Genomic DNA, 56,402 nt, shown 5'->3' on the forward strand with positions numbered 1-56,402 from the left:
CCACAGGCGCATGAAGGCCGGCACGGGGGTGATGTTGAAGGCGTCGCCGATGACGCGCTTCCAGTGAGCCTCAAAGTCCGGGAGGAGGTGCGGAGTGTGTTCCTGAATCGCCAACCGAAGTGCTTGAGGTGTGTGTTCGGGCATGGGCGGCAACCGCAGGGGTTCCCCCTCGTACCCATCGAAGTGGAGTGCATGGGCGGGCATGGTTCCGGCTCCTTGGTCTGGAGGGTGGGTCAGGCCGCCTCGTGCCGGTCCTTGTGCGACTGGTGCCGACGGGCCATCTGCTCGAACCACTCGGCCGGCACCAAGTAGGCGACCGTCTTCCCCCTACGGGTGATGGCGGCGGCCTCACCGGCAATCCGGGTCCGGTCGAGGATCTCGCCCATCCCCTTGCGCAGGTCGATGGTTGTGTACGTCTTCGTCTCCATACACTGAAGCATATAACAACTATCATAGTTGGCATATGTGCTCGTGGGGTACTGACGACCGGAAGGAGCTGATGGACGCGTTGGGCGCAGAACGGGCACACAGGGCACTCGATCGGCCTTGAGTAGCAACAAGGCCCCGGGCTGTCGGCCTGGGGCCTTGAGGTGGTGCTGCATGGAGCGGGTGACGAGAATCGAACTCGCGCTCCGAGCTTGGGAATCACCGGATGCTCGGGCGTCAATGCGCGACCTGACCTGCGGGAACAGGCTGATGCTTCCCGGATCTGAGTGTCGTATCGGTACCTGTGATGACCGCTCTTTACCGCTCTGACTGGCACGTAATGGCACGGCCGGTCACAGGTTCAGGTCCAGGCGTCATGGAGGTCCTCTGAGGTGAGAGCGGGGACGTCGGCGGTGCAGCCGTTGCGGGTGACGGCGAGCAGGGGTGTGGTGGCATCGGCGCTGGGCGGCTGGGAGCGACGGGTGAAGAGGCGGGCGAGGCCGCGGTTGTCGAAGGGCTTCTTCTCCAGCCACTTGACCGAACCCACGAGGGTGATCTTCTTGGCGATGGGGGCGCGGTCGGCGCAGCGAGCCGGGGCAGCATGCACGCTTCATCGCCACCGTCCGCACCGTTTTCGAGCAGATGGGATGGGACGATGCCGCTTCCTGGGCGGCGTCGAGTGAGCCGACTGCCGTCACCGTGGTTCACCGCCCCGGCGGGCACGCAGCGGGCACGCAGCGGGCACGGCGATCACTCGTACACGACTGCGGCGCTCAGGCGCGAGTGAACGGCGTCGGCGACCCGTCCCAGCGCAGCCCGATCCTGTCCACGACCTGGGTCGCGAGCGTCCATGCGGCCTCGTTGTCGGCCGCGCATACCCGTGACCCCTCTACGTTCAGCACCCCGTCGAAGACGTCGTCTCCCATGACAGGCATAGCGCGGTTCCAGATCGATACCCGAGTGAGCGCGGTCTGCCCGTGAGTCTGGACGACGATGTGTTTGCCGTCGCTACAAGCTGGCGCGTTGTCCCAGTCCAGCTCCGGAGGATCGGTGGATCCGATGAGGAGCACCGGATGATTTGTGCAGAAGTCCACAGCCCCAACCAGCATGACGCCCCTCCTGATCTGCTGAGACGCGCGGAGAGTATCGCCGCGCGAGGTGGAGGCCGCAGAATCTCGGCGACTCAGGCCAGGCCTGCCCCGAGGGCGCGGCGCACGGCGTCGGCGCGGTCCTTGATGTCCGCCTTGGCGAAGAGGTTGTTGATGTGCGTCTTCACCGTGGCCTCGCTGATGAAGAGCTTCTCGGCGATGGCACGGTTCGGCAGGCCCTGGCCGATCAGGGTGAGGACCTCGCGCTCGCGCGGGGTGATGTCGCCGGGCAGCGGCTGTCCGGGGGCCGGGGGCTTGGTGCGGACCGTCTCCAGGAGGCGGTTCTGGACTTCGCGGTCGAGGACGGACTGCCCGGCGGCGGCGGCGCGGATGGCGCGGGTGATGTCCTGGCGTCCCGCGTTCTTGGTGAGGTAGCCGATGGCGCCGGCGCTCAGCGCGGCCAGGATGGAGTCGTCGTCGGCGAACGTGGTCAGGATGACCACGGCGACCTCGGGGTGCTCCTCGGTGAGCCGCCGGGTCGCCTCGGTGCCGTCCATCACCGGCATCCGCAGGTCCATCAGGACCACGTCGACCGGGCCTGCGGCGACTGCGGCGAGTACTTCGGTGCCGTCGGCGGCCGAGGCGACGACGTCGATGTCCTCGGCCAGCCCGAGGACCGCGGCCAGCGGCTCCCGTACGGCAGCCTGGTCGTCGGCGACGATCACACGCAGCCGCTGGGGATTCTGCGTCGGTTCACTCATCCCGGTATCACTGCCTCCACTAGCCAGCCGCCTTCGTCCGGTCCTTCGGTGACCGGGCCCGCAGTGATCGTGCCACCCAGCAGGGCGACCCGTTCCCGCATGCCGATCAGCCCCATTCCGCTGCCGACGCCCGCGCGCACCGCACGGGTCGCCGCGCTGTTACGGATCCTCAGTGTCGTCGATGCGGCATCGAACGTCAGCTCCACGTGCACCTCGCCGCCGGGCGCGTGCCGGACGGCGTTGGTCAGCGACTCCTGCGCGATCCGCAGCAGGTTCTGCGTGACCTGGGACGGTACGTCGCGCGGGGTGCCGGTGAGGGTGAGGGCGTCGCGGTGGCCGGACGAGTCGAGCATCGCGGTCAGGCTGCCCACCAGCGGCAGGGAGTCCTCGCGGAGCGCGTGCACGGTCCACTGGGCCTGCTTCAGGCTCTCCTTGACCATGCTGTGCGCCTTCTGGTTCGCCTCGCGGACTTTCTCCAGGTCACCGGTTTCGATCAGGGCGTCCGCCAGTTCCAGCTGCATGTTGATGCCCGCGAGGGAGTGGGCCAGGACGTCGTGCACGTCGCGGGCGATCCGTCCCCGCTCGGTGAGGACGGCGGCCTGGGCCTCGGCGCGGGCAGCCCGCTCGGCGGACTCCGCGGCCTCGATGACTGCCTGGACGGCGCGTCGGCGGCTGCGGTTGATGATGCCGAGGACGACCGGGGTGCCGGTGGCCAGACCGACCGCCCAGGGCAGCAGGTGGTGGCCGGGGCCGATGCGCAAGTACAGGACTCCGCCGCACAGCAGGCTGCAGAACGCCGCGAGGGCCAGGGCCGGCTTGGGCTGCAGCCGGTATCCGGCGTGGCCGACGATGAAGAACGCGAAGAGGTAGCTCGACCCGCTGCGGCTGACGGCGATCAGGGCGGCCGCGGCGACGATGCCGAGGGTCAGCCAGATCAGGGCGACGCGGGGCGGGACCCTGTGCTCGGGCAGGTGCCGGGCGAGGAGGGCGAGGGAGTTGACGACGATGAGCGCGGCGACCACGAGGCCCCGGCCGCTGAGACCGATCGGCCGCACCGTGATGAACGCGGAGCCGATGACGCAGAGGGTCAGGACCCAGCCCACGCGAGGATCGTGACCTGTGAAGGTCAGGGCGCCGGATGCCCGGTACGGGGCCGAGCCCGTACCGGGCGCGCTCTGCTCCGCAGGGGCGCTCTGCTTTTCTGGGACGCTCTGTGCTTCGGGCACGGCGTGACCATAGTCCACGGTCAGGCCGTGCGGTCGAGAGAGGGCGCCGGGTGCGTCGCTGCGGTCGTCTGCGCCTGCCTGCCGTTCACCATCCGGCTCCGGATGAAGATCGTCGCGAGTCGCGTGACGACCTCGGTGAGTGCCATCAGGACGAAGGCCGCGACCCAGGCCTGGTCGGTGGTGATGTGGTGGGCGATGCTGAACCGCGCGACGTTGTCGGCGCCGCCGTGCGAGACCCAGAACTGGAAGCCCATGCGGGCGCCCATGCCGAGCACCCAGAGGATCGCGGAGACCGCGCCGGCCTTGATCAGCAGGTGCTCGCCCGCAACCCGGATGCGGGTGTAGACGCCGCCCGCGATGCCGAGCGCCGCGCCGACGGCCATGAGCGCGCCGATCAGCACCAGGTCGTTGCCCGCGGCGGGCACGCTGTCGAGGTACGTGTGCGCCACGAAGGCCACGATCCCCAGCGGGATCAGGAAGGTCTTGAGGTCCAGACGGCCTTCCCGCAGCTGCCGGAAGACGATCAGGACGAGGGCGATGTCGGTGATCCACTCGGTCGTTGTCATGCCCTCAAGAGTGCTGGCGCAGGGCCTCGCGCACCTGGACCCATGGGTGGAACGACAGGTGGAGATCGTCGTCCCGCACTCATCCACCCCGCCTGCCCGCGCCTCTGCGCCGTACCGCTCGGCGAGGTCCGAGACGAGCTCTGAGAGGCAGGTGCACAGATCCATGACGGCGGCCGCGCGCTCGGGGTCGGCAGGGGCGACATGGGTCGGCACGACATGCGCCCTGAGGCGGGGCGGTGGCAGAGGCGGCTCCGGCGCCGCGACGAGTGCCGCCGGGCGAGGCCGGCGCCGTAGGGAAGTACTCCCACAGCGTCCACCGGCCCGCTGTTGCCCGGACTGCAGACACCCGTACCTGGGCTTCCTCGTCCGGACTCGCCCACGCAGGGTCTTGGTCCCGGCACCCTCGAACGGCTCACCGGCCAAGATTCCGGACTTGCGGTACTCGCCGAACCGCGAGGCGATATCGCCTGCGACCTCGTCCGCTCGGAGGTCTCCCACCTCGGAGAACTCGACGAGTCGACCGTCGGACAGTAGCTGCTGGCGAGGCTCGATGAACTCATCCACGGTGTAGACCGTGAACTCCGGGGCGGTCTTGACGATCACGCCGCTTGGAAGAACCAGCCGTCGGATCCGCGCCACGTCGGCATCCTTGTCGCCCCTATGGTCGAAGGCGCCGAAGAGCTCGGTAGTCACTGCGCCGATCTCGGGCTTGGACACGGGCGCGAGAGCAACACCGGAGGGACGAGCGCTCAGTCGCCAAGACCCCTCCCGGCCGACCGGGGCGGACGCGGCATCCTGACCCTCGGCGGAGCTGCCCGTGATCCGAGGTCCGGACGGCCCGGACAGGGCTGAACGCAGTCGGAACTGCGACGAGCGCCGGGCAGCGGTCCCTTGGTCAGGGTGTCTGGTTGGAGTCCATGAGCCGGCTCTCCCAGGCCCAGGCGGCGGTCTCGACCCGGTTGCGGACTTGGAGTTTGGTCTGGATGGTCGCCAGATGGCTCTTGACGGTGCTCAGGGAGATGAACAGGGCGGCGGCGATCTCCTGGTTGGTACGGCCCCTGGCGATGGCGCGGACGACCTCGATCTCGCGGGCGGAGAGCGGCTGGACGGGCCGGGCCGCGGTCGCCTTCCGGGCAGGGGCGAGGTCGCGTAGCAGACGCAGGGTGATGGAGGGGGAGATCAGGGCGTCGCCGCTGTTCGCGGCGCGGACAGCCTCGACCAGTAGGGCCGGGCCGGCGTCCTTGAGTACGAAGCCGACGGCCCCGGAGTGCAGGGCGCCACGGACGTACTCGTCGAGGTCGAAGGTGGTGACGATGACCACCCGCAGTGGGTCGACCACGCCAGGGCCTGCCAGGGCCCGGGTGACCTCGATGCCGTCCAGTTTCGGCATCCGGATGTCGACCAGGCAGACGTCCGGGCGCATCCGCCGGGCCAGCTCGACCGCCTCGGCGCCGTCCGCCGCCTCGCCGACCACGGAGATGTCCTCCTGGTCCTCCAGGATGAGCCGCAGGCCGCGGCGGACCATCGCTTGGTCGTCGGCGAGCAGGACGGTGATGCTCAACAGCGGTCTCCCGCGGGGAGTGGCAGGGTGGCGAGGACGGACCAGCCGGTGTCGTGCTCCGGGCCGGCGGTGAGCGTGCCGCCGAGGGCCTCGACCCGTTCGCGCATGCCGATCAGCCCGAAGCCGCCCTGATGCAGATGGCGGGCCGGACCGCCCGGAGCGTCGTCGTGGACCGTGACGGTGACGCCGTCATGCTCCTGGGCGATGTGGACGGTGGCCGAGCGGGCGTGTGCGGCGTGCCGAGCGATGTTGGTCAGGGATTCCTGGACGATCCGGTACACGGTGGTGCTCACCTCGGGTGGCCAGGCCACCTGGTCAGCGGGCAGGTGCAGGTTGACCTCGGGGCCGTGGCCCTCGAACCGGCGGACGAGGTCGGTCAGTTGCTCCCGGCCCGCGACAGTGGGGGAGGTCGTGGTCGCGTCGTCGGTGTCCCGCAGCAGGCCGACGACGCGGCGCATGGCAACCAACGCCACGCTGCCGGCTTCCTCGATGTCGGTCAGGGTGCCGTCCAGTGCCTCGGGTCGCCGTCGGCCGACCAGGCGGGCGGCCTGGGCCTGCACCACGATGCCGGTGATGTGGTGGGCGACCACATCGTGCAGCTCCCGGGCCAGGGCGAGGCGCTCCTCGCGCCGTACGGCCTCGGCGGCCGCACGGCGGCGGAAGTCGAGGAAGCGCAGCCCGAGCCCGATACCGAGCGCGAGGACCCAGACTTGCGTACCGACCCGGAACGGGGTGCTGGGAGCCTCGCTGGACAGCAGGCCGGCGGCCATGAGTGCCAGCCCGCCGACCGCGATACCACCCGCCTGGCGCCAGGGCAGCGCCCTGATCGCGGAGCCGCCGAGGACGAGCAGGGCCAGCACCGCGGCGGCGCCGGGCTCGCCGGGCAGGTGGGCGAGCCGGGCGGTCAGGCCGGCGATCCCCGCGACGGCGAGGCCGATGACGGCCGCCCGGCCCGGGTGCCGCTCTCGTCCCAGCGCGACCAGGCAGATCACCGCCCCGACCGTGCTGTCGAAGGCCCAGACGCGGCCCTGGCCGGCGTACTGGACGGCCATCAGGACCAACACCACGGAGAACACCACCCCCAGGATGGTGTTGACGGCGGTCCTCGGCCCCCAGGCCGGTCGATGTCCCGTGCTCACCGGGCTCACGCTAGGCGATCACCACCGGCCGCTGAACCGGCCGAAAGTACGACTCGGGGGCACCTGAACCGTTCCTCCGGTCGGTGCGGGGACCGCGGCGCGGTCAGCAGGCTGTGGCCATGGCAGACCTCATCTCCGCTCCTCTTGCGCTCGCAGTCTCGGCCGCCCACGCCGAGAAGACCGTGCGAAGCCCGCTGCTGTACACATGGTGGGCCCTCAACCTGGCCGTCCTTCTCGCGGTCGGCTATGGCATCTACCGGTTCGTGAGGAAGTCGCGCGAGAACCGCGGCTCGCGCGGCTGATTCGGGAGGAACACATGACACCGGTACTGGAAGCCGTGCGGCTCGGCAAGCGCTACGGCCACCACCAGGCGCTGACCGACTGCGACCTGGACATCCCGCAGGGGCGGGTGATCGGCCTGGTCGGTCCCAACGGCGCCGGCAAGTCGACGCTGCTGAACATGGCCTGCGGGCTGATCAGGCCGAGCTCGGGCAGCATCCGCGTGCTCGGCGCGGAGCCGGCCGCGAACCCGGCCCACCTGGCCAAGGTCGGCTTCGTCGCGCAGGACACGCCCGTATACACCGACCTGTCCGTCGCGGACCACCTGCGCATGGGCGCCCGGCTGAACCCGAGCTGGGACGGTCGGCTCGCGCAGCGGCGGATCGCCCGGATGGGACTGGACCCAAAACGGAAGGCGGGCCGGCTCTCGGGCGGTCAGCGCGCCCAGCTCGCACTCACCGTCGCGGCAGCCAAAAGACCGGAGCTGCTGATCTTCGACGAGCCCGCCGCGGCGCTCGACCCGCTGGCCCGCTCCGGCTTCCTGGACAGCCTGATGGAGTCCGTTTCCGAACTGGGTGCCGGCGCGATCCTCTCCTCGCACGCGCTCGCCGACGTGGAGCGGGTCTGCGACTACCTCGTCGTGCTGGCCGGATCCCGGATCCAGCTCGCCGGCGATGTGCCTGAGCTGCTGGCGAGCCACTACCGGCTCGTCGGGGCCCGCGACGCCGTCGCGGCGCTGCCCGCGGCGGTGGAGTTCATCAGCGTCGATCACACGCCGCGGGAGACCACCGCGATCGTCCGCGCCGACGACGGGCTGCCGGCCTCCAGTTCCTGGACCGTGGACGCCCTCGACCTGGAGGAGCTGGTCCTGGCCTACATGACCCGGGCGAACCAGACCGCCGCCCAGCCCGCCCCGATGCCCACGGAGACCCACTCATGATCTGGCTGACCTGGCGTCAGTTCCGCGTGCAGGCGCTGGTGGGCCTCGGTGCGCTGCTGCTCCTCGCGATCCATCTGGTCTACCTGGGCCAGCAGATCCACAGCGGATACGACGACAACCTCGCGCACTGTGCGGGCCGTGACAACTGCTCCGGCGTGCTGGCCGCCTTCGCCGACCAGTACGGCTTCGAGGTGGACCTGCTCAGCTATCTGCTGCTGGCTGTCCCCGGCGCCATCGGCGTCTTCTGGGGGGCGCCGCTGGTCACCCGTGAGCTGGAGGACGGCACCCACCGGCTGGTGTGGAATCAGAGCGTGACCCGCAGCCGGTGGCTGGCGGTCAAGCTCGGGTCGATCGGCCTGCTGAGCATGGCCGTGTCCGGCGTCTTCAGTCTCCTGCTGACCTGGGCCTCCGGTCCGGTCAACGACGTCCTGAACAACCGGTTCGAGCCGGTGCTGTTCGGCTCGCGCGATATCGCGCCGCTCGCCTACGCCGCCTTCGCCTTCATGCTGGGCAGTGCTCTCGGCCTGTTCATCCGCCACACGGTGCCCGCCATGGGAACGACCCTGGTACTCTTCGCCGTCCTCCAAGTCGTCATGCCCACGCTGGTACGGCCGCACTACGAGACTCCGGTCCGCACCTCGGTGCCGCTCACCTCGCAGATGATCAGCGGTCTGACAAAGATCGGTACCTATGGTGAGATCGGCGGCCTGCGAGTGCCCGGCGGGCCCTGGGTGGTGAAGACCAGCGCCATTCTCGACTCCGCAGGCAGGGAGATCGGCCACAGCGACTGGTACCAGGACTGCACCAACAACAAGTCGATCAACGAAATGCCGGGCTGCTTGGCCAAGGGGAACATCCACGTGGACATCTCCGAGCAGCCGGCTGACCGCTACTGGACGTTCCAGTGGGTCGAGACCGCGATCTTCGCCGCCCTGACCGCGGTGCTGGCAGTCCTGTGCTTCTGGAGAATCCGCGGCCGACTCGCCTGAACCTCCCTCTCGCGGTTGTTCCTGAACCGCGGGCATCCCTTCATCGCCGCGATTGACCTGGCCGTACGCCGGGTCACTTACTACCCCTCGGACAACACCGGAGCCCCAGGTCGTTGACCTGGGGCTCCGAAGAAGAGCGGGTGACGAGAATCGAATTCGCGCTCTGAGCTTGGGAATCAGCGGTGCTTGGGCTGCCAGAGGGGCCCTGACCTGGACCTTCGCACGTCACAGGCGGATGGCCCCGGTCTCTGGAAGCTGCATCTGACCGCTGTTGTCCGCTCTGCTGGCTGCGGATGGGGCACGCGGCTGGCGGTGCAACACAGGCTGCCAAGGCGCGTGCGCCGGGCGGGCGGCGAGTCAGAGGGGGATGACGCGTACCTGATTGCCGCAGAGTTTGGTCATGTCGTCCCTGTCGGAGGTCAGGAGGGCGACGGGTTTCGGCTGGCGCAGGGCAACCTCGGCGACCGTGGCGTCGATGGCGTACTTGTGTCCGTGCAGCCCGGCGGCTTTGAGGAGCTCCGCTGCCGTTTTCGCCGCCTGTTCGGTGACCGGTTCCACTTTGATCCGGGACAGGGTCCAGTTCAGGCGTGGCATGTTGGTGCGGGAGTGGGTGACTTCCACGATGGTGTTGGCCCCGATCACCAGGTCGGCTCCCATGTCGTGGAAGACCTGAAGCATCGCGAGGAGCTTGCGGTCCTGGGTGATCCAGGCGGAGAGCCCTTCCGAGTCCAGGACGACGGTCTCGATGCGCTCGCTCACGCGGCGTCCGCGTCCTTGGAGGAGCCGGCGGAGCCGAAGATCTTCGCGCGGGCCTCGGCGAGCTCCTCGTCGCTGAAGGGCCCGTGCTCTTCCTCGTGGCGGCGGAGGTCGTCGCCCAGGAGCTGGTGCCGGATCTGGCGGGCCACGGCTTCCGCCACGTAGCCGGAGACGTTGTCCGTGAGCTTGCGGAGCTCCGCCACTTGGTCGCTGGGGAGTGTGACGGTGATGCGAGTCGTCGAGGACATACGTCCAGCATACTGGAGTATGCGGGATGTCGCTGTGCGGTGCTTTGGCTGCTCGCGGGGGCAAGCGTCGGTTTCCTGATGGGTATGCGAAAGGGCCTTGGTAGCTACCTCGAAGTCACGACTCCGGCCGCCTGGGGCAGGGAGAGACGTGTATCGATCCCGAGCCGACGCAGCGCGACGGCCCTTGGCGAGAGGGCAGACGCCGCCCCCATCGACTTGAATTTCAGCACCGGCCTCGTGCTCACTCGACCACCGGTAACCTCTCGGCAGCGTTCAGTGTCGAGGAGGGGGTGGGTCGTGACTGAGCAAGCATTCGGGATCGACAAGATTCAGTTGGTCAAACTGCTGCGGCGGGTGGCAGAGGGCGAAGCGCAGTTACCGGAGTTCCAGCGCGGCTGGGTGTGGCCGGACCACAACATCATCGGCCTACTCGCCTCGATCTCTCGTGGATACCCGGTCGGCACCCTCATGTTGCTGCAGACCGGTGGTGACGTCCGTTTCAAGTGTCGCCCGGTCGAGGGCGCCACCCCGCCCCCGGGCATCGAACCGGATACCCTGATTCTCGACGGACAGCAGCGGATGACCTCGCTCTTCCAGTCGCTCATGCTCGGCAAGCCGGTCGAGACACAGAACCAGCGTAAGCAGCGGATCACCGGCTGGTTCTACGTCGACATGGTCAAGGCTCTCGACCCTCATGCGGACCGTGAAGACGCCATCCGCCTTCTGCCGGCGGACCGGGTGGTCCGCAGCTTCCGTGGCGATCTCATCGAGGACTACTCGACCTCGGAGAAGGAATATGCGGCCCGGCTCTTCCCACTCTCCCAGCTCTTTTCCAACCGCGATTGGAGCTACGGTTACGAGGACTACTGGAAGGATCAGGGGCAGGACGGCCGCAAGTGGTGGCGGGACTTCGAGGAGGCATTCGTCCGCCCCTTCGAGCTCTACCAGGTGCCGGTGATCGAACTAGGGAAGCAGACCGAGAGGCAGGCTGTCTGCCAGGTCTTCGAAAAGGTCAACACCGGCGGTGTCACTCTCACAGTCTTCGAGCTACTCACCGCCACATATGCCGCCGAAGAGTTTGACCTGCGCGACCACTGGAACAATGTGGTCCGGGCCGCGTGGAAGGCGCCGGAGTACCGCGTCCTTAAAGAGGTTGCCAACACCGACTTCCTGCAGGCTGTAACCCTGATGGCAACGGCTGCCCGGCGCGCCGAAGCCGCTACCGTCGGGATTGACGAAGAACGTCTGCCGCGAATCGGCTGCAAGCGCAAGGACATGCTGGAACTGGGTCTGGACGAGTACCGCCGCTACGCACCACTGGTCGTCCAAGGCTTCAAGGACGCCGCCAAGTTCCTCCGCCAGCAGTACCTCTTCGACACCAAGTTCCTCCCCTACGGCACCCAGCTGATCCCTCTCGCCGCGATCCTCAGCACGCTCGGCGCACAGGCCGAACCGGCTGGTGCGCAGCAGAAGCTGGCCCGTTGGTACTGGTGCGGTGTGTTCGGCGAGCTGTACGGCGGCTCGACGGAGACCAGGTTCAGCCACGACCTCCCCGAAACCGTGGGCTGGGTGCGCGGCACCGGGGCCGAACCTCGCACCATCCGCGACGCCCGGTTCAGTGAAAGCCGCCTGCTGACATTGCGCACCCGCAACAGCGCCGCCTACAAGGGGATCTACGCGCTTCTGATGAAGGAAGGTGCCATCGACTGGCGGACTGGTGAGAAGACCGAGATCACTGAGTACTTCGCGGAGGCCGTGGACATCCACCACATCTTCCCGCAGGCGTGGTGCGAGCGGGAGAACATCGCCCGGGGCACTTACAACTCAATCGTCAACAAGACCCCTCTGACCGGACGCACCAACCGCATCATCGGCGGGACGGCGCCCTCTGCCTATCTCCCCAGGCTCGCGAGGAACGCCGAGGTGGACGCGGACACGGTGGCCAACCACATTCGTACCCATCTGGTTGATCCCGCGCTGCTCGCCAAGGATGACTTTGCAGGCTTTTTCGAAGCCCGGCAGCAGGCCCTGGTCGAGGCGATCGAGACGGTCACTGGCAAGGCGGTAGTGACTGAAGACGGATATCCCGCAACCGGTGTGGTGGACGAGGACGAGGGCGACGAAGACTGAATGTCCGCCGGGTGCCGTGGCGGCCCTTCTTTCCGAGCCGTGTCGACTACTCGCTGATCGGGCTCCTTGCCGTCAGTCGCAGCCGACGCACGGACGGAGCCGGCCACGGGCAAAAGGGCGATGAGACCGGAGTCCGGTAACCGCGTGGCCGTGCTGCGGAGTTCCCGCGGAAGGACCTTCAGCGGCACATGAGCCGGTACGCCGAGAAGGGGCCGGACAGCCTGCTGTTCGTCGGGGAGAGTGTCAAGCCGTTCCGTCGGTCCGTCTTGGTGCGGAAGTGGCGCAAGGCCACGCTCGGTCTGCCGGAGAACTTCCGTCTCTACGTCCTCCGGCACACCGGCCACACCCTCTCGACCCGCTCGGGAGCCACGCTGAAGGACACGATGGTGCGGGCGGCCCGTGACAAGGCGCGCGGGGGTGCGAAAAGGGGTCACGTGGTGCGGAGGTGGTGCAAGGCGCTTAGGGAGGTCTAGACAACGACGAACCCCCAGTTCACTGACCTGGGGGTTCGTGGAAGAGCGGGTGACGAGAATCGAACTCGCGCTCTGAGCTTGGGAATCACCCGGTACTTGACCTTGCGCATGCGCTCTGACCTGCTGAAATGCGCCCCGATGGTCAGGCCCTGACTGCTACGTCGGTTCCTTTGGTGACCACTGTCTACTGCTCCTACTGGCATGTTGTGGCACGGCCTTTTGCGCGGTGACGGGGAGAGGTGTTGGCAGGGGGTGCGCGTTGCCCAGCGTGCTGGTGTGGTCTGCCGGGATGCCCGGTGGAGTGGGCGTCAGCTTTGCCTGTACTGCTCATGTATCCGTTCGGAGGGTCTCCACCGGCCGCTGGCCCGTAGACCGGTGAGCAGGACAAGTCGCTCGGGCGGGACGCGGCAGATCTCGTCTGCCCTGGGGTTGCCCGCACCGGATCCCCAAGTTACAGTTATTTCAGATGATGCGTAGGCGGGGTCACTGATTGGAGGCGACCATGGCTCGTTCCAGCGTTCTTGCCCGTGCCGAGAAGGTGGAGCCGAATCCCTCGCACCAGGGCGTGCTGGCGGCGACTGCTCGGATGGCGCCGGAGGCGGTCGAAGTGTTGGTGCGCACCCGGGATGGCGGTGAGCTCGTGCTGCCCGGGGAGCTGGTCCGCCTGCTCCTGACCTCGGCCGGTGAGCTTGCCCGTGGGCATGCGGTGACGGTTCTGGCGTCCGAGACGCAGCTGTCGCCCGCTGAGACCGCTGAGCTTCTGGGTCTCTCTCGGCCGTTCGTCGCACGCTTGCTTGATGCCGGCGACATCCCTTCGACGAACCTGCCGGGCAGTAGTCACCGGGTGGTCCGCCTTGCGGACGTGCTGGTGTTCCAGCGGCAGCGTGAGCGCCGCCGAGAGGGACGGCGCCAGATCGCAGACGTCTTGGAGGGTGTCGATCTGCCCGATTGATCCGGGCGTCACGGATAGCCGTCGAAGTGAAGAAAGAGGGGGAGTGTGGCAGCGCGGGTCTTTGTGGACACCAACGTTCTGTTTCCATTCTCGGTCATGGACGTGATGCTGGCTCTCACCGAGGACGCTATTCACGAGATCGTGTGGTCCGAACGGCTGCTCGCCGAGTGGGAACGGGTCATCGTCCGGGAGGGAAAGCGTTCGGCGAAGTCGGCCGCCGCGGTTGCCCAAGCCGTCCGGCGTTTCTTCCCCGACTGCGAGATCGACGCGGCGGTATACGGGCACCTCGTGGATGACATGCCGGGTGGTGACCCCGACGACCGGCATCACTCGGCGGCAGCGGTGGCGGCTGGTGCCGACGCGCTGATCACGTGGAACCTTGCCGACTTCCCTGCCGGTGATTTGGCCGCGCGCGGCGTCCGAGTGATCGATCCAGATACGTACCTGTGTGAGCTGTACAAGGAGTTGCCGCACGAGGTGGCGGAGACGGTAGTCAGGCTTGTTGGAGAGAAGCGCAACCCGCCAGTCACCCTCGCTGATGCCGTCGCCCGTCTCTCAAAGGCCGGCCTACCCGTCTTCGCTGACCTGCTGACGGGGCACTTCGGGTGCCGAGTGAGGTGACGCGAGGGCTGGTGGTGCGGAGGTGGTGTCGAACCCGCTGAAGCAGACCAGACGGCAAAGAAGCCCCCGGCCGCTGGCCTGGGGCTTTTGCACGGAGCGGGTGACGAGAATCGAACTCGCGCTCTGAGCTTGGGAATCATCTGGTACTTGGTTCCGTGAACAGCATCTGACCTGTGGGAACGTGCACCGGTGGCATCGTCCCGTCTGCTTCGTCAGTACCCTTGGTGACCGCTGTTTGCCGCCCCTTCTGGCACGTTGTGGCACGGGTTTCCCGTGCGGGCAACCGCTCGGACGGGCTTGCCTGGTCCGGGCTGCGTGGCCGGTCGTTACCAGGTGGTCAGGTCGACTGCGTGGACACAGTGGGGGTCGGATGTGTCTGTCACCCAGCGTTCCTTTTCGCCGATGAGTGAGGGCAGGGCGGCCAGCAGGGCGGTCAACGCGCCGGTGAGCTGTACGTCGGCCGCGATCAGGCCGTCGGCCTTCTCGACTGCGAGGTAGAGGCGCATGGTGTCCTGGCCGGTGAAGAGGAACCCGCAGAGTGCGGGGCTGGGCGGAGTCTCGACGAACGGCCAGGCCAGCGTGCGCAGCACACGCAGCGCTTGATCCGTACTGGTCGAGTCGGCGGGTTCGAGGACGGTGGTGTCCACCCGGACCAGGGGCATGCCCATCACGGTCGCGTCCGTGTGGGGGATAGGGCCGGATGCGAGCGTGCGCGTCCAGCCAAGCACCAGAGGGGCGGTCACCGGCTCCTCGTCCTCGTCCGACAACGGCACTTCATAGGAAACCAATTCGTGTGGCGCCACCGTGTCAGCCGTTCCGGTCACGACCCGGACCGCATCCCTCGCCGGCAGCACACCGCGCAGGAAGGTCCCCCCGGCAAGGGGCACCGCTGTGTAGTCGAGGAGGAAGCGCGTGATGTACGCCTGCTGCTCGGCCGTTTTCCCGCCGGAGTCGTTCACTCGTTGATCCAGTCCGGGCACCTGTTCATGCCCTTGCAGTAGGCCGTGATGACACCGATCTTCTTGCCCCTGCCCCCGTCGTACTCGCCATCGGCCGTACGACGGGCGTACTGCACGATGACCACGATCGTGACCAGCTTGGTCTGATTGCGGGCGACCCCGTAGTACTCGAGTCTGCCTCCGTTCTTCTTGTCGACCCTCCCGGCCAGGGCCGCGTCGACCACCCGGCACCTCTTGATGTTGTGCTTGCCGGAGAAGTGGTTCCAACCGAGATCGGCGTTGCCGTAACGCGTAGCGATCACCCAACGGTTCTTGAACTGCCACAGTGGCCCTGGCCTGCATGTTTGGTCGGGGTGTGCGAGGTCGGCGAGATCTCTGGGGGCCGTACGTGACCGCTGCTGTCCGCTCCGAAGGGCACGGATGGGGCACGGCGGCGGTCGATGCCACCGTGCCGTGGGTGGGAAAGTTCCACCGCGCTGGATCAGGCGCTCGTCGTCGTGCGATTTCATCCCCGTGGCGATCTGTTGCAGGGCGATCCGGTCGGCTGTCATCGATTCGGAGCCGTAGCGCCAGCGGTCGGCGGGCTGCGTCTCATCGCAGCGCTGGCAAGAGACTCCTGCTTGAGGTACTAAGGTACCGTGAGTGTGGAGGTGGGATTCATGACCACGGCTTCGAAGCCGCCCCGGCAGGCGCCGCTCAAGGTGGACCCGGCGACGGACAAGTTGATCAGCCAGGGCGCGCATTTCCTGGGCCTGACGAAGAAGGACCTGGTCGCGGAGGCGGTACGGGTGTACCTGGACCAGCGGCGTGAGGATTTGCGCGAGGGCATGGTGGAAGCGCTCAGCGTCCTGGACGGCTCCCTGAAGTCGGACGTCATGCTCCTGACTGGTCTGACCGCGGAGGAGATCGACGCGGTCGGCGGGATCGACGAATGACCGGTCCCGTTGCGATGCGACCCACCAGGCCCACCCTGCGATGCCTACGCGATGACCTCGGACTCCCCTTACCGGCGGTGACCGACTCCCTGGACGAGATCGAGCACCCGATCCTGGCGAAGACCGCCGAGCAGTTCGCGGCGGACGATGCCAAGCATGAGCGCATCCGCGCTGTCGATGACCAGGTGTTGTTCAAGGTGAAGGTCCAGCGCTGGCGCGGGGCAGTCTGAGTGGACGCCGATCTTCCGTGGCTGGTGGCGGCCGGCCGCCGCGAGGACGGCTCCACCGACGACTTCTACGCCGCTCTCGAAGCCGACGGCAAGACTGCCCGAACCCGCTACAACGCCGGCAACACCGACGCGCTCAAGTCCGCCACGTACACCGCCCACTTGCTCCCCGCTCGCGAGGACCACGTCCGCTATCGCGCCGAAGCTGGAGTCCGTTTCGTCCGGCGGCTCCGGACCACGGTTCTGACCCTGAGCCGTGCCACCCTCCGGGACGGTCAGGAGCACACGGTGGACTTGGACACCTTCACCGTCGGCCTTCAGGTCCGCGCCGACGACGGCCACGAAACCTACCTCGCGGTGCGGATCACGGGTTCGGTCCCGCCGAACCTCACCACTTTGATCCTGCGTAACGTCCCCGGCTGCGAGGCCGACGGCTGGTACCCCGAATACGCCCTGCCGGAACGGGACCTGCTCCCCGCCGAACAAGCCTGGTCCAACCTGATGGACCCCCGCGAGGCCGCCCGACTCCTCGACACGGAGCCTTAACAGCCAGAAACAAACAAGGCCCAGGTCATTGACCTGGGCCTTCGTGTGGAGCGGGTGACGAGAATCGAACTCGCGCTCTGAGCTTGGGAAGCACCCGGTGCCCAGGCATCAATGGCGCCTGACCTGCAGGAACAGGCTGATGCTTCCCGGATCCGAGCGTCGTATCGTCACCTGTGATGACCGCTCTATACCGCTCCTACTGGCACGTTGTGGCACGGTCACCGCCGGTGCGGCCCGCGCATCCTGCTCCGCGAGGAAGGCGTCTCCTTTCAACGCCTGAAGACGTGGAAGACCTCCCGTGATCCGGACTACGCGGCCAAGAAGGCCCGCGTCGAGCACCTCTACGCGGGCAGAACTCCAGGAATTGCGTCCGCCTCTTGATCGGCTTCCTCCGACCGTGCGGATCGCGATCGTCAGCGATAACTTCTCCCCGCACCTGACCACGAAGAAGTGCCAGCGCGTCGGCACCTGGGCTGCGGCCAACAACGTCGAGATGGCCTACACCCCGACCAACAGTTCCTGGCTCAACCGCATCGAGGCCCAGTTCACAGCCCTGCGCTACTTCACCCTCGACGGCACCGACCACGCCGACCACAAGGAGCAGGGCAGCATGATCCGGCACTAGGGCCTGTATTGAGTTGTGATCAATGAGTGGTTCGCGTGAGGTCCTTGATCCAGATCATGGAGGCGCGGAGGTGGAGTCCGGCGAGGTAGCTCTCGGGGGTCTTGTCGTAGCGGGTGGCGATGCCGCGCCATGCCTTCAGCCTGTTGATCAGGCGCTCGACGGTGTTGCGGTCCTTGTAGAGCTCGGCGTCGTGGGTGAGGGGCCGGCCGCCCCGGCGGCCTTTCTTCTTCCGGTTGGCGGTCTGGTCCTTCTTCTCCGGGATGGCTGCCTTGATGCTGCGTTTGCGCAGGTAGGCGCGGTTGCCTCGGGAGGAGTACGCCTTGTCTCCGGCGACCGCGTCGGGCCGGGTTCGGGGACGGCCGACCGGGAGGCGAACCCGCACCTTGTTGAGCACGGGGATGAACTGCGGGCTGTCGGCGGCCTGTCCGGCGGTGAGCGTGAGGACGAGCGGTCTGCACTTGCGGTCGGCAGCGACGTGGACCTTGCTGGTCTGCCCGCCCCGCGAGCGGCCGAGCAGGGCGGCCTTCAGGCGGAGCTTGCGGCGTCGCCGGACGCGTCGCCGTTCGACCCGCCGGGCCTCGACGTCGGTGTCCTGCCCGACTTGTTCCTCGCTGTCGCCCCCTTTGAGCGGGTCCTCTCCTCCTCGGCCGCCTTCTCCAGGGCGTCCAGCGTCTCCGGATCAAGGCGCATCCCGGCGGCGTCGTGGTGGGCACGTGTAGTGGTGGAGTCCACGCTGACCAGCGAAAGGTCCACCTCGCCCCGCTCCGCAGCCTTCGCGATCAGACCTTCCAGCAGGTTCTCGAAGACCCCGGCATCCCGCCACTGGCGGAACCGGTTGTACACGGTGGGCCAAGCGCCGAACTCGGCCGGCATCTCCCGCCACTGCGCGCCCGAGCGGAACTTCCAGATCACACCCTCGAACTGCTCGCGCAGTTTCGTGGGGTACGGCCCGTACTCGCCGATCGGCAAGTACGGCTCCACGTACCCCCACTCCTCGTCCGTCAGCTGTCTCCGCGTCATGCACACCGGACTACAGGATCCGCCCCCGAAGCGACGGCGAATCCCGCAGATTGATCACGACTCGATACAGGCCCTAGACGGAAATGGACCGCTCCGCGCGTGAGCAGGGCGCGCCTTGAGGGCGCGGGGGCTTCGTGGCAGGGTCCGGGGCATGATCGATGGGTTGGCCAAAGATGTTTTGTACGGGCGGCTGCGGCGCGACCGTGAGGCGTTGCTCTGGAAGCTCGACGGGTTGTCCGAGTACGACGCCCGGCGGCCTCTGACGGCGTCCGGTACCAATCTGCTCGGGCTTGTGAAGCATGTGGCCACCGTCGAGGCCCGGTACTTCGGTGAGGTCTTCGGCCGCCCTTCGCTCGAGCCGCTGCCCCGGTGGCAGGATGCCGATGGGAGCGATCTGTGGGCGGCCGAGGGGGAGACCTGCGAGCAGGTCGTCGGGTTCTACCGGCGCACCTGGGAGCACTCGGACGCGACGATCGAGGCGCTTCCCCTCGATGCCCCCGGTCATGTGCCGTGGTGGCCGGAACCCTATGACGACACGACCCTGTTCGCCGTCCTGGTCCACGTCCTCGGCGACTCCATCCGGCATGCCGGTCACGCCGACATCCTGCGCGAGGGCCTCGACGGCCGGACCGGGTTGCGTCCCGAACACGAGCAGCCGATCGACGAGGATGCCCGCGCGGCGCATCGCGCGAGGATCGAGCGCGCGGCCAGGTCGGCCGCACCCGTCAGGCCGTAGACGCGTCCCGCGCGGGAAACCGGGGAAAAGCTTTGCGCTGCGCTGGATCGCGCCTCAATTGGCTTGAAACTCAACAACGTTGATCACGAAATCAACACGATGGTGATCATTCCCCGACGGTCTCGTCAACTGCGGGTAAAGATTCGATCGCTTCGTCTGGGGGGAGTGCCTCCGGATCAGGCGGCGAGGCCGGTCTCGGTCTCGTGAACCTCATCGAAACCAGGAGTCACCATGCGTACGTCGCGAAATATCTGCAGAGCCGCGCCGTAGTGGCATGTGTGGCTGTGCTCCCTCTTGCCGCCGCACCCATCGCGTCTGCCGAAGACGCCTACAGCGGTAAGCAGGGGGGCATTTCGCTGTACTCGATCGACAGCTACATGCAGGGCGTGGTGTCCGGTTTCAGCTCCAGCAAGACCGACATCGGCACGGCCCCGACGATCATCGACTTCTACAAGTGCGTGACCTCGGACCACGGGAACGCGACCGAGTCGACGCAGATTCAGCTCATCAACTACAACTACACGACCCCGAACGAGAACTGGGAGAAGCAGACGTTCACCGCATGCTTCGGCGGCGGCCAGTCTCACGGTGAGTGGACCGGCCGCAAGGGCGATGACCTGTTCTTCAAGGTCAAGGCCGTGAACGGCAACACCTCCGCGGGGCCGACGCTGACGGTCTCGCGCGTGCACATGTGGTGATCTGACGCACGACACGGCCCGCACCGAACCGGTGCGGGCCTCCCACCACAAGAGAGTGCGCACCATGCCCATCGGCTTTCAGTCGGTCGACTTCGGCTATCGCCGTCGCGTTCCCGTCGTTCAGCGCTTCACCATCGACTTTCCGCGCGGGCGGACGGTGTTCCTCGGTCCCAACGGTGCGGGGAAGTCCACCGTGCTGTCACTGGCCGCTTCCGTGCTGCGGCCGGATTCGGGCACCGTTGTGTACGGGAGGAAGGCGACCACGCGGCGTGGTGACCTCACCGCGTTCCGGCGGCGCATCGCCTGGCTGCCTCAGCAGATCGAATCGGTGCCCCGGCTGACCGCCCGCGAGCAGGTGGCGTACGTCGGGTGGCTGAAGGGCATGAACCGGCGGGACGCCTGGGACCGTTCGCTCGGCGCGCTGGAACGGGTCGAGCTCGCCGATCTCGCCGGCCAGAAGGTCCGCCGGATGTCCGGCGGGCAGCAACGCCGGATAGGCGTCGCCCAGTCACTGGTGCACGAGGCCGAAGTCCTGCTGCTGGACGAGCCGACGGCCGGCATGGACCCCCGCCAGCGCCGGGTCTTCCACGAGATCCTGAGCGGCCTCGACCAGCATGTGGTGCTCTCGACGCACGAGGTCGCCGATCTGGAGGAGACCTACGACCACGTCGTCGTGCTGGACCGCGGGACCGTCCGATTCGCCGGTGAGGTACGCGATTTCCTCGCTCTCGCCCCGCACGGCACGGCGCCCGGGCGCCTCGCGGAGGCCGCGTACTACGCCACCGTCCGGGAGGAGGGGCCGGTATGCGCGTAGCGACGGCGTTGCGTACGACCGGCGCTGTCTGGATCGCGCCGCTGGTCCTCGGATGGGTGTGGCTGGTCACCGCTCACGAGGCGTCGAACGAGCCGGCCTACTGGGCGGGGAACACGGTTCTCGTCGGGCACACCCTGCCCTTCTACGCCCCTGCCTGCGCGGCGTTCGCCGCCTGGGAGGCCGGGCGCCTGCGACGGGCGGGCGTCCACCGGCTGGGGGCGGTGCGCGGCCGGTACGCCATCGCGTTCGGCGTGCTGTGGCCGGTGGCGCTGCTCGGAGTGGCGGCGGTCGTGGCGTGCCTGATCACCGTGCGACTGCAGACGGGTGCGGCCCACGACTGGCCGCACCCGGGCGTGCTGGCCATGGCCGGGTACCTCATCGTCGTCCACACGGTCGTCGGCTACGGCCTGGGCATGATGCTGCCGCGCATCCTGGCCACCCCCGTGATCCTCGTCGTGGACTATCTGTGCCTCGTCATGCCCGTCACGATCACGTCCCCGATGTGGCTGCGGGAGCTCACCGGGTGGCTCGACGCCCCTTACGGTGACGTCACGATCACGGTGAACCCGATGGCCCTGGTGGTGCCGATGCTGATGGCCACCGGCTTTCTGGCCGCTGTCCTGGTCAGCGCGGAGATCGCCCGGTGGCGTCGTAACCGGTTCGTACGGATCGGGGCCGCGGCCGTCGCGTCCGCGGTCTGCCTCGGTGTGTTCACCGCGTCGGCCGTCGCACCCGTACGGGACTGGACCGGGGACCCGCCGCCGCAGGCCCGCACCGACGCGCCGGTGTGTGCCGACGGCTCGCCCCGGGTCTGTGTTCCCGTGGAGGCGGCCGCCAGCCTGGGCCCGCTGACCGAGGCGTCGAAGGAGGTCGTTCCCCTTCTGGTGGGTGCGGGGCTGAAGCCGCCGAAGGAGCTCGCCTTCGTCTCCGAGGCGGCCCACATCGACAAGCAGACGTGGCGGCTCTTCCTCTACAGGGACATGCGCGACGTGGATCTGAAGGCCAGCGTCGCGGCGTCGGCTCTTCCCGTCATCCCGCCGTGCGACACCTCCACCGACGTCCAAGAGGGCAACGTGGGCACGCTCGCGGCGTGGCTCATGGTCAAGGCCGGCCTGGACGAGGAGGCGATCCGGGGTCAGTACAGCGAGAAGCGAGCCGCCGACCCGCGCCTGGCGTCCGTGGTGCGGAAGGTGACGAAGCTGTCGCCCGAGGAGCAGCTGTCCTGGTACACGCGCAACGTCAGGCTGCTCCAGCAGTGCAAGCCCGCTCCGGAGACCATGCCGGCTGCCCCTCCCGTGGAAGGGTGATCGGATGCTGTGGTGGGTGAGGACCCGGCAGGTCCCTGTTCTGGTGGTCGCTCTGGTGGCCTACGCGGCGGTGACCGGGGCCGCCGGTGACACGCTCGTCTCGCTTCCGTCCCTGGGGAGTGAGGCGGCCAGGCCGATCGTGCTCTTCGCGCCGCTCATCGTCTGCATCGGGCTCGCTCACGTGCTCGGCAGCAGCCTCCGGTCCGCCGAGGCTTCGGGTTGCCGTCCGGTCGCCCGGTTCGATCAGGCGCTGGTCCTGGCCACCGCGCTGACCGCGATCGCGGTGGCGCAGGCCGTCGCGGTGCTGCTGGACGCCCCTACCGCGAATACCGCCGGTCGCAACACCGCGTTCCTGGTCGGGCTGATGCTGGTGGCCCGCTGGGTGGCGGGATACCAGGTGGCGGTGATCGTTCCCGTCGCCTGGGTGATCACGATGATGCTCCTCGGTAATACGGGGGGCAATGGCGAGACCCAGCCATGGACCATCATCCTCATGCCCCCGGACCACATGCCCGCCGTCGCCGCCGCCACCGTGACGCTGGCGCTCGGGGTCGCCTCGGTTCCGGCGTCACCGCTGCTCCGCGCCACGGCCTGAGCCGTCGCGGCGTCCCGCGCGCCCGGGATCGGTCCGGGACGTCTCTGGGACGGGAAGTCCTGGTGGGACGCGTGACGCGGCCTTGAGCATGAGTCCTGTCCGAGTCACGGGCTGTCCTGTCGGGGCGGCCCGTGACCGCTTACAAGATGGGACCTTCCATGATCAAGACCGCCCTCCGGCGCGGAGCCGTCGCCTTCGGCGCTGCCGCCATCGCCGTCACCTCGCTCGCAGGCGTCGCCCAGGCCGACGTGGGTGTCCCGTACGTCAAGCCCGATCAGCGCGGTGACGCGGTCGTCTGTGTGCAGAAGGCACTGCAGTTGGCGGGGTACGGGATCGTGCGCGACGGCGTGTACGGGCAGGCGACCTACGCGGCCCTGACCGACTTCCAGCGACGCCGGGGCCTTTCGGCGGACGGCATCGTCGGTCCGAAGACCGGCGACGCCATCTACTACGGCTACCTCCTGCCCTCCGGCATCCTGGCCTATGAGGAGTCCTGCCCCACGATCATCCCCACCACCCACTGACCCGTCTCCCGGGCCGCTCCGGCCCTAGCACGATGTCCTGGTGCAAACCCTCGATCTTGATCGATTTGGCGAGGGCGAGTAGCTCGTCGGGGTCGAGCCTCGGGAGGATGCTGGCGACGGGGTAGATCTCCAGGGTGGGCTTCTTGGGGTGAGGTTCAGTGCGTGCGGCGCTGCAAGCGGGTGTTGGTCTGGCGGTAGGCGGCCGACGGGGATGCCGGGGCGCTGCTGGTGGTGCCAGAGGTCAGGTCAGGTCCGCGAGGCGGTGGAGGCGCCAGATGAGGACTTCGCTGAGGCTGGTGGCGGTGTCGGTTTCCCGTCGGACGGTGGCTTGGGTGACGAGAGCGGTGGGCTCGTGGCCGACGGCTTCAGCCCGCGCGAGGGTGGCGGCGAGAGACGGCCAGCCGGACTCCGCGAGAATCTGTTCGGCCAGCTCGGGAAGGGCCCGGCTCAAACTGTTTTCCTGTCGGCGGCGCAGAGTCTCAGTCAGCCGTGTCCCGCGCTGCCGAAGCGTGGCCAGGGGCTCGGTGGCCGTTTCCCGGTAGGCGGTGCGGAGGTGCGTGACGGTCTGGCGGGCGGCTTCGGCCTGTTGGTGGTGTTCACGGCTGCGGTACCAGTGCTGGGCGGCGATGACCGCGAGCAGGAGGGCGTCGAGGACGATCGTGAGGAGGGCTCCGTCTTGCGGGGCGGGCTCGCGCAGGACCGCCTTCACCGCGCAGCGGGTGGCCTGGGCCTGCTGGTGCGGGGCGCGGATACGGGATCGGGCGGCGCGCTCGAAGACGGTGGCGGCTTGGACGAGCTGTGGCCGGAGGCCGACAGGGGCTACCAGAGGGAGTGCGTCGAGGGCCTCGGCGAGGACGGTGATGTGGGCCTGTCCTGCCTCGTCCTCGTCGTGGGCGAGGTGGTCAGGCGTCTGGTCGACGGCGACGGCGAACCGCCGCCAGGCCGTGGTGCCAGTCCGTTCCGTCAGTTTCGTCTCGGTGGCTGTCAGGCGTTCGGCGATCTTGGGATAGGAGAGGTCGGGGGCAAGGGTGGAGCCGGAAAACCAGACCGGCTCGCCCTGGGCGTTGGTGTCGCCGTTGAGGGCGACCTTGTAGCCGCGGACATCGCCGGACGGCAGGTACTGGACGTCGACGAGGGCACCGGTCCCCTCGATGATCTGGAAAAGCTCCGCTGCGGTCGTGGCCGCCGAGACTGCTGTGCGGACGATGGTGCGCAGGTGCTCGCGGGAGGTGCGGGCATTGCCCGTGCGGCGGGCCTTCTCCTGCTCAGCGCGGGTGGGGCGTTTGGCGGCGGTGTGGTCTCCGCGCGGAACCTGGCGGAGCCCGTATCCCTTCTCGATGGCGACGAGTTCCTTGTCGGCGCGCAGGAAGTCGTTCCAGTTCCGTGATGGGCGGAGGTCGCCTCGGACCTTGGTGGCGACGATGTGGATGTGGTCTTCGGCGTGGCGGACGGCGACCCACCGGCAGGCGTCGGGGTCGCCGTCCGGAGCGATGCCGGTGGCGTTGAGCAAGCGGCGGGCGACGGCTGCCCACCCCTCGTCCGACAGGGGCCGGTCCTCGGGTGCGGCCCGGACCGAGCAGTGCCACACATGTCCCCGCCACCCCTGGGGCGGGCACTGCGTGGGACCGGCCCTTGGACGGTCCAACGCCATACCTTGCTCCGCCTGGTGCCTGGGGGCGATTCATCTGCTGTCTCGGTCTGCTGGGGGGTTCGTGCTGCGTGCCGTGCATGGGTCTCTTTCCGAGGTGGGGGGCTGGGCGTCGAACGTTGACTGGTGTTCGGCCCTGGACAGTTGGGCTGGCCGGAACTCGGTCAGGGCCTGCGTGGGTGAGTGGCGACCGGGGAGGATTGCTGCATGGACCACGTCATTGATCTCGATTCGGCCGCCGCCGAGATCACCGCGCGTCTCTCTGCCTGGAGCACCGCGGGGCTCGTTCCTTGTCCGATCACCTGGCGGGACGGCGTTGCGCCTTGGCCGCAGCCGCTGGAGACCGACCGGACCCGTGTGAGCGATCCGGATTCGATCGGTCTGCGCATCCAGGGCAGTGATGGATGGGCTGAGCTGCACCTTGTCCTGTATCGCGGAGGCTGGGCAGACCTCGATGCGCTGACCGAGGGCGAGGTCCTCACCGAAGGTCCCCGGATCGGTACCCCGGCGGAGTTCGGCCGTCTCCTCGACTCCGCCGTCACGCGCTTCGCCGGTACGCGTTGGCAGCCACCGGCATGAAGCACGATGCGGTCCCGGGGACCTGGGCACGGCTTGCTGCGCAGACGGCGGGGACCGACTGCGTCGGATGCCGGTCCCCGCTGGCCTGGTCCCGCAGCTCTGAGCTCTGAGGCGTGAGCTCGGGGACCGACCGAATGCCGTAGACGGTCCCCACTGACCTGCGGTTTCCCGGCTTCTTCGGGGACCGGTCCCCGACGGTACGTCAGGGGGACCGTCCCCAGGGGACCGAGCTGTGCGGGGACCGGTCCCGTCCGCGCCAGAAGGCGCCGCGCCGCACATTCGGCGCGATACGACAACTGCCCTCGGGGCGCTACCAGGCCCGCTACCCCAGCACGGCCGATGACATCCTGCGGCCAGCTCCGGAACCTTCGAGACCAGGCGCGATGCAGAGGCGTTCCTCGTCCAGGTCCAAGCGGACCAGATGCGGGGCGACTGGCTCGACCCGACCGCCGGGGCGGTCTCGTTCGCCGACTACGCCACACGCTGGATCGCGGAACGTGGCCTCGCCCCGACCACGACTGAGTTGTACCGCCGGCTGTTCCGGCTCCATCTGGAGCCGACGTTCGGCGAGATGAACGTCAACATGATCAGCCCCGCTCGGGTCAGAGCCTGGCGGGCGGAGCGGTTGTCTGCAACCGGTGCCACCACTGTGGCCAAGTCGTACCGGCTCCTCAAAGCCGTGATGGAGACCGCCGTCGAGGACGACATGCTGCGCAAGAACCCCTGCCGCATCCGCGGAGCGGGTCGAGAGGACGCGGACGAGCGGCCGGTGGCGACGGTCGAGCAGGTCTTCGCCGCGGCAGATGTGATCGGTCTGCGCTGGCGCCTCATGGTTCTGCTCGGTACCTTCGCCTCGATGCGGCCCGAGGAACTCGCCGAGCTCCGTCGGCGGGACGTGGGCCTCGACTCCGGCACGCTCTGGGTTCGCCGTGCCGCACCGGAGCTCAACACCGGTCACCGCGTGGTCGGCGCTCCCAAGTCCCGGGCGGGCCGAAGAGAGATCGTGCTGCCGTCATTCCTCCACGAGGACGTCCGCCGACACCTGGAATGGTTCGCCCAGCCGGGGGTGGACGGGCTTGTCTTCGGTGGTGAGAGGGGAGCGGTACTGCGCGGCACCACGTTCGGCCGCAAGTGGCGCAGGGCCCGGGACAAGGTGGGGCTGCCCGAAGGCTTCCGCTTCTACGACCTCCGGCACACGGGCAACACGCTCGCGGCCGACACCGGTGCCAAGCTCAAGGACCTCATGGTCCGAGCCGGCCAGTCATCCGAGCGCGCGCAGCTGATCTATCAGCACTCCACCAAGGAGCATCAGCGCAGGCTCGCCGCCAACATCGATCTCGACGTGCGCCGCCAACAGTCGGCTGCAGCTTCGGGGCGTGGTGGGGCGACCGTTCACCCGCTGGTGCCACGTCCGCCCGGACCGTCCGCCCCACGGGCTGCGCGGCGTTGATCGCGCAGGAGCAGACAGTCCGCACTGTGTGTGTGACGCAGGGCACTTGGAAGTGATCTCACGATGCGGGACCCGGTAGTGGAGCGCTCGCCCTCAGGGGTGACGGATCCACTATTGATGCAGATGGGAAGGGTTGTTATGGCACGCGAATGGCACGAGCCCTAAAAATGGTCTAGACAACAAACAAGGCCCTGGTCTCCGACCAGGGCCTTCACTATGGAGCGGGTGACGAGAATCGAACTCGCGCTCTGAGCTTGGGAATCAACGGTTCTTGGGCTACCGAAGGTGCTCTGACCTGTGCTTTCCCGCTGGGCGGGATGGTTGGCTATGGTCCCTGGGAGCCGTACCTGACCGCTGTTGTCCGCTCTGCTGGGCACGGATGGGGCATGGCCGCGAGGTCTAAACAGCCCGATGTGTCCTGTCGAGCATCCGGCCTCCATGCGGCCATCAGTCTTCGTCCGGAGCTTCCAGCTCCTGGAGTCGTTCGCCGATGTCGTCGCCCCATGCCTGTGCCCACTGCCGCAGCCCGGTGATTGCCTGCTCGTCGAGTCCGTAGGCGGCGAATTCTGTGTCGTCGATCCAGTCGGCGCCACCCAGTCGCACTTGGAGCTCGCTCAGGTCGAAGGAGTCGCGGGCATGGCGCCGTCCGAGTTCCTCAAGTTCGACATGGCTCCAGCGGTTCGCGGCGGCCTGTACGTCGATCAAGTCTCTGGCGAGTCCGCGGTCGGACAGCGCGCGGACTTTGGTCCCGACGACATCCTCGAGGGACAGCACTAAGCCGTGCTCGGTGTGTACGGGTGGCCGCCAGAGTGCTTCCTTGAGGATGTCGACCTCGCACTCTTCACGGCTGGCAGGGTCGGTGACGATCAGACGTGCGGACAGCGGATCTGTCTCCAGGGATTCCACCTGCCATCCGCGCCGCTCCAGTCCGGTGCGCACGACGGTCGCGATGTCCTCCATGGGATCCGGGTTCTCCGTCGCGACATCGAGGTCCTGGCTGAGCCGGTCGACCAGGCCGTGTGCCTGGACCGCGTAGCCGCCGGTGAGCGCGAGGGGGTAGGTGCCACCTACCGCAAGCACGTCTGCAAGCAAGCGGCGGTGCAGGCCCGTGAGTTTCACGCAGCGGCCCGCGCGCTGTCGGCCAGCTCGCCGAAGGCGCTCTCCCAGACCTCGCGGACATCAGGGCTGACCAGTGTGCGCAGTGTGGGCCACAGGCCGACGAGAAGGTCTTGGTCGAGGTACTGGACCAAGTCGTCGTGCTGGCCCTCGGCCAGCACGATCCGGTAGTAGCTCATCCGTAGCCGGGGCCGGTCGAGGTCGAACGTGGTCAACCCCGACCAGGCAAGGTGGAGCGGCAGGTGCACCGGGCCGCGCTTGGGACCGGCAAGCTCGGACAGCGCTGCGGGCAGGCGCCGGACGAACTTGGCACGACGGAGGTCGGAGAGACGAGGCTGTGATGCCATGCATCGATTATCCAGGAAGAGCCGACGATGAGCCGCTCGGGCCGCCTACATCACTCCCGCGAGCAGGACACCGGCCCGCTGCCCCGTCGGCGGGGCCGATGACGCCGCTGCCCGCAGTGCCCATCTCGGAGATCGGCGGTGGAACTCGCTCCAAGCACCAACGTGATGCCCACCCCCAGATCGCCCGCGGCGATCGAGAGTGTCTGGCCACCGGACTGGCTGTGGAGGAGGCGTCGATGCCGGCCGACCGGATCCGGCACCTCTGACATGCTCTCTATCGAGTTCTGCCGACTGTTCGCTGCGCGAGGTGGGGGCTGAGTCTTACAACTTTCGGGAGGGGGAGAGTGTGTCGAAAACCGACCTTGTGGCGCTCGTCTTCGTTGCTTGGACAACGTCAATATGGGCCCTGACCATGACGGCAACGTCGCAGCGCCGAGGTAAAAGGACATTCTTGGAGCGGCTCTGCTGGGCTCGTGCGCGGGTGCGTGCACGTCGTCGTCGCGCCCACTTGGTGCGTCAGATTCGCGGCAGCTCCCTGGCGACACGTCCCGACTATCCAACGCTGGACTACTTGGAGCGTGAAGACGTCCTCTACCAGGTGTCGAGGAGGGCGCTCGAAATAAAAGTGATCGTCCCTGTCGTGACATCTTTCTCAACGGGGCTGGTCTTTGCAGCAACCATTGAAAGCACAGCCTGGCACGTCTGGCGCGATGCCCTCGCTGTCGGGGCTCTCGTGACGCCCATTCTGATCACTGGCGTGATTGTTTCACTTGTTTCGAACCAAGGCATGCAACGGTGGACAACTGAGACTGTGACAGCCACGGTGCGTAGGGCCTATGAGGCACTTCTCAAGCCTCTGGAAGTGAAGGGGAAGGTGCCTCTGACGGCATCGCCCTTCAACTCCCCGCATGTCGCGGCAGTCCAAGCGTTGGAGGACTTCGCCATTGCGCTGGAGAGATACGCCCTGCAACGTGCGCTTCCTGACGGCCGCAACCCCATGCCCCAGGTCGTGGCTCGATTTTCAGCAGCGGCCGCCCTCGTGCGCGAGCTTCGGGACGGGGTTGAACTTGATCGCATCGACGGTGCGAAGCGTGCTCTGCTCGGAGTCGAGAGAATCCTGAAAGTCCTCGCCAGCGGTCAGCTGCAAGATCTCGCGCCCGGTGACGCATCCGGCGACGAGCTGTTGCATAGCCACCGGGAGCGCAGAGCGTGGCGACAGCAGGTGTTGCGAGGATCTGCGTTCACCCTCTGTCTCGCCGGCATCGTATTTGCCCTGGCCTCATCAGCCGTCGGCGTCGCCCTGGCTACGGCCGCCGCTGTGGCTGCTATGGCTATTTGGGACAAAATTCTTCGCCTCTCCGCTGGCTCGGACGTGAATAGGTCAGCCAGCAGCTGACTGGCACTTTCATACGGCCCTTGACTCAAAGGAGATCCCTACAAACCTGAAAAGAGACATGCTGCGGTCTGGGATGACCTCGTTGCCCGGAGTCTATGAGGCGGGCAACGAAAAGGGCCCCCAGCCAAGTGGCTGGGGGCCCTTTCGAAGAGCGGGTGACGAGAATCGAACTCGCGCTCTGAGCTTGGGAAGCAACCGGCGCTCGGGCCACTACTTGGGCCCTGACCTGCGGAAACGAGTCCAACCAGCAAAGTGGGTGGCGTCTTTCCCTGCCTGCTGTTGACCGCTGTTTACTGCCCCTACTGGCACGTTGTGGCACGCCCTTCCTTCCTGCTCGGTTATGGCGCCCTGCGGTCGGCACCAGTGACGTACCGCCGCTGTCGGTGCCAGGTGGCATGCTCGCGGCCATGAGTCTGAACATCTCGTTACGGGCGCGGTGGGGACGGCGTGTACGGGGCTGGGGCGACGAGTCGGTAGCTGAACTTCGCGTTGACCTTGATCGGCTGGGATATGGATGGTGGCCCATCCCACCGCGAATGAAGGTTGCTCTCAGACATGCGTCCGCAGCGGATCTCCCGTGGTTCTTCTTCATGCTTGCTGCGGTCATGCTCGCGTACGTCGTGGTCGTGTACTTCGTGATTGTGCTGGGTCTCTACCGCGGGCGGGAGCCACATTGGCACTGGCTGGCAGCCTGGGCCATCTTGGTCACGCTGCTCATGAAGCTGTGTGTGAAGACGAGAGGCGCCGGTCTTCCGTTCGTCCGCAACCAGCTCACCTCGGCGTGCAGGGCAACGATTCGAGCCTGCGCGGAAGCGCATGGCGCCAGCCACGCTCAGCGGCCGGAGAAGCTCTTCGCTGTGGGGGCCGCGCTGCGCCGTCTCGAAGGGAACGTGATGCGAGCGCATCGCCGTTCGGGAACAGTCGCCTTCCTGTCTCCCCGGCGGCGAGAGCTGAAGGCCCATGCTGGCCAGGTGGTGGCCAAGCTGCGCGAGGCGGAAGCTGCTCTGGATCACAGCCCCCAGGCCGAAGCGCTTAGCGAGATCGCCGGCTTGGTCGCGACGATCGCCGAACAGTATGTGGACGGATGCATTGGAGCGCTCCTCCCCAAGCCTTTGCTGGAAGGCAAGAAGCCGGTCCGCGACCGAGAGCTGCTACGGGTAGCCGCCGCAGTTGTGCTGATCGCTGGAGGCGTTGTCGGGTTGGCCTTCCTCGGCCTGCCGGACATGGCGATGGCTGCCGTAGGAACCGCCTGGTCCGTGTTGATACTCATGGCTTTGTTTGGCAGCAATTGGGCGAGCCACCTGCCCGTCTTCGAGCTCTTCAAGCCGAGCCCCTGATGGCCCAGGCGGGATGAACAGGGTTCCTGGTGTTGACCATCTCGATGACGCTGACTTCGCGATGGGCGCAGCGACGAATGTGTGGAAGCCGAAGACTGCGGTGGCGGGTCTCGCGTCGCGCGATGTCGACCGCAAACAAGGCCCTGGTCTCCGACCAGGGCCTTCGTCGTGGAGCGGGTGACGAGAATCGAACTTGCGCTCTGAGCTTGGGAATCAGCGGTTCTTGAGCGGTCGTTCCTGCTTTGACCTGCACGGTGGGCCGAGACGCACAGGGTCGGGGCGGCCTCGATGCACCGTACCTGACCGCTGGTGCCCGTTCTGCTGGGCACGGATGGGGCACGAGCGGAGGCGGCGGCCAAGGGCTTCAACGGCCGAGTTGGGCAGTCCTCCAGCGAGACCTCCGCGACGGCCGCGTCCGTGACAGTCTCCAGACGGGATGTAGATGTAGGGGTGGACGTCGTGAAGAGGGTTCTCCGGAGCAGATCGCGGAGCGCCGCCACGACGAATTCGAATTCGATGTCGAGTCCTGACCCAGAGACTCGGGCAACGGGGTCGAAGATCGACCGTACAGCGGATACTGGCCCTGAATGCGCCTCTGAACTCGCCACCACCCGCCCAACCCGATGACCGGCGGAACCCGCGCGCGGGCCGACCCCCCGGTCTGCATGCGGCGCTGGACGAGGAGACCGTGCCTGGCGGTCTCGGGGGTTACGTCGGAGGCCGCACCCACGAAGCGAAGCTCTGCCCGGGGGCCGCATTGTCCCGCCAGTACCTGAGCACGGTCTCGCGCACGACCTCGAACCGCCCTGCGGTGGTAAGGCGGGCGATGGGCTGCCAACCCGCCCGCGTCCGTCTCGAACGCGACGAGAAGCGGCGGTCCGGGCGCCGCAGCGGCCGCTCAGAGGTGACCGTCCAGGAACTTCCGTACCTCGTCGATGGTCATGGGCCCCGTGCCGTGCGCCACCGCCGCTCCCTCCTTCAGCAGGAGGCAGGACGGGGCTCCGGTGATCCCGTATCGCTCGGTTGCCGCCGGGCAACGCGTGATGTCGGTGCGGACGACCGTCAGGCGGCCCGTGTAGGCGGCGGCGATGTCGCCCACGACGAAATCCATCACCCGACAGGGCTCGATTGCCTTGGGCCATGCCCCGGTGAAGTATGCGAGGACCGGAACCTTGCTTCTCCCGAGGATGAAATTGAACTCCGCGTCCTCACGAGGTCGGTGAACCAGCTTTGTCATGGGAGCTCCTGACCTCACGTTTCGTACTCCATCCCATCATCCCTCGCGCGGTGTGCCAGGTCGGCCCCGGCCGGTCGTCCGGCTGCCGGGAGGGAGATACGGGCCGCCGCAGGACGGCGGTGGTCCCTGGGACGAGCGGCCCGGCCCCTTGTCGCGACGACCGGAAAGCCGTTTTCCAGGGTCATAGCGGCTTGGCACCGGGAACGAGCACGATTTCTGGACGCTCGCGGACGCGGCGGTAGACGGGTGACGCGTCAGCGGACCCGGAGACCGACCGCCAGCGTCAGTTCAAGGACCCGGTGTGGTGATGCGAGATCGGGAAACAGCTCCCGCAGTTGCGACATCCGGTATCGAACCGTCTGGGGATGGACGAACAATGCCGCCGCGACCTCGTCCCGCCTGCCCTGGTGCAGCAGCCACGCTCGCAACGTCTCCTCCAGCCGTCGTGCGGTTGCGGCAGGCAAGGTCTGCAACGGTGCGAGGGCTCGGGCGCGCAGGTCCGCGAACGCGTCCTCGTCGGCGCTGAGCACCAGGTCGGGCAGGTGGTCCTCGGTGTCGCGAATGTCAGAGGAAAGGGAGCGTGCGCGTAGGGCTCGTGCGTACGAGGCGGACGCGTGGGTCCATGGCCGGGCCGGGCCGACCACGGCGGCGCGGTCGGTCAGCTGCCGTAGGAGACGTGATCGGTCGGCATCGGGGACGAGGAGCACACCGGTGGCATCCGGCAAATCGTCGAGGACGAGGGTGCTCGGGTCGAGTGTCCGGTAGGCAGGCCGGGCCTGGGCGGCGGGCAGCAGGACGGCGGTCAGCGAAACCGGGGGCTGCCACCTGGCCCGTTGGCCGGAGGCCAGCAGCACGTCCGGGCTCGCGCCGGCGAGGAGGTCGCGGGCCAGGTGTTCCAGGTGGCGCTCGTGGGCTCTGCCCCGGGCGGCCAGCTCGTCGGCGTGGCCCGCGGCGCTCGCGGCGGAGAGCTCGTCGATGTAGGCGAAGGTCAGCTCGGCGAACTTTGCGACCTCGGCGGCGGGCAGACCTGCGGGTACGGCACCCGCTGCCAGACATCGCCAGGCGACCCGGGCGCCGACGCGGTAGGCGCTGAGCAGGGCGTCCATCGAACGGCCGTCGCGCACCTCGCCGCGGCCCAGCTCGTAGGCGGCGTCCCCGGCGTCGCCGCCTGTGGCGTTCCCGCTCGCAAGGTCCAGGTAGTGCGCCAGGGCGGTGCGGACGGCTCTGCGGATGGTGGCGCCCATGCGGCCCGACAAGGCATGGGCGTAGGGAGGAACCTCGTCGATGATCGCCTGGACGACTTCGTCGGCGGTGGTCTTCAGTGCGGCCCGAAGGGCGGTGACCGTCGTCTCATCCAGGCTCAGTTCGCTGGCCCTCCGGATCGCATAGCTCATTTTTGTTCCCAGCGAACAATTCAGTCGACCAGATTTACGTCCTGTGGTCAGGACTTTACGCCTAGAGGCGCAGCAAGCTGGAGTCATGACGAGTGGAGCCCTCCGCAGTAGGGCGTGGAAACTGCTGGAGATGGTCACGACGCCGCTGCTGCCGTCGGACTACCTCGACCTGGTCAGCCCGCTGCGTGCGGGCGCTGACCTGTGTGGGCGCATCGAGGCCGTGCACTCCGAGACCGATAACGCCGCGACTGTCGTGATCAGGCCGGGGCGGGGCTGGCGCGGCCACACAGCCGGCCAGTACGTGAGGATCGGAGTCGACGTCGACGGAGTGCGCCTGTGGCGTGCCTACTCCATCACCTCGCCGACAAACCGCCGGGACGGCCGTGTAACGATCACCGTGAAGGCGATCCCGGACGGAAAGGTCAGCAACCACCTGGTCCGCAGGGCGAAACCGGGCACGCTGATCCAGCTCGACCAGCCGACCGGTGACTTCGTCCTGCCGCAGGCCAAGCCCGCCAAGGTGCTCTACCTGACGGCCGGCAGCGGCATCACGCCCGTGATGGGCATGCTGCGCGACATCGAACTCGACGACGTCGTCATGGTCCACTGCGCGCCACAGCCTCAGGACGTGATCTTCCGCAAGGAACTGCACAGTCTGGTCGCGGACAAGAAGCTTCGGCTCACCGAGGTGCACACCGACACGGACGGCAAGCTCGACATCGCCCGTCTCCAAGAACTCGTGCCCGACTGGGCCCAGCGCGAGACCTGGGCCTGCGGGCCCGCAGGTCTGCTCGACGCCGCCGAAGAGCACTGGACCGAAGAGGGCGTCCAAGAACGCCTGCACACCGAACGGTTCCGCCCCGGCATCGTTGTCGCCGGCGACGGCGGCGAGGTCACGTTCAGCGCCACCGGCAAGACCATCGACGCGGACGGCGCCACGCCGTTGCTCGACATCGGCGAGGAGGTCGGCGTGCTCATGCCCTCCGGGTGCCGTATGGGCATCTGCTTCGGCTGCGTCACGCCGCTCAAGGCCGGCGCTGTCCGCGACCTGCGCACCGGCGAGATCACCGAGGCCGAGCCGGGCGTCCTCATCCAGACCTGCGTGTCCGCCGCGGCGGGCCCCTGCGACATCGAACGGTAGGAACACCTTGACCGCCATCGACCCCACCGCCCACCTGACCGCGGAGCAGATCGAGGAGCTGGGCCGCGAGCTGGACGCGATCCGCGACGAGGTGATCGCCGGCCGCGGTGAGAAGGACGCCGCCTACATCCGTAAGGTCATCTCGGTACAGCGCAAGCTCGAACTGGTCAGCAGGGGTGTGCTGCTGTTCTCGATCTTCCCGCCCGCGTGGGTGCTCGGCACCGCCGGGCTGTCCGTGGCGAAGATCATGGACAACATGGAGATCGGCCACAACGTCCTGCACGGCCAGTGGGACTGGATGCGAGACCCGAAGATCCACTCCACCACCTGGGAGTGGGATCACGTCTCGCCGTCCGATCAGTGGAAGCACTCGCACAACGAGCTGCACCACACGTACACCAACGTGATCGGCAAGGACAACGACCTCGGCTACGGCATCATGCGCGTCGACGAGGACCAGAAGTGGCACCCCTTCCACCTCGGCCAGCCGCTGTGGAACTTCCTCAACGCCTGTTTCTTCGAGTACGGCATCGCAGCGTACGACCTGGAGCTCGGCAAGAACCTCACCAAGCGCCGCCGCAAGAACCCGGAGTTCCGCGCGCGGGCCAAGGCCGTGGGCCGTAAGATCCGCAAGCAGGTGCTCAAGGACTACGTGATCCACCCGTTGCTGTCGGGCCCCTCATTCCTCACCACACTCGGCGCCACGTTCACCGCGAACCTGGTCCGCAACATCTGGACCCACTCAGTGATCATGTGCGGGCACTTCCCCGAGGGCGTACAGGTCTTCGAACGCCAGTCGATCACGGGCGAGACACGCGGCCAGTGGTACCTGCGCCAGATGATGGGCTCGGCGAACATCAGCGGCAGCAAGGCCATGCACTTCATGACCGGCAACCTGTCGCACCAGATCGAGCACCACCTGTTCCCGGACCTGCCGAGCAACCGGTACGCCGAGGTCGCGGTGAAGGTGCGCGCGCTGTTCGAGAAGTACGAGCTGGAGTACATCACCGGCCCGCTGCCCAAGCAGGTGTTCTCCGCGTGGCACAAGGTCTTCCGGCTCGCGCTGCCGAACAAGCAGCCCAAGGTCGGAACGCCGGACCGTGAGCAGGACCTCATCGCCGCCTGACTCCCCGGCCGCACCTCAAGCCCTTGATGACGTCACTGCTGCGACACGACGGCCTACTCGGCCAGTGGAGTTTCCCCGCTGCCCGGGTCCTACAGCTTGGTGAGCGCACGCCGGACAGCAACTGAGTGGGAGCTTCTCTCCGGCTTCCACGACAAGCCACGCCAGGTGAGAAGGGCGACGAGGTGGACTATGACTTCAGGAAGACCGGGTGGAGCAGCACTCTGTACGGCTGCACCGCCGGGTCGCTCCTCGATTGCTCCGCAAACGGCACGGAGAAGTGAAGCACCGCGGTGAACGCTCTGATGACACAGTGCCTGCCGATTCGAATGATGGGTGGCCCCGATCGGCAAAGGGCCGGCCGGACGCTCTCGGCGCCGTGACGCGTGCTGAATCCGGCCTGTGAGAAGGAAGAAGTCGAATGCCGCACATGACGACGCCTGACGGGGTCCGGATCGCCTACCAGGTCCAGGGCGAGGGGCCACCGCTGGTGCTGCCGGCGGGCCAGGCGAACAACCACCCTTGACGGGACGGGGTACGCGACGACTTCCACGCGGCCCGTGGCTCGCAGCACCCTCACCCTCGATCTCCGCGACACGGGGAGATCGAGAAGCCCCACAAGCCCTACGGCACCGAGCTCTTCGCCCTGGACGTGGTCGCGGTGCTTGACTACCTCGGTATCGACGGGGCCGACGTCTACGGCACGTCCATGGGCGGACGCCTGGCCCAGCAACTCGCAGCGCGCCACCCGCACCGGGTGCGCGCCCTAGGGATCGGCTGCACGTCACCCGGTGGACCGCACGGCATCGGACGCGACAATGTCGTGAGTAGGTCGCTGGTACAGCATGAGGGCGGGGCGGCGCGGCAGGGCCCATTTTGAGCTGATGTACACCCCGGCCTGGCTGACCGAAGCCAGTCGGCGACATCCGGATTCCGCTCCGGGCTAACAAGAAAGCCCCGGGCGGCTGGCCTGGGGCTCTTTCGTGGAGCGGGTGACGAGAATCGAACTCGCGCTCTGAGCTTGGGAATCAACGGTTCTTGGGCCGTTGAAGGGGCTCTGACCTGTGTTTTCCCGTCAGGCGGGGTGTATGGCTACGGTCTCTGGGAACCGCACCTGACCGCTGTTGTCCGCTCTGCCGGGCACGGATGGGGCACGGGAGTCGCTACGGAGACCGTGCCCCAGCGTCTGAGCTGTTACGGCTGAGGCTCGTACAACCAACCGGCCCTCTTGTCCGTCTTGTTCGGCGACGTCTGACCGACATCGGCCGCCGAACAGGACTGAAGGACTTGATGAACCCAGCCAGACGCACGACCGCCACCGCCTTGGTTCTGGCCGCGGCAGGCGGAGTGCTCTACGCCACCGCCGTACCTGCTTCCGCGGCGGTGAACTGCACTTCCCCCGTCTTCAAGCGGCAGTTCTTCGCGAACACGACGTTCTCGGGCACGCCGAAGAAGACAGACTGCGATTCCGCGATCGACCAGAACTGGGGCAAGGGAGCACCCGTCTCCGGCGTGCCGTCCAACAACTTCGGCGTGCGCTGGTCGGTGACGCGCGACTTCGGCTCCGGTGGTCCCTTCGCGTTCACGGCCTCCGCCCAGGACGGAATGCGCGTCTACCTCGATGGCGTCCGGAAGATCAACGTGTGGAAGAACGTCTCCGCCACCGTCAAGAAGACGGTCAACGTGACGATCCCCGCGGGCAAGCACACGATCCGCTTCGACTTCGTCAACTGGACGGGTTCCGCGAACGTCAGGTTCACCTATACGCCGCGCACCTCCGCCGCCTACGACAAGGTCAAGCCCCTCACCCCGACGGGCACGGCCGTCTCGTACAACCCCGCCACCGGCGCGGCCAAGCTCACCTGGACCAGGAGCAAGGAGATGGACCTGGCGAATTACCGGGTCTACCGGCGGCTGAAGGGCGCGCCGTACGGCAAGCAGCTCGCGACGACCACCGCCACGTCGTACACCGACAGCGCGCTGCCCAAGACCGGCGCGGCCTACTACTACGAGGTGTGGGCCGTAGACAAGGCGGGCAATGTATCCGGCGGCAGCTCCGACAAGCTCGTCACCACCGTCGACAGGACGCCGCCCGCCGCGCCCTTTGTCGAATGGGATGCCTGCCCGGCCGACCAGCCCTACGCGGCACCGGAGCTGGTCACCACCGCGAAGAACGCCGCCGACATCGCCCGGTACGAGATGCAGCGGCTCGACGCGACCACGAAGCGCTGGAGCACCGTCTACTCCGGCACCAAGGGTGCGATCTGTGACACCGGCTACCGGGCCGACGGCAGCAAGGTCACCTACCGGGGGCGGGCCCGGGACGCCGCCGGGAACTGGTCGGCGTACTCGGCTGCACGACGTTCACCACCCCCGACCTGACCCCGCCCGCCGCCGTCACGGGGCTCCGCGCCGAGTACCGGTCGGGCGTTCCGCATTTGGTGTGGTCGCCCGTCACCGGGGCCGCCTCGTACCAGGTCCTCCAGTACGACCCGGCGACCGGCGGCTACGCCGACGCTCTTCCCGCGGGGAGCCCCAGCACCCGGACCGACATGGTGCCGCGCCAGTCGGCCGCCGTCGCCGACAGCTACCGGTACGCGGTGCGCTCGCTGGACGCCAAGGGCAATCCTGCCGCGCCGGTGGAGATCACTCTGAAGTTGGCCGACCGTCCGGAGGCAATCCCCGCGTTCAAGACCACTGCCAACAGGTTCGACGAGGGTGTGATGGTCGAGTGGAGCAGCGTCGACCCGTGGACCGTTGACGAGCGGCCTCTTCCCACGTACAAGATCATCCGGACCGACACCGCGACCGGCGAGACCGACATCGTGGACCAGTGCAAGCCGAACAGCTCAGTGGACCAGCCGCTGGATGACCCGGACACGTACTGGACCTGGGCGGACGACGATGCTCCTCTGTCCGCCCGCAAACAGGTCAACGGCAGCTGCTGGGACGTCCAGGGCAAGTCGGAGACGACGTACGAGTACCGAGTCGTGACGACCGACCGGTACGGACATGTGTCGCAGGCCGGCCCGCCCGCCACGGAGACAACCCCGGACACCCAGCGTCCCGCCACGGTCCAGGACCTGACCGCGGAACGAGTCCCGCTCGGCGTCCGGCTGACCTGGACGCCGCCCGCCGACACCGATGTCTCCGGCTACCGCGCGTGGCAGGGCGTCACCGACCCGGACAGCGGTGAGACGGTCTGGAAGAACAACTGCTGGACCGGCAGCTCCCTGACCAGGACCGAAATCCTCTGCCCGACAGTGCCGGACGGCACCACCCACGTCTACAAGGTGGCCGCGATGGACGATCACCGCGACGATCCACTCGGCGTCCTCCACCCCGCCGAGGTCTCGGTCACCCTGCCCGATACCCAGCCGCCGGGCTGGACGGAGACCGAGGTCCGTGAGGGCCAGTACCCGGATCTGTACGTCGGCTGCTCCGAAAGCTCCGGACTCGGGGACTGTTCCCGGTTCGCGAGCTACCGCGTGGAGCGCTGGGACCCCGTCACTGCCGCCTACGTCGCCCTGGCGGAGGGCGCGATGGGTGACGCCGCGTTCTACATGGACACCACGGTGCACGAGGACCGGCTCGGCCTGTACTACTACCGCGTCGTACGGCTCGACGCCTCGGGCGTCGAGGCCGTGACCCGATCGACGGCGTACGGCATCTGGGACTCCTGGCTCTGACCGGACGTGGGAGGGGACCGAAGGGTTCTTCGGTCCCCTCCCATGCTGGGCGACGAGCGGTTCGACCGGCCGCAGGACTTCGACCTTGGCGTGTACTGGGTCTCCTACCTCGATGACTTCCGGGCCCGCTGCTACATCGGCACAGCCACCGTCCGCCTTTCTCCCCGGGAATGCTGGCGCTTGCTCGGCAACGTTGCCCTTGCGGTGGTGAGGGCCTTCGGCTCCACCGCGACCGCCGGCGGTGACGACGGATGGGTCGAGGCGGTCATCCCAGTCGAGGGCACCGAGCACGCCTGCTGCGAGTTGCTGAGGCTCGGTGGGATGTCGAGATCGTTGCACGGGCCGAACTCCGCCAGGCCGTGGCCGCCACCGCAGCGACATTCGCCCGAGCCTACGAGAACAAGGGGCCAGGTGGTGCGCAGGTGGTGCGCGACGCCCGGGGAAGTCTGGGCAACGACGAACCCCCAGGTCCATGACCTGGGGGTTCGTGAAAGAGCGGGTGACGAGAATCGAACTCGCGCTCTGAGCTTGGGAATCAACGGTTCTTGAACGACTGTAGCGGCTCTGACCTGCATGTTTGGCTGGATCGGTCGAGGTTGGCGTTGTCTCTGGGCACCGTGCTTGACCGCTGGTGTCCGCTCCGAAGGGCACGGATGGGGCACGGGTGGATTCAACGGTGCTGCCAAGTGGCGTACGCCGGGTGGGCAGGTGGGTCAGAAGAGGCCAGTTGCCGAAAACGCCACGGTTCACCGCCGCTTGACCCTATCTGGCGCAGGTTTGGCACGACAGGGTTCGGCCACAGGCTCCATGACACGGGGCCGGCCCCTGACCCAGGTGCGGTGGCTCAGCGATCGGACCATCAATCTCAGGGAAAACACCCCCCACATGCACCCCGTGGTTCTAGGCTGACCAGACGCCAAACCATCCCAAAGCTGAGAGCTTCGGGATAGAGGGACTAAGAGGGCTCCTGTGCTGATTTCTAACGTAAAAGTACAAAATTATCGGGGCCTTCGTGACCTGAGTATGCCGATATCTCCTTTCGGCTGCATCATCGGTGAGAATAATGCGGGAAAGTCTTCCATTCTGCAGGCGTTGGACATCTTCTTCAGCGGTCCAGTTTTGAAAGATTCTGATTTTTACGACGCGGAGGAGCCTCTGCGTATTGAAGTAACTCTGGATGAAATCAAAGATGAGGATCTGGCGCGACTCGCCGAAGAGCACAGGGGTAGGATCGAGAAAGTCGCAGATGGTGGGAGGTTGACGCTTTCGCGCGTGTATGTAGCGCCGGGAAAGGGGATTCTGAGGCAGGTTGATGACGTTCCTTCGAATAAGAAATATTGGCCTTCCTCTGTTCAGGAAATGGTCGCTGGAAAGCGAGGGGAAGAACTTAAAGCGAGTGCGGTTTATGCGTTCCCTGAGTTGCGGGAGATTTTGCCTCCGAAGGCAACTCAGAAGGATGTGAAAGAGGCAATCGCTGCTCTCGCTCACTCTCTGCATGAATCTGAGCGGTCTAAGGGTGATGTCGATCTGCCGACCGGGATGGAGAAGTCTATTCAGGCCCTGCTCCCGGAAGTTATTTATATTCCCGCCGTAAAAGAACTTTCGGATGATCTTAAGACTTCTGAAAGTGCTTCATTCGGCAAGCTGCTAGGCATACTGGTTGAGCAGATCAAGCCGCAGCTGGCCGACGTTGACGAGCTGTTCGGAAAACTACGTGGGTATCTCAACGTAGAGGCACTCCCGGACGGGGCAGTCAATGACGGGCGGCTTGAAGAGGTAAGGAACATCGAGCAAATCGTCGAGGGCAATCTGCAGGCCGCATTCCCTGATACGCGAGTTAGTATCGAGATTCCTCCACCAGACCTCAAGAGTGTTCTTTCTAATGCGACAATCACAGTCGATGATGGTGTCAGGGGTGCGTTCAAGAGTAAAGGAGACGGTCTCCGTCGGTCTGTCACTTTCGCGATTCTCCGAACGTATGCCGAGCTCAGAACTGCGATGCGCGATCGCTCGTCGACTGCAAAATCGCGGCCCTACCTCCTCCTCTTCGAGGAGCCTGAGCTATTTTTGCATCCGCGGGCTCAAAAGCAGTTGTTCGAAGCCCTTCGCGTGTTCTCGCAGGACCACCACGTTTTGGTTAGCACTCACTCGACATCCTTCTATAGTCCGCAAGCAACCGGGACTTTTGTGAAGATCGCGAAAGACAGGTCTACTTTCCCACCCTCTGCAGTGGCCTATCCTGTTGATCTGTCGCATCTGAAGGCCAAGGATCAATTTCAGATGATCCGCCAGGAGAATAATGATGCCGCGTTCTTCTCGGATAAGGTGCTCCTCGTGGAGGGGGATAGTGACCACATCCTGATTCCCCATATTGCCAGGACTCTGAGCCCGGAGTGGGATTTTGGCAAGCGTTCGGTGGCTATCGCTAAAGTCAACGGGAAGTCAAGCATTGCGCGGTATAGGGGCTTCTTTGAGGAATTTGGTGTGGCGGTCGCCGTTCTGGCGGATCTAGATGCGCTGGTTGAGGGATTCAATAAACTGGGGGCAAGCGCCGAGTGTGCGTCCAAGCAGAAAGCCTTGATGGAAGTGGTAGGAGAGACTATCGCTAGAGGTGAGCGCGGCGAGACTGATATCTCGAGCAACATGGCTCGGAAGCTACGCGACGCACCTGCGATGAAGGAATTGTGGCGCGATGCCGCCCAAGCGGGTCAGCTTTTCTCGGTCGGACAATGCGAATGGGAAGACCTGCGGAAGACGGTAGATGAATTCTTTCATCGTGCCGTCACTCGTGATGTCAGGGCAGAGCTGGTAAAAAACCCACCAAGCCAAGAAATCGGCGAGGCAAAGACAAATCTCATCTCGTCCCTGCGTGATGAAAAGATCTACGTGCTAGAACGTGGGGCGATCGAAGATTATTATCCGGAATCAATTTCCGGTGACAAGCTGACTGCAGCTCAAGCGTTCTGTGACGAGCATCGCGATGCCAACGCCCTTCGTGGGGCGATCATGGGTGATGATTTTTCTCAAGTTTGCGAGTTCGATCTGATTCTTGGGAGCTTTTTCGGATCTGAATAGCTGACCGCCCCAGCCAAAGTGTTTCTCCCCGTCAAGGCGGCTCGCTCCAGCGGAGCGAGCCGCTTGACGGGGAGAGGAAGAGTTCTACCGCGCCGTGATCAGGTGCCTGCCGTGACTCGTGCCCGAACATGGCCGTCGACCGCGCCCACCAGACGCGGTCGACGGCCATGTTCGGAGGTGTCAGGCCGCGGCCTCGCGTCCCCTGCGAGTCCGACGGTGGAGGATCTCGTCGAAGGTGGCGCGGGCGCCAGTGGGGTCGACGTAGTGCATGGCCAGGAGGGCCGCGATGACGGCGCCGACCAGGTCGTTCTGGACCTCGGACCAGGTGTGGGCGTCGTCGCAGGTGGTGAGGCCCTTCAGCCCGTGGAGGGCGTGCATGGCCTCGCCGGCCTCCTCGGCGACTTTGCCGACCTGGAGTGCCTTGAGCTCCTCGTCAGGCAGGTGTGCGCCAGCCGCTCGGCAGACGGCGGAGAGCTTCTCGATGTTGTCCCACAGGGTGTCCACGGCGGACCTCCGGTTCGATGGCTTCGGCTATTCCTGTGCGGGTCGCCCGAGCTGGCGTACGGTCCATCCGGCCATGCGCCAGGCATCGGCGTCGATGAGGTTCCGGAGGTCGACGAGGACCTGGTCCGCGACCAGTGGGGCGAGGGCCTTGGGGTCGGCCTCGCGGAAGTGGGGCCATTCGGTGGCCAGGACGATCAGCTCGGCTGCCGCGATGGAGCCTTCGAGGGTTTCGCAGTAGTCGAGTTCGGGGTGGCGGCGCAGTGCGGTGGGTACGGCATGGGGGTCGTGGACAGTGACGGTCGCGCCGCGCTGGTGCATGAGCGCGGCGATGGCCAGGGCCGGGGATTCGCGGACGTCGTCGGTTCCGGCCTTGAAGGACGCGCCCCAGACGGTGATGCGTACGCCGTCGACGGGGTGGCCGAGGGTCTGCTCAATGAGCTTCAGCGCAGCGGTGGGGCGGGATTCGTTGACCTGCTCTGCCGCCCGCAGGAGGGTTGCTGCCTCGGTGGCTCCGAGGGTGCTGGCTGAGGCTGTGAAGGCGCGGATGTCCTTGGGGAGGCAGCCGCCGCCGTAGCCGGGTCCGGCGTTGAGGCCGCCGCGGCCGATACGGGGGTCGAGTCCGATGGCCTCAGTGAGCTGCTGGACGTCGGCTCCGGCGGCGGTACACATGTCGGCGACGCCGTTGATGAACGAGATCTTCATGCCGAGGTAGGCGTTGGCAGCGCCCTTGATGAGTTCGGCGGTGGCGGGGTCGGTGACGAACAGCGGGATCCCGTTCGCCAGGAGAGGTGCGTAGACCTGGCGTACAGCGTCCTCCGCGCGGGCCGAGGGGACGCCGACGACGATCCGGTCGGGTCGCAGAGTGTCGTCGATGGCGTGGCCCTCGCGGAGGAACTCGGGGTTCCAGACGACCTCCACATCCTCACCGGCCGGGGAGAGCCGGATGAGGAGGGCGGCGAGGTCGCGGGAGGTACCGACGGTGACCGTGGACTTGCCGACGATGACGGTCGGGCGGGTCAGGTGCGGCGCAAGGGCGCGGGCGGCGCCGAAGACCTGCCCGGTGTCGTAGCTCCGTCCGTCCGCGTCGATGGGCGTGCCCACGGCGAGGAAGTGGATGTCGGCGAACTCGGCGGCCTCGACCAGGCTGGTGGTGAACCGCAGTTGCCCGGATGCGGTGTGGGTGGCGAGGAGTTCCGGGAGGCCCTTCTCGTAGATGGGGCACTCGCCGGCGTTGAGGCGGTCGATCTTCGCCTGGTCCAGGTCCACGCCGATGACCTCGTGGCCGATCTCGGCCATGGCAGCGGCGTGGGGGATGCCCAGGTGACCGCAGCCGATGACGGATACGCGCATGGGGTCGACGCTCCTTTCCTTGCCTCTCGCCCGCCCGGGGAGTCCGGGCCGGCCGGGTGCGTCACGCTAGCGCCACCATCCGGCGCGGCCCTCTTTGTGCAGGTGAATCAACCAGCGGGCTGCTTCAGGAGATTGACGAGTGCGGGCAACGCCTCAGCGGCGGTTGCCCGGCACACCAGGTCACCGTCCTGGGGCCCCTCCAGCGGGTACGGCATGAACTGGCCGTCGTGCCAGAAGCCCTCCGGGTCCAGGTAGACGATCTGCATGCCGCGAGCACGGGCGCGAGCCTGGACCTTGCGTCGGTCGGCGTGCAGGCCGACGACGAGGAGTGCCTTGGCGCCGTCGACCCACTCGACGTCGGGTACGGCCTGGTCGTAGCGGCGCATGAAGCACTCGTCGAGTCCGGCGCGCGCTGCGAGCACGTCGAAGTTGTTGGTGATGACCGGACCGACGAGGTGCCCGGTGTCCTTCAGTTCCTTCAGCGCCCGCATGGCCGGAGTCGGCTCGGCCAGAAAGCAGGCACGGAACATCTCCACGAATTCCGCGGTCTTCTCCTCCGGCTCCGTCAGCACCTCATGGAGGAGCCTGTCCGCTGTCGGGGAGAGAGTGCAGCGATGCTCACGCGGCTCGTGGCCCTGGCGGTCGGTGACCCGGTAGATCTCGTGGAGCCGGTGCAGGGGCGGGATCCCCGCCTCGACCGACGTACCGCATCCGATCTCCACCTGGAACGGCCGCAAGTCCGCGAGGACGGACAGGTCCGGGACGCGGGTCGGCGTGCCGGGGCGGTCCTTGAACCGGATTCCGGTGGAGAGCACGTTCCACGGCAGTTGCCGGACAGCGGGCGGCGGCGCGTAGGACACAGAGGCGATCTGCACGTCCAGGCTCCGGTAGCCGACTGGGAGGGTGCGGCCCGCAGCGGCGTCCTGGGGGTGGACGTCGTGCTCGGTGATCCGGCACTTCAGATCCCGCCGGGTCCATAAGAATCCACCGGGAGCCTCCTTCCAGCCGCCAGTGGCGAGTGAATCCCACAGGGCGTCGTGGTGCGCGTCGATCTCGTCGGACGGCGCGGACGCGGAGTGATAGAGGTACAGGTCGGTCAAGCCGATGGCCGGCGCAGCCGTGGTGGGCACCAAGCCGTACCGGTAGCGGTAGTGGATGATCCGCCGGCGTGCGTCGTCGGAGGCCGCCCAGCCGGACTGGCTGGCGGTGGCCTTTTCCTGGGTGCGGCGCCAGATACCCTCCTCGACGTAGCGGGGACGGTCGGCGTCGCCGAAGTACGTCTTCCAGACCTGCTGTTGGTCGGGGACGAGCTGGTCGATGACGATGTACGGGATGTCCACGATCCCTCCCTGGAGAATCACGCGTGGATGTTCCAGATGGCTGACGGGGTGCAGGCTGTCCCGCTCCGGGCAGCCGAAGCCGCGCTGAGCGGGACGGTTCTTCAGCGCCGCTCGACGAGAGAGCAGCGTGAGAGGCTCCGGCGGCCGAGCGCAGGCAGCGGCCTCGGTGCCGGGAGCGGCCTCAGCGGTCGGAGGTCAGGCTCGCGTCCGCCGCGACGGCGGAGGGCCGGTGACCAGCGCCTTCGAGGAGCGGGCCGGCGTGCTCACGCAGTGCCCAGGCCGGGCCGACCAGGCCGGCGATGGCCAGGAACGTGAGCGCGATTCGGCTTCCGTGGTCGGGCTGTGCGGTTCTGGACGCGGCGTTTCGGGCATGGCGGCGTCGAGCCCCGGTCACGAGGTGCCGCCGAGGGCGCGTTCGTGGGCGTCAAGGAGGCGGCTGGTCTGCGAGTGCAACCGCTCCAGCTCAGGAGAGGTGAGGATGAGCGCGCCGTCGAGGGTCGAGCCGTCATCGAAGTGGAACTCGACGGGAACCGACCCTTGCCGGGCCCGCGGGTCGTAGACCGCGTCCCGTCCGGCCGAGAGCGTGGCATGGGTGGTTTTCACCGGTACGGGCCTGAGCGTCGTCCCGTCGGCGGGCGCCGACCACTGGGTCCCGCCCCCGGGAGGGCGCAGGTGGTACGTCGTGGCGGGGCCCTCGCCAGGGAGAGCGACCACGACCCCGACGCGGTCCTCGCGGGCGCTGTCGGTGGCGAGGTCGCCGAGCCGGGCAACGAAGGGAGCTGCGGTACCTAATCCGGCTCCCTGGGAGGGAAGGTGGGGAGAATGTCGTCGCGTCATGCCCTGAAGTTAGGGACAGGGCAACCCTCGAATATGAGCCGGAGGAATACGACCCCTATCCGTCGAGGTGAAAGCGGTCGGACATGCGCCGCAGCTTCTCCCGCGTGACTGCTCGTTCCGCGTAGACGATGCTGCGAAGCGTCGAGCGGGCGATGGGGTGGTTCCGTACGAGTTGGGGCGCGATCCGCTCGGCCGTCTCCAACTCTGCCAGGGCCTTTCCCCGGTTCCCGTCCCACAGCCAGGCGCGCGCGACGTCCATGTGGTGGTGTCCCTGACGGGAGTTGGGCAGCGAACCCACCAGCCCCGGGCTGGTACGGCGGTTTATCTCCAGTGCCTTGCCCTGCTTGCCCATTTCCAGGGCCACGCTGATCGCGTGGATCTGCACGTTCCCGGCGGAGAACGTCAGCGAATGCCGGTCGTACACCGGTGCCCCGACGTACGCGTCCATGCGCTCGGCAGCAACCTTCGCGTGTCCGATCCGGTCCTCGGCCTCCGAGGCGCGGCCGGCTCGGGCGGCAGAGACCGCGGCCCGCAGCTGCAGCGTGCCCCAGGCCCGCACGGCCAGCTGCTCGCCACGGTCGTACTCCTGCTCCACCGAGGTGATCGCCTTGTCCGAGAGTGCCAGAGCGTCGGCCCAGTCAGCCGTCGCCCACATGTCCCAGACTCTCATCCAGTCGGCGACGGCAGGCAGCACCGGATCTCCCGACAACCTGGCTGACCATGCGGCCCGCTCGCAGGTCATGGCGACCAGTTCGGGGTGCCCGAGGGAGTGGGCGGCGGTGTGCGCGAACTTGCAGCACACGGCGTAGATGGCGTACGCCTCCTCCCGCTCGTGTCCCTCCGAGTCCTCCGCCAGGGCGCGTGCCTCGCGGAACAGGTCCGGGAGAACCCGGAGAATTGCCACGTTTGAGGCGGTGTCCCGCAGGCGGTGAAGCCGGGTTACCTCACGCCACAGATGTGATGCGGGCCGCGGGGCCCCGTCGAAGACGGGGACGAGGTCGTAGCGGCGCAGCTCGCGCAGGATCGACGAGGCGGCGACCTGCCACTGGTTGTCGTCGGGGGAGCTGCTGTACGGGCGTCCGATCAGGTCGTTCGGATGGATGTGCAGTTCCGCGGCCACCTGGTTGAGCAGCCCGACCCGGTCCAGCTCGATCAGGCCACGTTCCATCTTCGATACCCAGCCCTGCGACTTCCCCAGGGCTGTCGCCAGGTCGGCCTGCGGTATGCCCAACCGCAGCCTCGCCCTGCGGACGCGCTTGCCGATCTCCTCGGCTTCCTCCAGCATCAGGACACCTCCCGGCCGCCGGACGCCCCGGCGCGATCACCGGTCTGTCCGTACAGAGTTCGTCTCCAGCACGGTACCCATGACGCGGCTTGCGCGTGTGTCGAGCTGCAGGGTGAGAGGTGACGGGTGAGAGGTGACGGGCGCACGGCCCGGTTCTCTCTCGCGGGGCCTGTGCCGGTGTCGACCTGGTCGAGTCGCTGTTCACGAACTCCGGCCAGCAGGTGCGACGGTTCACCCGCTGGTGCCTCGCCCGCCCTGAGGGGTGACGCATCCACTATGGATGCGGCTCGGGAGGCCGTTATGGCACGCGAATGGCACGGGCTCTGAAAATGGTCTAGACAACAAACAGGCCCTGGTCGGAGACCAGGGCCTTCATCACGGAGCGGGTGACGAGAATCGAACTCGCGCTCTGAGCTTGGGAAGCTCATGTTCTACCATTAAACTACACCCGCGTGGCGCACTGGCTGACCAGCAACGCATCGTCCGACACTGTACCCCATTGCGGGCCCCTCGATGTGTGGGCCCAGGCGTGGGGCGTGGTGGGGGTGTGTCGTGTTGAGGGGTGGATGCGGGTGAGTGGGGCGGGAGTTGGGGGCGTAGCGTGGGGCGTCGGAGTGCCGCGTGGAGTGGCGTCCTGTTCATCCCCTAATGTGGCTTTCTCGTCCACGGCTTGATGGGGAAGGGACTTGATGGACTCCTTGGAGCGCACCGTCGTCCGCTGTGCCGAAGGGCACGTTTTCGCTACCGCCTCGTTCCCGATGCAGCAGCTCGGGTCCGGGCGGATCGGTCCCGGGCGGCTTATCCGCTGTCCTCGTTGCGCCCGGTTGCGGCATGCCGTGCCGGTGGTGTTCGAGGAGCGGTAGGGCTTCCGGGAAGGTGGCGACAGGCGCGCGGGGCGGCCCGATGTGGGTGGGTCCGCGCGTTCTGCGTATCCTCGGTGGGTGCTTCTCTCAGACAAGGACATCCGGGCCGAGATCGACGCCGGACGCGTACGTATTGATCCTTTCGATACGTCGATGGTGCAGCCGTCGAGCATCGACGTGCGGCTCGACCGCTACTTCCGGGTGTTCGAGAACCACCGCTATCCGCATATCGATCCGGCCATTGAGCAGGTCGATCTGACCCGCACCGTCGAGCCGGACGGGGACGAGGCGTTCATCCTCCACCCCGGTGAGTTCGTGCTCGCCTCGACGTACGAGGTCATCTCGCTGCCCGACGATCTCGCGTCGCGGCTGGAGGGCAAGAGTTCGCTCGGCCGGCTCGGGCTGGTGACGCATTCGACGGCCGGGTTCATCGATCCGGGGTTCTCCGGGCACGTGACCCTGGAGCTGTCGAATCTGGCGACGCTGCCGATAAAGCTCTGGCCCGGGATGAAGATCGGTCAGCTGTGCATGTTCCGGCTGACGTCTCCGTCGGAGTTCCCGTACGGCTCCGAGCGGTACGGGTCGCGATATCAGGGGCAGCGCGGTCCGACCGCGTCGCGTTCGTACATGAACTTCCACCGGACGCAGGTGTGATGCCCGATGGGCGATGACGCGCGGGAGAACCTGACGTACGACGGCTTCGGGGTTGCCGTGCGGGAGCTGGCGCAGGCCGTGGCCGACGACGGGTACGAGCCGGATGTGGTGCTGAGCATCGCGCGGGGCGGGGTCTTCGTCGCGGGCGGGCTGGCGTACGCGCTGGACTGCAAGAACATCCACCTGGTGAATGTGGAGTTCTACACGGGGGTGGGCACCACGCTGGAGATGCCCGTCATGCTGGCGCCCGTGCCCAACGCCATCGACTTCTCGGACAAGAAGGTCCTGATCGCCGACGATGTCGCCGATACCGGGAAGACGCTGAAGCTGGTGCGTGATTTCTGTATCGATCATGTCGCCGAGGTGCGGTCCGCCGTCATCTACGAGAAGTCGCACTCGCTCGTGAAGTGCGAGTACGTGTGGAAGAAGACCGATCGCTGGATCAACTTCCCCTGGAGTGTGGAGAAGCCCGTCGTGCGGCGCAGCGGGCAGGTTCTGGACGCCTGAGCCATGGCGGACGCGGACGCGGCGGCGGATGGCTGTGCGGACGTGGACGGGACGTGAAAGACCCCCGGGGCCGCATGGCCTCGGGGGTCTTTTCGGGTCGGGTCAGATCGTGCCCAGTTTGAGGATCGATACCAGCGCGATCAGCTGGATCGCGCTCGCGCCCAGCGCCTTCGGCCACGGCAGGTCGTGGGACTTGCTCACCATGGAGGTGAGCAGCGCAGCCGCGGCCAGCCAGGTCAGCCAGCCGAGGATCTGGACCAGGGAGTTCTCGCCGCCCAGGAACAGCGCGAAGATCAGGCGGGGGGCGTCCGTGATCGACATGATCAGCATGGAGAGGCCCACCGTCGGCTGCCAGGCGCCGTCGCCGCCCAGCTGGCGGGCGAGTGTGTGGGTGACCGCGCCGAGCACCAGGCCGCCGAGCACGAAGCCGATGCCCGTGATGATGACGTAGGGGATGGCGTTGCCGACGGGGGAGTGGATCGCGTCGTCGCGGGCCTGGTCGAAGCCGAAGAGCGCCAGCAGGCCGTAGAGGAACGTGACGATGAGCGCCGGGCCCCAGACGGGGTAGTCGCGCATCTGCCAGAACGTCGGGGCAGGGCGCGTCACCATGCCGCTCAGCAGCTGCTTCCAGTGCAGGCGCGGGCCCGCGGGCTGGACGGGGGCCTGGCCGGCGCGATAGGTGTTCCCGTCGCCGTAGGGGTCCTCGTTGATGCTGAAGGCCTGGGTGTGGCCCGGGTTGTTGGCGTACGGGTCGCCCTGATGCGGTTGCTGGGGGTGCTGCGGTTGGTGGGGCTGGGGGTACGGGTCGGAGAAGTACTCCGGCTCGTCGGCTCCACCGCTGTTGTAACCGCCGCTGTTGTAGCCGCCGCCGTTGTAACCGCCGCCCGGGTGGTGGCCGCCGTTGTTCGGGGCACCGCCGTTGTAGCCGCCGCTGTTGTGCGGGGCGCTGTTTCCTCCCGTCGGCGGCCATTGCTGCTGTCCGTACGGCGGTGGTGCCTGATTGCCGTACGGCTGCTGCCGCGGTTGCTGCTGCGCTTGCTGCGGGGTGCGGTTGTCCCGGCCGCGTCCGATCCTGAATCCAGCCACGTAATCGAACGTACCTGGTCCGTCCGGGGCGGGTGGGTGGGGCGGGGGAACTGGCCCGCCTTTGCGGCCTAGCTGTGACATCCCCTAAGGGAACCCCGGGGTGCTCTCCACAGGGTCCCGCCGGGTGCGCGAGGCGTGTGGTCAGCCCGCGTTGAACAGTGCGCTGGTGAACGTGATCAGCGGGCGGTCCGGGGCGGCCGCCGGGTACAGGGCGATCAGGTCCGCCGTCTCGCCGCGGTGGGTGCGCACCACCGTGTCCGGCTTCTTGTCGCCGTCGAAGTCCGCGTAGCGGATCAGGAGGGTCGTTTCCGCGGAGGCCGGGGCGGGGGAGCCGGCGGGGTCGGCGGGGTCGGTGGTGGGGGCTGCCTTGCGGTGCAGCGGTGCGGCCGGGAGTTCTCCGGCCGGGGCCCTGAAGCGGTACGGGCCGCCCGGCCGGCCCGGTCCGTCGGGGCTGCCGAGCAGCAGGGCGCCCTTGGCGGCCGTGCCGGGCTCGTGGGGGCGGGCGGCGTACACCAGGTCGTCGTAGCCGTCGCCGTTCGTGTCCGCCCGGGGCTCGGGGGCGGACAGCGCGGGGCCGGCCCCCGGGATGGTGCCCCCGGCGGCGTGCGGGCGGCCGTCGCGGGTGAAGGGGCCGCGCAGGAAGCTGAGCCGGCCCGAGCTCGCCGTCACGGCCAGATCGGGCTTCCTGTCGCCGTCGAAGTCGCCGCAGACGGGGTGGTCGGGCCACTCGTTGCCGAAGCGGGCCCGGTCCGGGATGCGGAGCGCGACCGCCTTCCCGGTGAGGCCCGCGGGGGAGCCGAAGAGGATCTGCAGCGGTACGGGCGGGCGGCCGATGCCGTTGTACGGGGGGTCGGTGGCCACGATCAGATCGGTGAAGCCGTCCTGGTCCAGATCGCACGAGGCCTCGGCGTCGAACGCCGACGGGAGGGTGCCGCCGATCCTGGCGGCGTTCGCGTGCGCGCTCAGCAGCTGGCGTACCGACGGGTCGAGGCCCCGGGAGGCGGAGCCGTACACGATGCCGATGCCCGCGTCGTCGCCGTGGCTGTCGGCCGCGGGCTTCACCAGGTTGTTGAGGACGAGGTCGCGGCGGCCGTCGCCGTTGAAGTCGTCGGGGGTGTGGCTGCCGCTGCCGTGCGGTACGGGCCGGCGCTCAGCGCCCGCGAGGCCGGACAGGGCGGTGGGCGGGGCGTCGCCGTTCTTGCCCGGCCCGGAGGCCGGGGAGCCCGCGCAGGCCGTCAGCAGGAGGGCGCAGGCGCAGCCGGCCGCAGCGGTGGCCGTCGCCCTTGCGATACGTATCCGCACTGGAGTACCTCGTCCGTTTCGTATGCCTCGCACGCCGCGTACACCCCGCGCATCCCCCTGCGGCGCGTACCTCTCGTCCATCCGTCGGTGCGCACCCGTCCCGGTGGCCGTCCCACATGATGCGTCACCGGGGCGGGAAAGCAGAAGCGGCCGGTCCTGCCCCCGAGGCAGGTCCGGCCGCTTGTGCACCGCGGTGGCGCGGTACCGGTTACTTCACCGGTTCCGGCTCCGGGGTGTCCGCCGTTTCCGGCTCGCCCGCCGGATCGGCCGGAGTCCTCACGGAGTCGAGCAGCAGCTGCGAGACGTCGACCACCTGGATCGACTCCTTCGCCTTGCCGTCGTTCTTCTTGCCGTTGACCGAGTCGGTCAGCATGACGAGGCAGAACGGGCAGGCCGTGGAAACGATGTCGGGGTTGAGGGAGAGAGCCTCGTCGACGCGCTCGTTGTTGACGCGCTTGCCGATCCGCTCCTCCATCCACATCCGGGCACCGCCGGCGCCGCAGCAGAAGCCGCGCTCCTTGTGCCGGTGCATCTCCTCGTTCCGCAGACCCGGGACCTTGGCGATGATCTCGCGCGGGGGCGAGTAGATCTTGTTGTGACGGCCCAGGTAGCAGGGGTCGTGGTACGTGATCAGACCCTCGACCGGTGTCACCGGGATCAGCTTGCCCTCGTCCACCAGGTGCTGGAGCAGCTGCGTGTGGTGGATGACCTCGTACTCGCCGCCGAGCTGCGGGTACTCGTTCGCGATGGTGTTGAAGCAGTGCGGGCAGGTCGCGACGATCTTCTTCTGGGACTTCGCCTTCTTGGTGGAGTCGTCCTCGTCGTCCTCGCCGAACGCCATGTTCAGCATCGCGACGTTCTCCTGGCCGAGCTGCTGGAACAGCGGCTCGTTGCCCAGGCGGCGGGCCGAGTCGCCCGTGCACTTCTCGTCGCCGCCCATGATCGCGAACTTGACGCCCGCGATGTGCAGGAGCTCCGCGAAGGCCTTCGTCGTCTTCTTGGCGCGGTCCTCCAGGGCGCCCGCGCAGCCGACCCAGTAGAGGTAGTCGATCTCGGAGAGGTCCTCGACGTCCTGGCCGACGATCGGGACCTCGAAGTCGACCTCCTTGGTCCACTCGACGCGCTGCTTCTTGGCGAGCCCCCAGGGGTTGCCCTTCTTCTCCAGGTTCTTGAGCATCGTGCCCGCCTCGGACGGGAACGCGGACTCGATCATCACCTGGTAGCGGCGCATGTCGACGATGTGGTCGATGTGCTCGATGTCGACCGGGCACTGCTCCACGCACGCACCGCAGGTGGTGCAGGACCAGAGCACGTCCGGGTCGATGACGCCGTTCTCCTCGGCTGTCCCGATGAGGGGGCGCTCGGCCTCCGCGAGGGCGGCCGCGGGGACGTCCTTGAGCTGCTCCGCGGTCGCCTTCTCGTTGCCCTCCATGTCCTTGCCGCCGCCGGCCAGCAGGTACGGGGCCTTGGCGTGCGCGTGGTCGCGCAGGGACATGATCAGGAGCTTCGGGGAGAGCGGCTTGCCGGTGTTCCAGGCGGGGCACTGCGACTGGCAGCGACCGCACTCGGTACACGTGGAGAAGTCGAGGATGCCCTTCCAGGAGAACTGCTCGACCTGGGAGACACCGAAGGTGTCGTCCTCGCCCGGGTCCTCCCAGTCGATCGCCTTGCCGCCCGAGGTCATCGGCTGCAGCTCGCCCAGGGCGACCGCCCCGTCGGCGTTCCGCTTGAACCAGATGTTCGGGAAGGCGAGGAAGCGGTGCCAGGCGACACCCATGTTGGTGTTGAGCGCGACCGTGATCATCCAGATCAGCGAGACGCCGATCTTGATCATCGCGGTGAAGTAGATGAGGTTCTGCAGCGTGCCGAGCGCGAGTCCCTTGAACGCGAGGACCAGCGGGTACGAGACGAAGTACGCGGCCCCGTAGCCGTCGACGTGGTGGATCGCGCCCTCGAGACCGCGCAGGGTCAGGATCGCCAGGCCGATGACGAGGATGACGTACTCGACGAAGTACGCCTGCCAGGCCTTCGAGCCCGCGAACCGCGACTTGCGGCCGGCCCGGGAGGGCAGGTTCAGCAGCCGGATGGCGATCAGTACGAGAATGCCGACCGTCGTCATCAGCCCGATGAACTCGATGTACAGCTCGAACGGCAGCCATTCACCGATGATCGGGAGGACCCAGTCGGCCTTGAAGAGCTGTCCGTACGCCTGGAGCAGCGTCGGCGGCAGCGTCAGGAAGCCGATGGCGACGAACCAGTGCGCGAAGCCGACGATCCCCCACCGGTTCATCCGGGTATGGCCGAGGAACTCCTTGGCCAGGGTGATCGAGCGCTGTTTCGGGTTGTCGGTGCGACTGCCGGCCGGGACCGGCTGTCCGAGCGTGACGAACCGGTAGATCTGCGCGACGGCTCGGGCGATGAGCGCAACGCCGACCACGGTCAGCACCAGCGACACGATGATCGCGGCGAGTTGCATTTGGGGGCTCCTCGGGCCTGCGAGGGTGGGATCCAGCGTTCACTGGCGAGTACTGGGAATTACTAAGCAGTAACTTAATCAGTCTGTGCTGACACTATCCACTTATTCTGCCGCGCTGTAGTTGGGCAGGCGGTGATCTGTGTCGCTCAGGCAAGCCTGGCCGTGCCGGGTGAGGCCGCGGACCGCCCTGCGCACCGGCGTGTGCACGGCCTCGGCCAGGATCGCCAGGTCCAGGGCGATCCGGTGGTGCTCGGCGTAGTGCTGGTCGAGGAGGTCCGCCTCGTCCCACGGCATCGTGGAGCGGTGGCGTACCTGCGCCAGGCCGGTCAGTCCGGGCTTCAGCTCCCGCCGCCAGTCCCGCGCACCGGCGGCCGCGCCCCGTTCGTCGCCCGGTGCGAGCGGTTCGGGGCCGACCAGGGAGAGCTCGCCGCGTACGACGTGGGGCAGCCGGGAGAGCCTGTCCAGCCGCAGTCGCCGGGTGCTCAGCGACCGCAGCACGAAGGGCCTGCCCGCCAGTCCGGTGCGGGGGGAGCGTGTCAGGACGCCGCCGGGGCGCCGCACGACGGCTAGGGCGAGGGCGGCCGCCGCGAGGACGGGGGCGGCCAGGAGCAGGAGGGCCGAGCCCAGGAGCAGGTCCAGGGCGCGCTTGGAGGTGGGGCGCGGCAGTGCTGCCGGGGCCAGTGCCCTCAGGGCCGCGAGGGCGCTCGCCGTGCGGGGCTGCCTCGGCGGCTGCCACGCACGCCGCGCCGGCCTCCGCCCCTGCCTCGGCATCTGCCGCTGTCTCGGCCTCTGCGTCTGCATCGTTCGCACCTGCCTGGGGTCGACTGCTGGGATCGGGCGCCGGTTTTGTGCGGCTCGCGGCATTTTGTGACAGAACGATCCCATGACGCGATGATGGTGAGGGGTGTGTGGCCCCCGGGGCGGGCAGGTGTCGCCCCGGGGCCGACTCGAATCCGTCCCTGTGTGACCCGTATGTGACGTGTGTCCGCCGTCACAAAAGTGCACAATTCGCTGGTGGCGCGGGGTGTGTGCACGATAGTTGAGTCGCCTCGACTCAGGTCTGTTGACTCCGGGAGCGATGTCATGCATCCTTGAGCCAGATCCACTCAAGTAGTCAGTAGGAGGAATTGAAATGGCACGTGCGGTCGGCATCGACCTGGGCACGACTAACTCCGTCGTCAGCGTTCTCGAAGGCGGCGAGCCCACCGTCATCACCAACGCCGAAGGCGCCAGGACCACGCCGTCCGTCGTCGCCTTCGCGAAGAACGGCGAGGTTCTGGTCGGCGAGGTCGCCAAGCGCCAGGCAGTGACGAACGTCGACAGGACCATCCGCTCCGTCAAGCGCCACATGGGCACTGACTGGAAGATCGACCTGGACGGCAAGAGCTTCAACCCGCAGCAGATGAGCGCCTTCATCCTGCAGAAGCTGAAGCGTGACGCCGAGTCGTACCTGGGCGAGAAGGTCGCCGACGCGGTGATCACCGTCCCGGCGTACTTCAACGACTCCGAGCGTCAGGCGACGAAG

57 protein-coding genes, 1 tRNA gene and 3 pseudogenes (2 of these 61 running past the window's edge) are annotated in these 56,402 nt (G+C 67.4%); 31 read left to right on the forward strand and 30 right to left on the reverse strand.

The features are described 5' to 3' along the window. The 9 genes from OG322_RS19350 to OG322_RS19390 all read right to left on the reverse strand — a co-directional run. Positions 1-204: the 5' portion of a hypothetical protein gene (locus OG322_RS19350; protein WP_123460244.1), read on the reverse strand. 162 nt of this gene lie to the left of the window's left edge; the window shows 204 of its 366 coding nt (coding positions 1-204); it begins with the start codon at positions 202-204; its stop codon lies off the left edge, out of view. A 29-nt stretch (positions 205-233) separates the two neighbouring features. Continuing rightward, the gene (locus tag OG322_RS19355) at positions 234-428 is read right to left on the reverse strand and encodes a type II toxin-antitoxin system Phd/YefM family antitoxin (protein ID WP_123462128.1); all 195 of its coding nucleotides are present in this window, start codon (positions 426-428) and stop codon (positions 234-236) included. A gap of 359 nt (positions 429-787) precedes the next feature. Then, positions 788-1,033 (reverse strand): hypothetical protein, encoded by a 246-nt coding sequence (locus OG322_RS19360; RefSeq protein ID WP_241200052.1) that lies wholly within the window; start codon positions 1,031-1,033, stop codon positions 788-790. Between the two features lie 166 nt (positions 1,034-1,199). Then, entirely contained in the window at positions 1,200-1,361 is a 162-nt protein-coding gene (locus tag OG322_RS19365; protein WP_164494356.1) for a hypothetical protein, read from the reverse strand. A gap of 248 nt (positions 1,362-1,609) precedes the next feature. Continuing rightward, positions 1,610-2,275, reverse strand: coding sequence for a response regulator transcription factor (locus OG322_RS19370; protein WP_329306728.1), 666 nt, complete (start codon positions 2,273-2,275; stop codon positions 1,610-1,612). Further along, a complete protein-coding gene (locus OG322_RS19375) occupies positions 2,272-3,378 on the reverse strand; it encodes a sensor histidine kinase (RefSeq protein ID WP_266411604.1) in 1,107 nt (368 codons plus the stop codon). The genes OG322_RS19370 and OG322_RS19375 overlap by 4 nt, the downstream gene beginning before the upstream one ends. A 143-nt stretch (positions 3,379-3,521) precedes the next feature. Beyond that, on the reverse strand, positions 3,522-4,067 hold the full coding sequence (locus tag OG322_RS19380; protein WP_124285220.1) for a hypothetical protein: 546 nt from the start codon (positions 4,065-4,067) through the stop codon (positions 3,522-3,524). Between the two features lie 895 nt (positions 4,068-4,962). Then, the gene (locus tag OG322_RS19385) at positions 4,963-5,628 is read right to left on the reverse strand and encodes a response regulator (RefSeq protein ID WP_124284454.1); all 666 of its coding nucleotides are present in this window, start codon (positions 5,626-5,628) and stop codon (positions 4,963-4,965) included. After that, complete coding sequence (locus OG322_RS19390) at positions 5,625-6,767, reverse strand: sensor histidine kinase (RefSeq protein ID WP_329306729.1); 1,143 nt, start codon at positions 6,765-6,767, stop codon at positions 5,625-5,627. The genes OG322_RS19385 and OG322_RS19390 overlap by 4 nt, the downstream gene beginning before the upstream one ends. Before the next feature lie 119 nt (positions 6,768-6,886). Between OG322_RS19390 and OG322_RS19395 the strand changes: the two genes are divergently transcribed. The 3 genes from OG322_RS19395 to OG322_RS19405 are packed head-to-tail and all read left to right on the forward strand — an operon-like array spanning position 6,887 to position 8,975. Continuing rightward, positions 6,887-7,069 (forward strand): hypothetical protein, encoded by a 183-nt coding sequence (locus tag OG322_RS19395; RefSeq protein ID WP_329306730.1) that lies wholly within the window; start codon positions 6,887-6,889, stop codon positions 7,067-7,069. A gap of 14 nt (positions 7,070-7,083) precedes the next feature. Beyond that, complete coding sequence (locus OG322_RS19400) at positions 7,084-7,986, forward strand: ABC transporter ATP-binding protein (RefSeq protein WP_124284452.1); 903 nt, start codon at positions 7,084-7,086, stop codon at positions 7,984-7,986. Next, positions 7,983-8,975, forward strand: coding sequence for an ABC transporter permease subunit (locus OG322_RS19405; RefSeq protein ID WP_123460237.1), 993 nt, complete (start codon positions 7,983-7,985; stop codon positions 8,973-8,975). The genes OG322_RS19400 and OG322_RS19405 overlap by 4 nt, the downstream gene beginning before the upstream one ends. 357 nt (positions 8,976-9,332) lie before the next feature. Here the strand turns inward: OG322_RS19405 and OG322_RS19410 are convergent, their stop codons facing one another. Together OG322_RS19410 and OG322_RS19415 are read right to left on the reverse strand one after the other, a co-directional pair. After that, entirely contained in the window at positions 9,333-9,734 is a 402-nt protein-coding gene (locus OG322_RS19410) for a PIN domain-containing protein (RefSeq protein ID WP_123460236.1), read from the reverse strand. Next, the gene (locus OG322_RS19415) at positions 9,731-9,979 is read right to left on the reverse strand and encodes a type II toxin-antitoxin system CcdA family antitoxin (RefSeq protein WP_329306731.1); all 249 of its coding nucleotides are present in this window, start codon (positions 9,977-9,979) and stop codon (positions 9,731-9,733) included. The genes OG322_RS19410 and OG322_RS19415 overlap by 4 nt, the downstream gene beginning before the upstream one ends. Positions 9,980-10,276: 297 nt before the next feature. Between OG322_RS19415 and OG322_RS19420 the strand changes: the two genes are divergently transcribed. From OG322_RS19420 to OG322_RS19435, 4 genes are all read left to right on the forward strand, one after another. Continuing rightward, positions 10,277-12,109: a GmrSD restriction endonuclease domain-containing protein gene (locus tag OG322_RS19420; protein WP_123460234.1), complete on the forward strand. Its 1,833-nt coding sequence runs from the start codon at positions 10,277-10,279 to the stop codon at positions 12,107-12,109. A 188-nt stretch (positions 12,110-12,297) separates the two neighbouring features. Next, positions 12,298-12,582, forward strand: a complete 285-nt coding sequence (locus OG322_RS19425; protein WP_185095322.1) for a hypothetical protein — start codon at positions 12,298-12,300, stop codon at positions 12,580-12,582. A gap of 502 nt (positions 12,583-13,084) precedes the next feature. Beyond that, a complete protein-coding gene (locus OG322_RS19430) occupies positions 13,085-13,534 on the forward strand; it encodes a helix-turn-helix domain-containing protein (protein ID WP_123462122.1) in 450 nt (149 codons plus the stop codon). Between the two features lie 63 nt (positions 13,535-13,597). After that, positions 13,598-14,155, forward strand: a complete 558-nt coding sequence (locus tag OG322_RS19435; protein WP_329307745.1) for a PIN domain-containing protein — start codon at positions 13,598-13,600, stop codon at positions 14,153-14,155. Between the two features lie 326 nt (positions 14,156-14,481). On the opposite strand, the gene OG322_RS19440 is transcribed toward OG322_RS19435, so the two are convergent. Both OG322_RS19440 and OG322_RS19445 read right to left on the reverse strand, forming a co-directional pair. Beyond that, positions 14,482-15,114, reverse strand: a complete 633-nt coding sequence (locus tag OG322_RS19440) for a hypothetical protein (protein ID WP_124284449.1) — start codon at positions 15,112-15,114, stop codon at positions 14,482-14,484. Continuing rightward, complete coding sequence (locus tag OG322_RS19445) at positions 15,111-15,416, reverse strand: hypothetical protein (protein ID WP_241200051.1); 306 nt, start codon at positions 15,414-15,416, stop codon at positions 15,111-15,113. Before OG322_RS19445 ends, OG322_RS19440 begins: the two co-directional genes overlap by 4 nt. Before the next feature lie 357 nt (positions 15,417-15,773). Between OG322_RS19445 and OG322_RS19450 the strand changes: the two genes are divergently transcribed. The 4 genes and pseudogenes from OG322_RS19450 to OG322_RS19465 form a co-directional block, all read left to right on the forward strand. Continuing rightward, positions 15,774-16,049 carry a hypothetical protein gene (locus OG322_RS19450; protein ID WP_123462118.1) on the forward strand — a complete coding sequence of 92 codons (276 nt, stop codon included), beginning with the start codon at positions 15,774-15,776 and terminating at the stop codon, positions 16,047-16,049. 77 nt (positions 16,050-16,126) lie between these two features. Continuing rightward, positions 16,127-16,279 (forward strand): hypothetical protein, encoded by a 153-nt coding sequence (locus tag OG322_RS19455; protein ID WP_241200050.1) that lies wholly within the window; start codon positions 16,127-16,129, stop codon positions 16,277-16,279. Then, the gene (locus tag OG322_RS19460; RefSeq protein WP_241200049.1) at positions 16,280-16,822 is read left to right on the forward strand and encodes a hypothetical protein; all 543 of its coding nucleotides are present in this window, start codon (positions 16,280-16,282) and stop codon (positions 16,820-16,822) included. A gap of 231 nt (positions 16,823-17,053) precedes the next feature. After that, a pseudogene (locus OG322_RS19465) lies at positions 17,054-17,441 on the forward strand (hypothetical protein); the annotation flags it as partial. 25 nt (positions 17,442-17,466) lie between these two features. Here the strand turns inward: OG322_RS19465 and OG322_RS19470 are convergent. Further along, positions 17,467-18,467, reverse strand: a pseudogene (locus tag OG322_RS19470) (IS5 family transposase). A 151-nt stretch (positions 18,468-18,618) separates the two neighbouring features. Between OG322_RS19470 and OG322_RS19475 the strand changes: the two are divergent. The 6 genes from OG322_RS19475 to OG322_RS19500 all read left to right on the forward strand — a co-directional run bounded on the left by OG322_RS19475 (position 18,619) and on the right by OG322_RS19500 (position 23,141). Beyond that, positions 18,619-19,203: a DinB family protein gene (locus tag OG322_RS19475; protein ID WP_329306732.1), complete on the forward strand. Its 585-nt coding sequence runs from the start codon at positions 18,619-18,621 to the stop codon at positions 19,201-19,203. Between the two features lie 203 nt (positions 19,204-19,406). Next, positions 19,407-19,901: a hypothetical protein gene (locus OG322_RS19480; RefSeq protein ID WP_329306733.1), complete on the forward strand. Its 495-nt coding sequence runs from the start codon at positions 19,407-19,409 to the stop codon at positions 19,899-19,901. Positions 19,902-19,965: 64 nt separating this feature from the next. Continuing rightward, a complete protein-coding gene (locus OG322_RS19485) occupies positions 19,966-20,715 on the forward strand; it encodes an ABC transporter ATP-binding protein (RefSeq protein WP_329306734.1) in 750 nt (249 codons plus the stop codon). Then, entirely contained in the window at positions 20,706-22,022 is a 1,317-nt protein-coding gene (locus OG322_RS19490; protein ID WP_123460229.1) for a DUF7224 domain-containing protein, read from the forward strand. The genes OG322_RS19485 and OG322_RS19490 overlap by 10 nt, the downstream gene beginning before the upstream one ends. A 4-nt stretch (positions 22,023-22,026) precedes the next feature. Then, positions 22,027-22,617 carry a hypothetical protein gene (locus tag OG322_RS19495; protein WP_123460228.1) on the forward strand — a complete coding sequence of 197 codons (591 nt, stop codon included), beginning with the start codon at positions 22,027-22,029 and terminating at the stop codon, positions 22,615-22,617. A 158-nt stretch (positions 22,618-22,775) separates the two neighbouring features. Continuing rightward, positions 22,776-23,141 carry a peptidoglycan-binding domain-containing protein gene (locus OG322_RS19500; RefSeq protein WP_124284444.1) on the forward strand — a complete coding sequence of 122 codons (366 nt, stop codon included), beginning with the start codon at positions 22,776-22,778 and terminating at the stop codon, positions 23,139-23,141. Between the two features lie 241 nt (positions 23,142-23,382). On the opposite strand, the gene OG322_RS19505 is transcribed toward OG322_RS19500, so the two are convergent. Further along, positions 23,383-24,792: a mobilization protein gene (locus OG322_RS19505; protein WP_329306735.1), complete on the reverse strand. Its 1,410-nt coding sequence runs from the start codon at positions 24,790-24,792 to the stop codon at positions 23,383-23,385. Between the two features lie 204 nt (positions 24,793-24,996). Between OG322_RS19505 and OG322_RS19510 the strand changes: the two genes are divergently transcribed. Both OG322_RS19510 and OG322_RS19515 read left to right on the forward strand, forming a co-directional pair. Next, positions 24,997-25,368, forward strand: a complete 372-nt coding sequence (locus OG322_RS19510; protein ID WP_123460225.1) for a hypothetical protein — start codon at positions 24,997-24,999, stop codon at positions 25,366-25,368. A gap of 230 nt (positions 25,369-25,598) precedes the next feature. Further along, positions 25,599-26,818, forward strand: a pseudogene (locus OG322_RS19515) (tyrosine-type recombinase/integrase). Between the two features lie 447 nt (positions 26,819-27,265). On the opposite strand, the gene OG322_RS19520 reads toward OG322_RS19515, so the two are convergent. Both OG322_RS19520 and OG322_RS19525 read right to left on the reverse strand, forming a co-directional pair. Beyond that, entirely contained in the window at positions 27,266-27,937 is a 672-nt protein-coding gene (locus tag OG322_RS19520) for a nucleotidyl transferase AbiEii/AbiGii toxin family protein (protein ID WP_123460223.1), read from the reverse strand. Next, a complete protein-coding gene (locus OG322_RS19525) occupies positions 27,934-28,281 on the reverse strand; it encodes a transcriptional regulator (RefSeq protein WP_123460222.1) in 348 nt (115 codons plus the stop codon). The genes OG322_RS19520 and OG322_RS19525 overlap by 4 nt, the downstream gene beginning before the upstream one ends. A 571-nt stretch (positions 28,282-28,852) precedes the next feature. On the opposite strand from OG322_RS19525, the gene OG322_RS19530 reads away from it, so the two are divergent. After that, positions 28,853-29,677, forward strand: coding sequence for a hypothetical protein (locus OG322_RS19530; protein ID WP_241200047.1), 825 nt, complete (start codon positions 28,853-28,855; stop codon positions 29,675-29,677). 536 nt (positions 29,678-30,213) lie between these two features. Continuing rightward, positions 30,214-31,014, forward strand: coding sequence for a hypothetical protein (locus OG322_RS19535; protein ID WP_329306736.1), 801 nt, complete (start codon positions 30,214-30,216; stop codon positions 31,012-31,014). Positions 31,015-31,912: 898 nt separating this feature from the next. Here OG322_RS19535 and OG322_RS19540 read toward each other — a convergent pair. Together OG322_RS19540 and OG322_RS19545 are read right to left on the reverse strand one after the other, a co-directional pair. Continuing rightward, positions 31,913-32,251, reverse strand: coding sequence for a thioredoxin family protein (locus OG322_RS19540; RefSeq protein WP_123460221.1), 339 nt, complete (start codon positions 32,249-32,251; stop codon positions 31,913-31,915). 254 nt (positions 32,252-32,505) lie between these two features. Further along, the gene (locus OG322_RS19545; RefSeq protein WP_123460220.1) at positions 32,506-33,645 is read right to left on the reverse strand and encodes a PucR family transcriptional regulator; all 1,140 of its coding nucleotides are present in this window, start codon (positions 33,643-33,645) and stop codon (positions 32,506-32,508) included. A gap of 85 nt (positions 33,646-33,730) precedes the next feature. Here OG322_RS19545 and OG322_RS19550 point away from each other — a divergent pair, with 85 nt between their 5' ends. The 7 genes from OG322_RS19550 (at position 33,731) to OG322_RS19575 (ending at position 42,673) form a co-directional block, all read left to right on the forward strand. Then, positions 33,731-34,786: a ferredoxin reductase gene (locus tag OG322_RS19550; RefSeq protein WP_123460219.1), complete on the forward strand. Its 1,056-nt coding sequence runs from the start codon at positions 33,731-33,733 to the stop codon at positions 34,784-34,786. Positions 34,787-34,793: 7 nt separating this feature from the next. Further along, positions 34,794-35,912, forward strand: coding sequence for a fatty acid desaturase family protein (locus tag OG322_RS19555; RefSeq protein WP_329306737.1), 1,119 nt, complete (start codon positions 34,794-34,796; stop codon positions 35,910-35,912). 643 nt (positions 35,913-36,555) lie between these two features. After that, entirely contained in the window at positions 36,556-36,789 is a 234-nt protein-coding gene (locus tag OG322_RS19560) for an alpha/beta fold hydrolase (protein ID WP_323179879.1), read from the forward strand. Between the two features lie 410 nt (positions 36,790-37,199). Next, positions 37,200-38,291, forward strand: coding sequence for a PA14 domain-containing protein (locus OG322_RS41590; RefSeq protein WP_443066552.1), 1,092 nt, complete (start codon positions 37,200-37,202; stop codon positions 38,289-38,291). Between the two features lie 56 nt (positions 38,292-38,347). Beyond that, entirely contained in the window at positions 38,348-39,598 is a 1,251-nt protein-coding gene (locus tag OG322_RS41595) for a hypothetical protein (RefSeq protein WP_443066553.1), read from the forward strand. A 42-nt stretch (positions 39,599-39,640) separates the two neighbouring features. Continuing rightward, positions 39,641-40,147 carry a WYL domain-containing protein gene (locus OG322_RS19570; RefSeq protein WP_329306738.1) on the forward strand — a complete coding sequence of 169 codons (507 nt, stop codon included), beginning with the start codon at positions 39,641-39,643 and terminating at the stop codon, positions 40,145-40,147. Positions 40,148-40,567: 420 nt separating this feature from the next. After that, positions 40,568-42,673 carry an ATP-dependent nuclease gene (locus tag OG322_RS19575; RefSeq protein ID WP_329306739.1) on the forward strand — a complete coding sequence of 702 codons (2,106 nt, stop codon included), beginning with the start codon at positions 40,568-40,570 and terminating at the stop codon, positions 42,671-42,673. A 180-nt stretch (positions 42,674-42,853) separates the two neighbouring features. On the opposite strand, the gene OG322_RS19580 is transcribed toward OG322_RS19575, so the two are convergent. From OG322_RS19580 to OG322_RS19610, 7 genes are all read right to left on the reverse strand, one after another. After that, the gene (locus OG322_RS19580; RefSeq protein WP_329306740.1) at positions 42,854-43,177 is read right to left on the reverse strand and encodes a MazG-like family protein; all 324 of its coding nucleotides are present in this window, start codon (positions 43,175-43,177) and stop codon (positions 42,854-42,856) included. 27 nt (positions 43,178-43,204) lie between these two features. Next, positions 43,205-44,527, reverse strand: coding sequence for a UDP-glucose dehydrogenase family protein (locus tag OG322_RS19585; RefSeq protein WP_329306741.1), 1,323 nt, complete (start codon positions 44,525-44,527; stop codon positions 43,205-43,207). Between the two features lie 107 nt (positions 44,528-44,634). Continuing rightward, the gene (locus OG322_RS19590; RefSeq protein ID WP_329307746.1) at positions 44,635-45,867 is read right to left on the reverse strand and encodes a hypothetical protein; all 1,233 of its coding nucleotides are present in this window, start codon (positions 45,865-45,867) and stop codon (positions 44,635-44,637) included. A 181-nt stretch (positions 45,868-46,048) separates the two neighbouring features. Continuing rightward, on the reverse strand, positions 46,049-46,261 hold the full coding sequence (locus OG322_RS19595; protein ID WP_329306742.1) for a hypothetical protein: 213 nt from the start codon (positions 46,259-46,261) through the stop codon (positions 46,049-46,051). Beyond that, on the reverse strand, positions 46,258-46,581 hold the full coding sequence (locus OG322_RS19600) for a hypothetical protein (RefSeq protein WP_329306743.1): 324 nt from the start codon (positions 46,579-46,581) through the stop codon (positions 46,258-46,260). Before OG322_RS19600 ends, OG322_RS19595 begins: the two co-directional genes overlap by 4 nt. Before the next feature lie 178 nt (positions 46,582-46,759). Further along, entirely contained in the window at positions 46,760-47,989 is a 1,230-nt protein-coding gene (locus tag OG322_RS19605) for a helix-turn-helix domain-containing protein (protein ID WP_329306744.1), read from the reverse strand. 381 nt (positions 47,990-48,370) lie between these two features. Beyond that, a tRNA-Gly gene (locus OG322_RS19610) sits at positions 48,371-48,441 on the reverse strand. A gap of 489 nt (positions 48,442-48,930) precedes the next feature. On the opposite strand from OG322_RS19610, the gene dcd reads away from it, so the two are divergent. Both dcd and OG322_RS19620 read left to right on the forward strand, forming a co-directional pair. Further along, positions 48,931-49,506, forward strand: coding sequence for a dCTP deaminase (dcd, locus tag OG322_RS19615; RefSeq protein WP_123460212.1), 576 nt, complete (start codon positions 48,931-48,933; stop codon positions 49,504-49,506). 6 nt (positions 49,507-49,512) lie between these two features. Beyond that, positions 49,513-50,013, forward strand: a complete 501-nt coding sequence (locus OG322_RS19620) for a phosphoribosyltransferase (protein WP_123460211.1) — start codon at positions 49,513-49,515, stop codon at positions 50,011-50,013. Positions 50,014-50,115: 102 nt separating this feature from the next. On the opposite strand, the gene OG322_RS19625 is transcribed toward OG322_RS19620, so the two are convergent. The 4 genes from OG322_RS19625 to OG322_RS19640 form a co-directional block, all read right to left on the reverse strand. Continuing rightward, positions 50,116-51,099, reverse strand: coding sequence for a Yip1 family protein (locus OG322_RS19625; RefSeq protein ID WP_329306745.1), 984 nt, complete (start codon positions 51,097-51,099; stop codon positions 50,116-50,118). 141 nt (positions 51,100-51,240) lie between these two features. Beyond that, positions 51,241-52,401, reverse strand: a complete 1,161-nt coding sequence (locus OG322_RS19630) for an FG-GAP repeat domain-containing protein (protein WP_329306746.1) — start codon at positions 52,399-52,401, stop codon at positions 51,241-51,243. 208 nt (positions 52,402-52,609) lie between these two features. Continuing rightward, complete coding sequence (locus tag OG322_RS19635) at positions 52,610-54,877, reverse strand: (Fe-S)-binding protein (protein ID WP_123460208.1); 2,268 nt, start codon at positions 54,875-54,877, stop codon at positions 52,610-52,612. A 102-nt stretch (positions 54,878-54,979) separates the two neighbouring features. Further along, the gene (locus OG322_RS19640) at positions 54,980-55,678 is read right to left on the reverse strand and encodes a sugar transferase (RefSeq protein WP_329306747.1); all 699 of its coding nucleotides are present in this window, start codon (positions 55,676-55,678) and stop codon (positions 54,980-54,982) included. Positions 55,679-56,009: 331 nt separating this feature from the next. Here OG322_RS19640 and dnaK point away from each other — a divergent pair, with 331 nt between their 5' ends. Then, positions 56,010-56,402: the 5' portion of a molecular chaperone DnaK gene (dnaK, locus tag OG322_RS19645; RefSeq protein ID WP_123460206.1), read on the forward strand. It continues 1,455 nt past the right edge of the window; the window shows 393 of its 1,848 coding nt (coding positions 1-393); it begins with the start codon at positions 56,010-56,012; the stop codon falls past the right edge of the window.

It is taken from the genome of Streptomyces sp. NBC_01260 (assembly GCF_036226405.1).
GTDB classification, from domain to species: Bacteria; Actinomycetota; Actinomycetes; order Streptomycetales; family Streptomycetaceae; genus Streptomyces; species Streptomyces laculatispora.

What these genes read in the sequence shown, in the direction of transcription:
- OG322_RS19370 (WP_329306728.1), bottom strand. Translation starts at nt 2,275, where the DNA reads ATGAGTGAACCGACGCAGAATCCCCAGCGGCTGCGTGTGATCGTCGCC.
- OG322_RS19635 (WP_123460208.1), bottom strand. Translation starts at nt 54,877, where the DNA reads ATGCAACTCGCCGCGATCATCGTGTCGCTGGTGCTGACCGTGGTCGGC.
- OG322_RS19400 (WP_124284452.1), top strand. Translation starts at nt 7,084, where the DNA reads ATGACACCGGTACTGGAAGCCGTGCGGCTCGGCAAGCGCTACGGCCAC.
- OG322_RS19540 (WP_123460221.1), bottom strand. Translation starts at nt 32,251, where the DNA reads ATGACAAAGCTGGTTCACCGACCTCGTGAGGACGCGGAGTTCAATTTC.
- OG322_RS19605 (WP_329306744.1), bottom strand. Translation starts at nt 47,989, where the DNA reads ATGCTGGAGGAAGCCGAGGAGATCGGCAAGCGCGTCCGCAGGGCGAGG.
- OG322_RS19425 (WP_185095322.1), top strand. Translation starts at nt 12,298, where the DNA reads ATGAGCCGGTACGCCGAGAAGGGGCCGGACAGCCTGCTGTTCGTCGGG.
- OG322_RS19620 (WP_123460211.1), top strand. Translation starts at nt 49,513, where the DNA reads ATGGGCGATGACGCGCGGGAGAACCTGACGTACGACGGCTTCGGGGTT.
- OG322_RS19495 (WP_123460228.1), top strand. Translation starts at nt 22,027, where the DNA reads ATGCTGTGGTGGGTGAGGACCCGGCAGGTCCCTGTTCTGGTGGTCGCT.
- OG322_RS19485 (WP_329306734.1), top strand. Translation starts at nt 19,966, where the DNA reads ATGCCCATCGGCTTTCAGTCGGTCGACTTCGGCTATCGCCGTCGCGTT.
- OG322_RS19500 (WP_124284444.1), top strand. Translation starts at nt 22,776, where the DNA reads ATGATCAAGACCGCCCTCCGGCGCGGAGCCGTCGCCTTCGGCGCTGCC.
- OG322_RS19585 (WP_329306741.1), bottom strand. Translation starts at nt 44,527, where the DNA reads ATGCGCGTATCCGTCATCGGCTGCGGTCACCTGGGCATCCCCCACGCC.
- OG322_RS19570 (WP_329306738.1), top strand. Translation starts at nt 39,641, where the DNA reads ATGCTGGGCGACGAGCGGTTCGACCGGCCGCAGGACTTCGACCTTGGC.
- OG322_RS19640 (WP_329306747.1), bottom strand. Translation starts at nt 55,678, where the DNA reads ATGCAGACGCAGAGGCCGAGACAGCGGCAGATGCCGAGGCAGGGGCGG.
- OG322_RS19405 (WP_123460237.1), top strand. Translation starts at nt 7,983, where the DNA reads ATGATCTGGCTGACCTGGCGTCAGTTCCGCGTGCAGGCGCTGGTGGGC.
- OG322_RS19475 (WP_329306732.1), top strand. Translation starts at nt 18,619, where the DNA reads ATGATCGATGGGTTGGCCAAAGATGTTTTGTACGGGCGGCTGCGGCGC.
- OG322_RS19490 (WP_123460229.1), top strand. Translation starts at nt 20,706, where the DNA reads ATGCGCGTAGCGACGGCGTTGCGTACGACCGGCGCTGTCTGGATCGCG.
- OG322_RS19380 (WP_124285220.1), bottom strand. Translation starts at nt 4,067, where the DNA reads ATGACAACGACCGAGTGGATCACCGACATCGCCCTCGTCCTGATCGTC.
- OG322_RS19535 (WP_329306736.1), top strand. Translation starts at nt 30,214, where the DNA reads ATGAAGGTTGCTCTCAGACATGCGTCCGCAGCGGATCTCCCGTGGTTC.
- OG322_RS19525 (WP_123460222.1), bottom strand. Translation starts at nt 28,281, where the DNA reads ATGGCATCACAGCCTCGTCTCTCCGACCTCCGTCGTGCCAAGTTCGTC.
- OG322_RS19545 (WP_123460220.1), bottom strand. Translation starts at nt 33,645, where the DNA reads ATGAGCTATGCGATCCGGAGGGCCAGCGAACTGAGCCTGGATGAGACG.
- OG322_RS19510 (WP_123460225.1), top strand. Translation starts at nt 24,997, where the DNA reads ATGGACCACGTCATTGATCTCGATTCGGCCGCCGCCGAGATCACCGCG.
- OG322_RS19505 (WP_329306735.1), bottom strand. Translation starts at nt 24,792, where the DNA reads ATGGCGTTGGACCGTCCAAGGGCCGGTCCCACGCAGTGCCCGCCCCAG.
- OG322_RS19365 (WP_164494356.1), bottom strand. Translation starts at nt 1,361, where the DNA reads ATGCCTGTCATGGGAGACGACGTCTTCGACGGGGTGCTGAACGTAGAG.
- OG322_RS19550 (WP_123460219.1), top strand. Translation starts at nt 33,731, where the DNA reads ATGACGAGTGGAGCCCTCCGCAGTAGGGCGTGGAAACTGCTGGAGATG.
- OG322_RS19395 (WP_329306730.1), top strand. Translation starts at nt 6,887, where the DNA reads ATGGCAGACCTCATCTCCGCTCCTCTTGCGCTCGCAGTCTCGGCCGCC.
- OG322_RS19430 (WP_123462122.1), top strand. Translation starts at nt 13,085, where the DNA reads ATGGCTCGTTCCAGCGTTCTTGCCCGTGCCGAGAAGGTGGAGCCGAAT.
- OG322_RS19355 (WP_123462128.1), bottom strand. Translation starts at nt 428, where the DNA reads ATGGAGACGAAGACGTACACAACCATCGACCTGCGCAAGGGGATGGGC.
- OG322_RS19415 (WP_329306731.1), bottom strand. Translation starts at nt 9,979, where the DNA reads ATGTCCTCGACGACTCGCATCACCGTCACACTCCCCAGCGACCAAGTG.
- OG322_RS41590 (WP_443066552.1), top strand. Translation starts at nt 37,200, where the DNA reads ATGAACCCAGCCAGACGCACGACCGCCACCGCCTTGGTTCTGGCCGCG.
- OG322_RS19450 (WP_123462118.1), top strand. Translation starts at nt 15,774, where the DNA reads ATGACCACGGCTTCGAAGCCGCCCCGGCAGGCGCCGCTCAAGGTGGAC.